Annotated in this window: 54 protein-coding genes, 2 pseudogenes and 1 riboswitch (2 of these 57 cut by a window edge); of the genes and pseudogenes, 26 read left to right on the forward strand and 30 right to left on the reverse strand. The window is 71.2% G+C overall.

Features of this window, described 5'->3' with window-relative positions; all coding sequences use genetic code 11:
- Positions 1-2,181, forward strand: partial view of a peptidoglycan DD-metalloendopeptidase family protein gene (locus AMK22_RS07835; protein ID WP_073782638.1) — the 3' end only. The gene continues 2,487 nt to the left of window position 1, outside the view; only the last 2,181 of its 4,668 coding nucleotides appear in the window; its start codon lies off the left edge, out of view; its stop codon occupies positions 2,179-2,181.
- 305 nt (positions 2,182-2,486) lie between these two features.
- On the opposite strand, the gene AMK22_RS07840 is transcribed toward AMK22_RS07835, so the two are convergent.
- Positions 2,487-3,155, reverse strand: a complete 669-nt coding sequence (locus AMK22_RS07840; protein WP_338014141.1) for a hypothetical protein — start codon at positions 3,153-3,155, stop codon at positions 2,487-2,489.
- 138 nt (positions 3,156-3,293) lie between these two features.
- Between AMK22_RS07840 and AMK22_RS42250 the strand changes: the two genes are divergently transcribed.
- Positions 3,294-3,815, forward strand: coding sequence for a DUF7848 domain-containing protein (locus tag AMK22_RS42250; RefSeq protein WP_443333275.1), 522 nt, complete (start codon positions 3,294-3,296; stop codon positions 3,813-3,815).
- A gap of 159 nt (positions 3,816-3,974) precedes the next feature.
- Here AMK22_RS42250 and AMK22_RS07850 read toward each other — a convergent pair.
- A pseudogene (locus AMK22_RS07850) lies at positions 3,975-4,241 on the reverse strand (GTP-binding protein); the annotation flags it as partial.
- 95 nt (positions 4,242-4,336) lie between these two features.
- The gene (locus AMK22_RS39960; RefSeq protein WP_199883148.1) at positions 4,337-4,477 is read right to left on the reverse strand and encodes a hypothetical protein; all 141 of its coding nucleotides are present in this window, start codon (positions 4,475-4,477) and stop codon (positions 4,337-4,339) included.
- 128 nt (positions 4,478-4,605) lie between these two features.
- Here AMK22_RS39960 and AMK22_RS07855 point away from each other — a divergent pair, with 128 nt between their 5' ends.
- Together AMK22_RS07855 and AMK22_RS07860 are read left to right on the forward strand one after the other, a co-directional pair.
- Positions 4,606-5,319 carry a TVP38/TMEM64 family protein gene (locus tag AMK22_RS07855; protein WP_073782642.1) on the forward strand — a complete coding sequence of 238 codons (714 nt, stop codon included), beginning with the start codon at positions 4,606-4,608 and terminating at the stop codon, positions 5,317-5,319.
- 293 nt (positions 5,320-5,612) lie between these two features.
- Positions 5,613-6,485: an undecaprenyl-diphosphate phosphatase gene (locus AMK22_RS07860; protein WP_073782644.1), complete on the forward strand. Its 873-nt coding sequence runs from the start codon at positions 5,613-5,615 to the stop codon at positions 6,483-6,485.
- A gap of 255 nt (positions 6,486-6,740) precedes the next feature.
- Here AMK22_RS07860 and AMK22_RS07865 read toward each other — a convergent pair whose 3' ends face one another.
- Positions 6,741-6,995 carry a hypothetical protein gene (locus AMK22_RS07865; RefSeq protein WP_073782646.1) on the reverse strand — a complete coding sequence of 85 codons (255 nt, stop codon included), beginning with the start codon at positions 6,993-6,995 and terminating at the stop codon, positions 6,741-6,743.
- Positions 6,996-7,181: 186 nt separating this feature from the next.
- Between AMK22_RS07865 and AMK22_RS07870 the strand changes: the two genes are divergently transcribed.
- A complete protein-coding gene (locus tag AMK22_RS07870) occupies positions 7,182-8,030 on the forward strand; it encodes a universal stress protein (protein ID WP_073782648.1) in 849 nt (282 codons plus the stop codon).
- 149 nt (positions 8,031-8,179) lie between these two features.
- Complete coding sequence (gene lnt / locus AMK22_RS07875; protein WP_079185965.1) at positions 8,180-9,883, forward strand: apolipoprotein N-acyltransferase; 1,704 nt, start codon at positions 8,180-8,182, stop codon at positions 9,881-9,883.
- A gap of 43 nt (positions 9,884-9,926) precedes the next feature.
- On the opposite strand, the gene AMK22_RS07880 is transcribed toward lnt, so the two are convergent.
- Positions 9,927-10,826, reverse strand: coding sequence for a Gfo/Idh/MocA family protein (locus AMK22_RS07880; RefSeq protein ID WP_073782650.1), 900 nt, complete (start codon positions 10,824-10,826; stop codon positions 9,927-9,929).
- A gap of 289 nt (positions 10,827-11,115) precedes the next feature.
- On the opposite strand from AMK22_RS07880, the gene AMK22_RS07885 reads away from it, so the two are divergent.
- Positions 11,116-11,568 carry a hypothetical protein gene (locus AMK22_RS07885; protein ID WP_242433868.1) on the forward strand — a complete coding sequence of 151 codons (453 nt, stop codon included), beginning with the start codon at positions 11,116-11,118 and terminating at the stop codon, positions 11,566-11,568.
- A 53-nt stretch (positions 11,569-11,621) separates the two neighbouring features.
- Here AMK22_RS07885 and AMK22_RS07890 read toward each other — a convergent pair whose 3' ends face one another.
- From AMK22_RS07890 to AMK22_RS07920, 7 genes are all read right to left on the reverse strand, one after another.
- Positions 11,622-12,107, reverse strand: a complete 486-nt coding sequence (locus AMK22_RS07890) for a tetratricopeptide repeat protein (protein ID WP_073782654.1) — start codon at positions 12,105-12,107, stop codon at positions 11,622-11,624.
- A gap of 346 nt (positions 12,108-12,453) precedes the next feature.
- Entirely contained in the window at positions 12,454-13,137 is a 684-nt protein-coding gene (locus tag AMK22_RS07895; protein ID WP_073782656.1) for a uracil-DNA glycosylase, read from the reverse strand.
- Between the two features lie 149 nt (positions 13,138-13,286).
- Positions 13,287-14,867, reverse strand: coding sequence for an ABC transporter substrate-binding protein (locus tag AMK22_RS07900; protein ID WP_073782658.1), 1,581 nt, complete (start codon positions 14,865-14,867; stop codon positions 13,287-13,289).
- Positions 14,868-14,984: 117 nt separating this feature from the next.
- Entirely contained in the window at positions 14,985-15,740 is a 756-nt protein-coding gene (locus tag AMK22_RS07905; protein WP_073782660.1) for an SDR family oxidoreductase, read from the reverse strand.
- A gap of 20 nt (positions 15,741-15,760) precedes the next feature.
- Positions 15,761-16,522: a 3-oxoacyl-ACP reductase FabG gene (gene fabG / locus AMK22_RS07910; protein WP_073782662.1), complete on the reverse strand. Its 762-nt coding sequence runs from the start codon at positions 16,520-16,522 to the stop codon at positions 15,761-15,763.
- Between the two features lie 277 nt (positions 16,523-16,799).
- A complete protein-coding gene (locus AMK22_RS07915) occupies positions 16,800-17,183 on the reverse strand; it encodes a DUF3037 domain-containing protein (protein ID WP_073782664.1) in 384 nt (127 codons plus the stop codon).
- Positions 17,180-18,055 (reverse strand): HipA family kinase, encoded by an 876-nt coding sequence (locus tag AMK22_RS07920; protein ID WP_199883149.1) that lies wholly within the window; start codon positions 18,053-18,055, stop codon positions 17,180-17,182. Before AMK22_RS07920 ends, AMK22_RS07915 begins: the two co-directional genes overlap by 4 nt.
- Before the next feature lie 632 nt (positions 18,056-18,687).
- Here AMK22_RS07920 and AMK22_RS07925 point away from each other — a divergent pair.
- From AMK22_RS07925 to AMK22_RS07950, 6 genes are all read left to right on the forward strand, one after another.
- A complete protein-coding gene (locus AMK22_RS07925; RefSeq protein ID WP_073782666.1) occupies positions 18,688-19,116 on the forward strand; it encodes a hypothetical protein in 429 nt (142 codons plus the stop codon).
- Positions 19,117-19,187: 71 nt separating this feature from the next.
- Positions 19,188-19,604, forward strand: coding sequence for an SsgA family sporulation/cell division regulator (locus AMK22_RS07930; RefSeq protein WP_073782668.1), 417 nt, complete (start codon positions 19,188-19,190; stop codon positions 19,602-19,604).
- Between the two features lie 634 nt (positions 19,605-20,238).
- The gene (locus AMK22_RS07935) at positions 20,239-22,143 is read left to right on the forward strand and encodes an amidohydrolase (RefSeq protein WP_242433869.1); all 1,905 of its coding nucleotides are present in this window, start codon (positions 20,239-20,241) and stop codon (positions 22,141-22,143) included.
- A 95-nt stretch (positions 22,144-22,238) separates the two neighbouring features.
- The gene (locus tag AMK22_RS07940) at positions 22,239-22,892 is read left to right on the forward strand and encodes a hydrolase (RefSeq protein WP_073782670.1); all 654 of its coding nucleotides are present in this window, start codon (positions 22,239-22,241) and stop codon (positions 22,890-22,892) included.
- 87 nt (positions 22,893-22,979) lie between these two features.
- Entirely contained in the window at positions 22,980-24,626 is a 1,647-nt protein-coding gene (locus AMK22_RS07945) for an MFS transporter (protein WP_073782672.1), read from the forward strand.
- Positions 24,627-24,683: 57 nt separating this feature from the next.
- Positions 24,684-25,547 carry an MIP/aquaporin family protein gene (locus tag AMK22_RS07950; RefSeq protein WP_079185984.1) on the forward strand — a complete coding sequence of 288 codons (864 nt, stop codon included), beginning with the start codon at positions 24,684-24,686 and terminating at the stop codon, positions 25,545-25,547.
- Positions 25,548-27,092: 1,545 nt separating this feature from the next.
- On the opposite strand, the gene AMK22_RS07955 is transcribed toward AMK22_RS07950, so the two are convergent.
- Positions 27,093-27,695, reverse strand: coding sequence for a hypothetical protein (locus AMK22_RS07955; protein ID WP_079185966.1), 603 nt, complete (start codon positions 27,693-27,695; stop codon positions 27,093-27,095).
- Positions 27,696-27,810: 115 nt separating this feature from the next.
- Positions 27,811-28,074 carry a hypothetical protein gene (locus AMK22_RS40635; RefSeq protein WP_073782678.1) on the reverse strand — a complete coding sequence of 88 codons (264 nt, stop codon included), beginning with the start codon at positions 28,072-28,074 and terminating at the stop codon, positions 27,811-27,813.
- On the opposite strand from AMK22_RS40635, the gene AMK22_RS40640 reads away from it, so the two are divergent.
- Together AMK22_RS40640 and AMK22_RS42255 are read left to right on the forward strand one after the other, a co-directional pair.
- Positions 28,069-28,596, forward strand: a complete 528-nt coding sequence (locus tag AMK22_RS40640) for a L,D-transpeptidase (RefSeq protein ID WP_073782680.1) — start codon at positions 28,069-28,071, stop codon at positions 28,594-28,596. The two genes, AMK22_RS40635 and AMK22_RS40640, sit on opposite strands and share 6 nt — an antisense overlap.
- Before the next feature lie 435 nt (positions 28,597-29,031).
- Positions 29,032-29,283: a ferritin-like domain-containing protein gene (locus AMK22_RS42255; RefSeq protein ID WP_443333278.1), complete on the forward strand. Its 252-nt coding sequence runs from the start codon at positions 29,032-29,034 to the stop codon at positions 29,281-29,283.
- Positions 29,284-29,668: 385 nt separating this feature from the next.
- On the opposite strand, the gene AMK22_RS07975 is transcribed toward AMK22_RS42255, so the two are convergent.
- From AMK22_RS07975 to AMK22_RS07985, 4 genes and pseudogenes are all read right to left on the reverse strand, one after another.
- Positions 29,669-30,499, reverse strand: a complete 831-nt coding sequence (locus AMK22_RS07975) for a phosphatase PAP2 family protein (protein ID WP_073782682.1) — start codon at positions 30,497-30,499, stop codon at positions 29,669-29,671.
- Positions 30,500-30,863: 364 nt separating this feature from the next.
- Positions 30,864-30,954: pseudogene (locus AMK22_RS40650) on the reverse strand (Tellurium resistance); the annotation flags it as partial.
- Positions 30,955-31,219: 265 nt separating this feature from the next.
- A complete protein-coding gene (locus AMK22_RS07980; protein ID WP_073782684.1) occupies positions 31,220-32,170 on the reverse strand; it encodes a hypothetical protein in 951 nt (316 codons plus the stop codon).
- Complete coding sequence (locus AMK22_RS07985; protein WP_073782891.1) at positions 32,167-32,508, reverse strand: PadR family transcriptional regulator; 342 nt, start codon at positions 32,506-32,508, stop codon at positions 32,167-32,169. Before AMK22_RS07985 ends, AMK22_RS07980 begins: the two co-directional genes overlap by 4 nt.
- 243 nt (positions 32,509-32,751) lie before the next feature.
- Between AMK22_RS07985 and AMK22_RS07990 the strand changes: the two genes are divergently transcribed.
- Positions 32,752-33,795, forward strand: a complete 1,044-nt coding sequence (locus AMK22_RS07990) for a hypothetical protein (RefSeq protein WP_143203526.1) — start codon at positions 32,752-32,754, stop codon at positions 33,793-33,795.
- A gap of 54 nt (positions 33,796-33,849) precedes the next feature.
- Here AMK22_RS07990 and AMK22_RS07995 read toward each other — a convergent pair whose 3' ends face one another.
- Positions 33,850-34,230: a YunG family protein gene (locus AMK22_RS07995; RefSeq protein WP_107430488.1), complete on the reverse strand. Its 381-nt coding sequence runs from the start codon at positions 34,228-34,230 to the stop codon at positions 33,850-33,852.
- A gap of 329 nt (positions 34,231-34,559) precedes the next feature.
- On the opposite strand from AMK22_RS07995, the gene AMK22_RS08000 reads away from it, so the two are divergent.
- The gene (locus AMK22_RS08000) at positions 34,560-35,033 is read left to right on the forward strand and encodes a Rieske (2Fe-2S) protein (protein ID WP_073782688.1); all 474 of its coding nucleotides are present in this window, start codon (positions 34,560-34,562) and stop codon (positions 35,031-35,033) included.
- Here AMK22_RS08000 and AMK22_RS08005 read toward each other — a convergent pair.
- Positions 35,017-35,658, reverse strand: coding sequence for a cysteine hydrolase (locus tag AMK22_RS08005; RefSeq protein ID WP_079185985.1), 642 nt, complete (start codon positions 35,656-35,658; stop codon positions 35,017-35,019). The genes AMK22_RS08000 and AMK22_RS08005 overlap by 17 nt on opposite strands.
- A gap of 269 nt (positions 35,659-35,927) precedes the next feature.
- Here AMK22_RS08005 and AMK22_RS08010 point away from each other — a divergent pair, with 269 nt between their 5' ends.
- Positions 35,928-36,404, forward strand: a complete 477-nt coding sequence (locus AMK22_RS08010) for a pyridoxamine 5'-phosphate oxidase family protein (protein ID WP_073782691.1) — start codon at positions 35,928-35,930, stop codon at positions 36,402-36,404.
- A gap of 179 nt (positions 36,405-36,583) precedes the next feature.
- On the opposite strand, the gene AMK22_RS08015 is transcribed toward AMK22_RS08010, so the two are convergent.
- Positions 36,584-37,498 (reverse strand): LysR family transcriptional regulator, encoded by a 915-nt coding sequence (locus AMK22_RS08015; RefSeq protein ID WP_073782693.1) that lies wholly within the window; start codon positions 37,496-37,498, stop codon positions 36,584-36,586.
- A gap of 73 nt (positions 37,499-37,571) precedes the next feature.
- On the opposite strand from AMK22_RS08015, the gene AMK22_RS08020 reads away from it, so the two are divergent.
- Positions 37,572-38,633: a DMT family transporter gene (locus tag AMK22_RS08020; protein ID WP_073782695.1), complete on the forward strand. Its 1,062-nt coding sequence runs from the start codon at positions 37,572-37,574 to the stop codon at positions 38,631-38,633.
- Positions 38,634-38,716: 83 nt separating this feature from the next.
- On the opposite strand, the gene AMK22_RS08025 is transcribed toward AMK22_RS08020, so the two are convergent.
- The gene (locus tag AMK22_RS08025; protein ID WP_073782697.1) at positions 38,717-40,048 is read right to left on the reverse strand and encodes an aminotransferase class I/II-fold pyridoxal phosphate-dependent enzyme; all 1,332 of its coding nucleotides are present in this window, start codon (positions 40,046-40,048) and stop codon (positions 38,717-38,719) included.
- Between the two features lie 35 nt (positions 40,049-40,083).
- Here AMK22_RS08025 and AMK22_RS08030 point away from each other — a divergent pair, with 35 nt between their 5' ends.
- Positions 40,084-40,785, forward strand: coding sequence for a pyridoxamine 5'-phosphate oxidase family protein (locus AMK22_RS08030; RefSeq protein WP_073782699.1), 702 nt, complete (start codon positions 40,084-40,086; stop codon positions 40,783-40,785).
- An 824-nt stretch (positions 40,786-41,609) separates the two neighbouring features.
- On the opposite strand, the gene AMK22_RS08040 is transcribed toward AMK22_RS08030, so the two are convergent.
- The 3 genes from AMK22_RS08040 to AMK22_RS08050 all read right to left on the reverse strand — a co-directional run bounded on the left by AMK22_RS08040 (position 41,610) and on the right by AMK22_RS08050 (position 44,676).
- Positions 41,610-42,578 carry a DMT family transporter gene (locus tag AMK22_RS08040; protein WP_199883150.1) on the reverse strand — a complete coding sequence of 323 codons (969 nt, stop codon included), beginning with the start codon at positions 42,576-42,578 and terminating at the stop codon, positions 41,610-41,612.
- Positions 42,579-42,725: 147 nt separating this feature from the next.
- Complete coding sequence (locus AMK22_RS08045) at positions 42,726-43,805, reverse strand: EamA family transporter (RefSeq protein ID WP_073782705.1); 1,080 nt, start codon at positions 43,803-43,805, stop codon at positions 42,726-42,728.
- Between the two features lie 325 nt (positions 43,806-44,130).
- A complete protein-coding gene (locus AMK22_RS08050; RefSeq protein WP_199883151.1) occupies positions 44,131-44,676 on the reverse strand; it encodes a Clp protease N-terminal domain-containing protein in 546 nt (181 codons plus the stop codon).
- A 246-nt stretch (positions 44,677-44,922) separates the two neighbouring features.
- On the opposite strand from AMK22_RS08050, the gene AMK22_RS08055 reads away from it, so the two are divergent.
- The 3 genes from AMK22_RS08055 (at position 44,923) to AMK22_RS08065 (ending at position 46,700) form a co-directional block, all read left to right on the forward strand.
- Entirely contained in the window at positions 44,923-45,126 is a 204-nt protein-coding gene (locus AMK22_RS08055) for a hypothetical protein (protein ID WP_073782707.1), read from the forward strand.
- Between the two features lie 78 nt (positions 45,127-45,204).
- Positions 45,205-45,636 (forward strand): type II toxin-antitoxin system Rv0910 family toxin, encoded by a 432-nt coding sequence (locus tag AMK22_RS08060; RefSeq protein WP_073782709.1) that lies wholly within the window; start codon positions 45,205-45,207, stop codon positions 45,634-45,636.
- Positions 45,637-45,881: 245 nt separating this feature from the next.
- Positions 45,882-46,700: a PhzF family phenazine biosynthesis protein gene (locus AMK22_RS08065; protein WP_073782711.1), complete on the forward strand. Its 819-nt coding sequence runs from the start codon at positions 45,882-45,884 to the stop codon at positions 46,698-46,700.
- Here AMK22_RS08065 and AMK22_RS08070 read toward each other — a convergent pair.
- From AMK22_RS08070 to AMK22_RS08080, 3 genes are all read right to left on the reverse strand, one after another.
- Positions 46,690-47,469 carry a CPBP family intramembrane glutamic endopeptidase gene (locus AMK22_RS08070; protein WP_073782897.1) on the reverse strand — a complete coding sequence of 260 codons (780 nt, stop codon included), beginning with the start codon at positions 47,467-47,469 and terminating at the stop codon, positions 46,690-46,692. The genes AMK22_RS08065 and AMK22_RS08070 overlap by 11 nt on opposite strands.
- A gap of 182 nt (positions 47,470-47,651) precedes the next feature.
- Complete coding sequence (locus tag AMK22_RS08075) at positions 47,652-47,996, reverse strand: hypothetical protein (RefSeq protein WP_073782713.1); 345 nt, start codon at positions 47,994-47,996, stop codon at positions 47,652-47,654.
- 448 nt (positions 47,997-48,444) lie between these two features.
- Positions 48,445-49,950 (reverse strand): glutamate-cysteine ligase family protein, encoded by a 1,506-nt coding sequence (locus AMK22_RS08080; protein WP_073782715.1) that lies wholly within the window; start codon positions 49,948-49,950, stop codon positions 48,445-48,447.
- 481 nt (positions 49,951-50,431) lie between these two features.
- Here AMK22_RS08080 and AMK22_RS08085 point away from each other — a divergent pair, with 481 nt between their 5' ends.
- Complete coding sequence (locus AMK22_RS08085; RefSeq protein ID WP_073782717.1) at positions 50,432-51,025, forward strand: hypothetical protein; 594 nt, start codon at positions 50,432-50,434, stop codon at positions 51,023-51,025.
- Positions 51,026-51,458: 433 nt separating this feature from the next.
- Positions 51,459-51,665 (forward strand): DUF5999 family protein, encoded by a 207-nt coding sequence (locus AMK22_RS08090; RefSeq protein ID WP_073782719.1) that lies wholly within the window; start codon positions 51,459-51,461, stop codon positions 51,663-51,665.
- Positions 51,666-51,752: 87 nt separating this feature from the next.
- Here AMK22_RS08090 and gcvP read toward each other — a convergent pair whose 3' ends face one another.
- Positions 51,753-54,638 carry an aminomethyl-transferring glycine dehydrogenase gene (gcvP, locus tag AMK22_RS08095; RefSeq protein WP_073782721.1) on the reverse strand — a complete coding sequence of 962 codons (2,886 nt, stop codon included), beginning with the start codon at positions 54,636-54,638 and terminating at the stop codon, positions 51,753-51,755.
- A gap of 194 nt (positions 54,639-54,832) precedes the next feature.
- A riboswitch (glycine riboswitch) is annotated at positions 54,833-54,928 on the reverse strand.
- Positions 54,929-55,041: 113 nt separating this feature from the next.
- On the opposite strand from gcvP, the gene AMK22_RS08100 reads away from it, so the two are divergent.
- Entirely contained in the window at positions 55,042-55,410 is a 369-nt protein-coding gene (locus AMK22_RS08100) for a PRC-barrel domain-containing protein (RefSeq protein WP_073782899.1), read from the forward strand.
- Here AMK22_RS08100 and AMK22_RS08105 read toward each other — a convergent pair.
- Positions 55,335-55,743, reverse strand: partial view of a DNA polymerase IV gene (locus AMK22_RS08105; protein WP_073782723.1) — the final stretch only. It continues 1,052 nt past the right edge of the window; only the last 409 of its 1,461 coding nucleotides appear in the window; its start codon lies off the right edge, out of view — the gene reads right to left on this strand; it ends in the stop codon at positions 55,335-55,337. The genes AMK22_RS08100 and AMK22_RS08105 overlap by 76 nt on opposite strands.

Consider the following 55,743-nt stretch of genomic DNA (forward strand, 5'->3'; position numbering starts at 1 on the left):
GCCGGTGTAGTGTACGCCTACAAGAATTGGGGCTGGTTCCGCACCGTCGTTGACACCGCTTGGGATGGCATCAAGACGGCCTCAGAGTTCGTCTGGGAAAAGGTCCTGAAGCCGATCTTCACTTTCCTGTGGCAGATCATCAAGAAGGTCGGCGACGCTGCTCTGTGGCTTTGGGACAAGGCGATTAAGCCTGCCTTCGAATTCATCGCAGCAGCCGTAAAGCCCGTGGTCAAGGCGTTGCTGACGATCTTTCTCCTCCCTGCTTATGTGGCTTTCAAGCTGCTTGGCGCCATCGTCAAGTGGCTGTGGAATGAGGCCGTCAAGCCTGTCTTCAACTGGATCGCGGAGAAGGCGAAGTGGCTGTACGAGAAGTACATAAAGCCTCACATCGGGGACGCGAAGAAGGCGTTCGATCTACTCGGCAAGGCTGTCAAGTCGCTGTGGGACAGTGCAGTAAAGCCGGTCCTTGGCTGGATCGCCGACAAGGTGAAGTGGCTGTACGACAAGGCGATTAAGCCGCACACCGACGACATCCGTCGGGCCGTCGACCTAATGGCGCGAGGGTTCGAGACTGCGAAGAAGGACATCAAGAAGAGTTGGGATCAACTCAAGAATATTGCTAAGGAGCCCGTCAAGTTCATCATTGAGCACGTCTACAACAAGGGAATCGTCCCGTTGTGGAACGGCGTTGCTTCCATCACGGGTGCGGACAAGCTGAAGCCGATCGACGTCAAGAAATTCAACACTGGCGGCATCATGTCCGGCTACTCTCCGGGGCGCGACGACCGCCTTATTGCTGTCGGCGGTGGTGAGGCCGTTATGCGTCCGGAGTGGACGCGAGCAGTCGGCGCCGACAGGATCAACCAGTGGAACGCAGCAGCCCGTTCAGGCGGCGTCGGTGGCGTCCAGCGTGCTATCGCCTCCGGTACTCCCGCTTTCGCCAACGGAGGAATTGTCGGCTGGATCAGGGACAAGGCGAGCGATGCAGGGAAGTTCCTCTCTGGTGCTCTTGACTTCCTGGACCCAAGCAAGCTCTTTGACAAGGCTAAGGGCCTGGCCAAGAGCACTATGGAGCCCATCCTCGCGAATCCGTGGGCAAAGTCGGTGGCAAAAATGCCCCTGAGGATGCTGACGGACATGAAGGACATGGTCACCGGCTTCTTCTCTGGCGCTGGAGGCAACGGCCAGTGGGTCAAGCCCGTCAACGCCGGATACGGTACGAAGTTCGGTGTGGCTGGACGTATGTGGTCCTCCGGGCATCACACCGGCCTTGACTTCCCCGCAGCTGTCGGCACCGCGATCAAGGCGGTGTCCGGCGGACGAGTGACTACCGCGCAGGGTGGCGGCCCATATGGCAACCACGTGATGATCAACCACGGTGGTGGCCTGTCGTCGCTGTACGCCCATATGACGCGAATCCTGACCTCTGTCGGTAAGACGGTGCGCCAGGGCCAGACCATCGGCACTGTCGGCGCGACGGGCAACGTCACCGGCCCTCACCTCCACTTGGAGGCGCGGGTTAACGGGCGGCCCGTGGATCCCATGAGCTACCTCACCGGAGGCGGTGGGGGAGGTAACGGCGGCTCGGGCGTGGCTCGTTGGCGTCCGACGGTGCTTCAGGCGCTGAGTATGACGGGGAACCCCGCGTCGTACGCGGACCTGACGCTCCGACGGATGCGGCAGGAGTCGGGCGGCAACCCGCGGGCGGTCAACAACTGGGATAGCAACGCGAAGGCTGGCTACCCGTCGACCGGGCTCATGCAGCTCATCCGGCCGACGTGGCAGCACTACGCGGGGCAGATGATCAAGAAGGGCCCGTTCCTCAACGGCGTCTCCGTCGATCCTCTGGCGAACATCTTCGCCTCCATGCGCTACGCGAAGGCTGCGTACGGTTCCCTTCCTTCCGCCTACAACCGCCCCGGCGGATACGACTCCGGCGGCTACCTGATGCCGGGATGGACGCCCGTCTTCAACGGCACGGGGAAGCCGGAGCCGGTGTTCACGGCTGGCCAGTGGGAGACCCTGCGAGCCAACGCCCGACGAGGCAGCCAGGCGCCGAACGTCACCGTGGAGAACCACGTGTGGGTTGGCGACCGGGAGCTGACCGACATCGTCGACGAACGCGTTGTGGTCCGTGAAGAGCGGACAGCAGCAGCTATCACCACGGGTCGTTGGATCTGACGCACACCTGACGCACGTTTCCCGGCCCGCTGCCGACACGGTGGCGGGCCGTCGCACGCTTCCCCCAACTACGCCTGGAGCGGCCCGACATGGGCACTCCAGGCGTTCCTATGGCTTGAGAGAGGACACCCCCATGAACACCATGACCCCCGCGAAGTCGGTCCCGTCGACGTGCCCCTTCTGCGGCAAGGACGTGCCCCAGAAGCCCGGACCGGGACGCCGCCGGGTGTATTGCACCCCGGGTCACAGGAAGACGCACACGCGCAACCTGCGGGCGGTGTGGGGTTGGTACTAAGTCCCCAGTGTCACGCGTCGACGTGACGTCCCCGCTCCCACAACGCCGCCACGTGCCCCGCGAATCGGTCGTACAGCCCGTCATCACCGAGCCGGCGCAGATGGAGCATGGGCGACTCGTGGCCGAGGAGAGACGACAGGTGCGGCGTAACAAGCATCTCGTCGTCGAACTGGAACACCGACAGGGCGATGTGGTCGTCCGAGAACCGCGCTTCGACGCCGGGGACCGCTCCCATCCGCTGTAGCGCGTCGAGCGTGATCCGGATGCGCGTACCGACGGTGAGAGGGACGTCCTCGATCTCCTCCCGACGGCGAGTGACATCCGAGTTCGGGTCACCGACGAGGAAGCGGACAGTACATCCGGCCGACGCCTTCGCCTTGAGGCGGTCAGGGAGCCTTGATTGTTCCTGCCACAGGAAGTAGTTCGTGTACCCGGCGAAGGTGATCTCTTTCTCGGCGCTGTCGATCAGCCTGGACCACACCGACGTGGGGCACGCATTCCGGTACGGGTACGCATTGACGATCTCTCGCTCCGGGCCCGTTTTGACTGCGTTCCGGATCGCGCGCGGCCACAACACCTCTGCCTCCACACCTAGCGCTTCCACCACGTCTAGACGTGTCCCGGGGTGGGGCACACGTCGCGGGTCGGATAGCCATCGTTCTACGGTCTTTGTGCTCACCCCGACTGTACGTGCGAGGCGGGAGGGGGTCATATGCGCGTCGCTCAATGCATCTCGTAAGGCGATGTTCAAGGTCTCTCCCCGGGACGTTTAGGCCACTTAGGACGATAGCGAACCCGCGGTCAACGTGTCCCCTCGATGTCCGGTCCGACGGCCCTCCTATCCAGTCAAGATGGCCGCCACGGACCGACGAGGGACGATAGGAGCAGGGATCGTGCGGGCTTCGGATTTGGTACCGCGTCCGGTGGAACTGAGCGACGGAATGCCGGTCACTCCTCGTCCGGCGACGGGGTGCGACGTGTGCGACGCGCTGATGAAGCAGTGGCGCCAGGCATCTACGCCTGGCCCCGCGTTCGACCCGTCGCACGCTACGGATCTCGCCGTGGAAATTCGGCGTCACCCCCACGCGAAGCTACGGAGGACCCGGTGAGATCTGTACTGAGGTACGTCACGCACAAAATCGCGACGGCGCCGCAGAGCGAAGTGACAATCTCCGTCCGGTGCCTGACGCCTGACTGCGAATGGTCGTTAGGTCCCACGGCAGACGTCGACGCCGCCAACCAGGCGTGCATGACCCACACCGGGCGCTTACACGACCACGTCCACTTCGACCGGCTCTGGTCCGACGTCGCGCTTGTGCGCCGCCTGGAGGGCTCGTGAACGCCCGCACGACGGCCGCTGTCGTCGCATTCGCCGCGTGGGTCGCGCTCGTCGCACTCCTCGTCGGGCGGGCGGCGCACACGCCGTAAGACCCAAGATCTCCTGCTCCGTTTGTGCAGGTCAGAGGCTCCGATATGCTGCATGACAGGGTGAGCGGACTACGTAGTCGGCGTGTCCGGGCATGTCGACGTGGGCGTAGTGGCGGGTGTCGGTCTCGTACTCGACGTGCGCGATGTTGATGGTGATGCCCCGCCGGCTCTCCTCCGGCGCCCGGTCGATCCGGTCGAAGGGAACGAACGTGCCGGTTCCGCGGTCGCTGAGGACCTTGGTGATGGCGGCGGTCAGCGTGGTCTTGCCGTGGTCGACGTGGCCCATGGTGCCGATGTTGAGGTGGGGCTTGGTGCGTACGTATGCCGTCTTGGACATGGCTCTTTCCTTGGAAGATCGATGCCGGGAAGAAGAAGACCCCAGGGCCCTGCCGACCCTCCCCTTGCGGGGTCCGCCGGACTGTCGGGGGAGGGTCAGCTTCGGGCGCCGTCGAAGGGAGCCACGGACGCGGCGGGCGCCGCCGCGACAACTGCCGTCGCGAAGAAGGAGTTCACGGCAGCCTTCGGCGCGTCCGCGACGGCGGACGGCGCTGCGAGGAAGGCGTACCGGACCATGCGTCCGATGATGGCCGGGGACGCACGCCCGCGTCGACCGGTTTTCCGGTGGGTCCGGCGGTCGCGGGCCCGGTCCGTACGCGGGAGCTCGGCCCGTCGTCGCGTACGCGGTCGGCTAGTCTCCCCGCATGCTCGACCCCGCCCCCGCCGCCCGGCCCGCCGAGGGCCTCGCCGTGCGCTGCACGAGGGCGCTGCTCTCGCCCTGGTCCCGGTTCTCGCTGCTCGTGGTGGTGCTGGTGGCCGCCGCCTCGGCGATGCTGCTGTTCGAGCCCCAGCGGCTGCTCACCACCGGATGGCCGGACCGACCGGACGGCGGCGGCGCCGCCGTGGTGCTGTTCGCCGCGGCGTACGGCGTGTGCACGGTGGCCTTCGTTCCCCGGCCGCTGCTCAATCTCGCCGCCGGGGCGCTCTTCGGTTCGCAGGCGGGGCTGGGCGCCGCGCTGGCGGGCACGGTCCTCGGCGCGGGCATCTCCTTCGCGCTGGGCAGGGTGCTCGGGCAGGACGCGCTCCGCACGCTGCTGCGGGGGCGCTGGCTGCGGGCGGCGGACGGTCAGCTGAGCCGGCACGGGTTCCGTTCGATGCTGGCGCTGCGACTGTTCCCTGGTGTGCCGTTCGCGGCGGCCAACTACTGTGCGGCGGTCTCGCGCATGGGCTGCCCGGCGTTCCTGGCGGCGACCGGGCTGGGTTCGGTGCCGAACACCGCCGCGTACGTCGTGGCGGGCAGCGAGGCCGCCTCACCGGCGTCGCCCGCGTTCCTGGCGGCGACGGGCTTCATCGTGCTGACGGGGCTCGGCGCGGCCGTCGTCGCCTGGCGCAGGCGGCACCGCCTCTCCGCCCGGTGACCCGGGGCGTTCCCCGCCGCGTGGTCCGGGCCACCGCCACCGCCGGGCCCGGAGCGTGCTGTGCCGCGTGGCCCGGGCACGGGCGCGGCGGGACGCCGCCGGGGCCCGGCCACGACCGGCGGCGGGGGTGTGCGTCGTCCCGTTCATCCGAGGGCGATACCCTGCCCGCGACCGACCGAAGTCATCAGGGCCTGGCATGACCTTGCCTTGATTCGACCGCAAATCCGCATGTTTCCGAAGGCATTCGTGCCTGTCGGCCGATGCATGATCACCTCCGGGATGGCCAAAGCCCCATGAGCTGGTTCGAATCGTTCGTCCTGGGCCTCGTTCAGGGACTGACCGAGTTCCTGCCGATCTCCTCCAGTGCGCATCTGCGGCTCACCGCGGCGTTCGCCGGATGGCACGACCCGGGTGCGGCGTTCACCGCCATCACCCAGATCGGCACGGAGGCGGCGGTCCTCATCTACTTCCGCAAGGACATCGTCCGGATCGTCTCGGCCTGGTTCCGCTCACTGTTCGACCGGTCGATGCGCGGTGATCACGATGCCCAGATGGGCTGGCTGGTCATCGTGGGATCCATCCCCATCGGCGTGCTTGGTGTGACGCTCAAGGACCAGATCGAGGGACCGTTCCGCGATCTGCGGCTCATCGCCACCACGTTGATCGTGATGGGGATCGTCCTCGGCTTCGCCGACCGGCTCGCCGCCCGCGACGAGGTGGGCGGGAGGCACCGGGCCAGCAGGGAACGCAAGACGCTCCGGGAGCTCGGCGTCAAGGACGGCCTGATCTTCGGCTTCTGCCAGGCCATGGCGCTGATCCCGGGCGTCTCCCGCTCCGGCGCCACCATCAGCGGTGGTCTGCTGATGGGCTACACCCGCGAGGCCGCTGCACGCTACTCGTTCCTGCTGGCGATTCCGGCGGTGCTCGCCTCGGGTGTCTTCGAACTGAAGGACGCGGGCGAGGGACACGTGTCGTGGGGACCCACGATCTTCGCGACGGTCATCGCGTTCGGCGTGGGTTACGCCGTCATCGCCTGGTTCATGAAGTTCATCACGACCAAGAGCTTCATGCCGTTCGTCGTCTACCGCGTCCTTCTCGGACTGGTGCTGTTCGCGCTGGTCGCAGCGGGGGTCCTGAGCCCGCACGCGGGCGAGTCCGCGGGCTAGTGCCGTGACTGGCAAGGTTCACCGGCTCGCGACGCCCGGCAAACCTTCCCGGTCACAGCACCAGGTGTATTGACCCGCAGCGTTGTTGACGCGGCTGATGAACGGGTGTCCGTCCTCGTACCGAACGCACGGGGACGTGTCCGACAACGCCGCGAGCGTGTGCGCCGGGCGTCGCACGGCAGACGGCACTTCGACGACACGGCCCGGGCCGCCAGGCACTGAACCCGTCACGGGGCGGACGCGCCCCGGGCGGGTTCAGCGCCTGGCCCGGCGACGGGAGACGAGCGCTCCCAGCACCAGCCCGGCCAGCAGGGTCACGGTCAGCACCGCCCAGAGCGGCAGGACGACGACGGGAATCCACAGCCGGATGGCGACGGACACCGTGTTCGCGGCGATGAACCAGATCGCGACGGCCGTCAACGCCACGATCCCGACCGTGCGGACCCGTATGTCCCGGCCCTTCACGGAAAGAGTCGCCGGGGCGTGCGGTGGGGACGTTTTCTGTGTCATGGTCCCAGTATCGAGCCATTCAGGCTTTTGGCCTCAAAGTTCGCATTTCATCGTTTGTTTTGCATTTCGGCGTTCGTGGAGCACGGGAACGGGCCTCGTGGCGTGGTTGGGGCCGAAAGTCCCTGCCGTACCGCGTGGGCGCGTACCAGCCTGGGACGCGTACCGCAGATGTTGGAGGGAAACACCATGACCAACGAGCCTCCCGTGATCGCAGCCGTCGACGGCTCGTCGCACAGCCTCGAAGCCCTCGACTGGGCCGCCCGCGAGGCCGTCCGGCGCGGGCTCGCGCTCGTCGTCGTGCATGCCCGGACGCCGGCCCCGCACTCCGTCCAGGAGACTCAGCGGCGCGAGGCGGAGGAGCTGCTCACCCAGTGCGTGCGAAGGGTCTCCCGGCTCGCGCCCGCCCTGCACCCGACGACGCTCACCCCGATGGACTTCCCCGCGGCGGCGCTCACCTCGCTCAGCCGCGACGCGTCCCTGGTGGTGGTCGGCTCCCGCGGGCTGGGAGGTTTCCGGTCGCTGTTGCTCGGGTCCAACAGCATGGCGATCGCCTCGATGGCCAAGTGCCCCGTGGTCGTCGTCCACGGCACGCCGGAGGAGGGCCGGGAGGAGGAGTTGCGGGACGTCGTCGCCGGCGTGGCCGCCGACGAGAGCAGCGAGGCGGTGCTGGAGTTCGCCTTCGCGGCGGCCGCCGCCCGGCCCGGTGCGCGGCTGCGGATCGTGCACGGCTGGACGATGGTCTCCTCGATGCTGTCCGGAGGTCCCGTCTTCGACCGGGAGGCCGCGGCGGCCTCGGCCGAGCGGACCCTCGCCGAACTCACCGCCGGCCGGCGGGAGCAGTACCCGCAGGTCGAGGTCGTCAGGGAGGCGGTCGGCGGATCCGCCTCGCGTGCGCTCGTCACGGCATCGGCCACCGCGGCCCTGACGGTGATCGGCCGGCGCCGGGGCGGCGAGTCGCTGGGGCTCGGCCTCTCCCCCGTCGCCCAGACCACGCTCAGCCACGCGCTCGGCCCGGTGGCCGTGGTGCCCTGCTGACCGCAGCCCGGACGTGGGCCCGCCCCGGCACCGGTGCCGGTCCCGGGCGGGCCCGCCCGTCGTGCTTCCGCTCCCCGGCACCGGGGAAGAACTGCGGAACGGGGGTCCCGGGGCGAGACTGCTGACCAGGCGGGACGAGGAGGCGCGGCATGCGGGTTCCGACCGGTCGGCACGAGCGGTACGGACAGCGCGGACGGCACGGGCCGTGTCGTGGGCACGGCCCGTCCGAGCGGCGGGAGCGGGCGGAACAGCACGGCCCGCCCGAGCGGCGCGGTCGGTGCGAGCGCGTGCTGCGGTCCACCCCGTGGCGCGGGGGCCTCGCGCTGTTCGCCGGTGCGCTGCCCGCGCTCGCGTTCCCGGCGCCCTCCCTGTGGTGGTTCGCCTACGTGGCCCTGGTGCCGTGGCTGCTGCTGATCCGGTCGGCCGGTACGGGGCGCCGGGCCGCGCTCGACGGCTGGCTCGGCGGGACGGGGTTCCTGCTCGCCGTGCATCACTGGCTGCTGCCGAGCCTGCATGTGTTCCTGCTGATCCTGGCGGCGCTGCTCGGGCTGCTGTGGGCACCGTGGGGCCTGCTGGTCTTCCGGCTGCTGCGTGGCAGGGTGTCCGCCGCGGCGGCCTCGGCCGCCCTCGTCGTGGTGCCGTGCGCCTGGCTGTTGATCGAGACGGTCCGTTCCTGGCAGGGACTCGGCGGACCCTGGGGACTGCTCGGAGCGAGCCAGTGGGAGGTGGCCCCGGCGCTCCGCGTGGCCTCGGTCGGCGGTGTGTGGCTGGTGAGTCTCCTGGTGGTCGCGGTGAACACCGCCGTCGTGCTGCTGTTCGTGGCCGGTGCCGCGCGGAAGGCCGGTGTCGTCGGCGTCGCGCTGTGCGCCCTGTCGGTGGGGGCGGCGGCCGGGTGGGCGCCGCAGCCCCGGCCGTCGGGGGTGGCGAGGATCGCCGTGGTGCAGCCCGGTGTGCTCACGAGCCCGCACAGCGTCGAGCGGCGGCTCGCGGCCGGTGAGCGGCTGACCGGATCGCTGGCGGGACGCGGCCTCGATCTGGTGGTGTGGGGCGAGAGCAGCGTCGGTGTGGATCCGGCCCGGCATCCGGACGTCACCGCCCGGATCGCGGCGCTGTCGCGTCGGGTGGGCGCGGACGTGCTGATCAACGCGGACGCCCGGCAGAGCGACGGATCGGGCCGGAGCGGGATCTTCAAGTCGGCGATGCTGGTGGGCCCGGACGGTCTGACCGGAGATCGTTACGACAAGATGCGGCTGGTGCCGTTCGGTGAGTTCGTCCCGGCGCGCTCGCTGCTCGGCTGGGCCACGTCCGTGGGCCGCGCGGCGGGTGAGGACCGGCTCCGGGGCACCCGTCCGGTGACGATGCCGCTCCCCGACGCGGTCCACGGCAGAGGGCTGCGGATCGGACCGCTGATCTGCTTCGAGTCCGCCTTCCCCGACATGAGCCGTCGGCTGACCCGGGACGGCGCGCAGCTCCTGGTGGTCCAGTCGTCGACCTCGACGTTCCAGTACAGCTGGGCCCCCGAACAGCACGCCTCGCTGGGGGCGCTGCGGGCCGCCGAGAACGGCCGCCCGGTGGTGCACGCCACGCTCACGGGCGTCAGTGCGGTGTACGGCCCCCGGGGCGAGCGGATCGGCACCCCGCTCGGTACGGACACCAGTGGCGCCGCGGTGTTCGACGTGCCCCTGGCCTCCGGCACCACCCTGTACGTCCGGTGGGGCGACTGGCCGCCGGTGGGGGCGGCGGCCGTACTGGTCGTGTACGCCGCGTCCGTGGGCGTGCGGGCCGCGAGGAGGCGCGACCGGGGCGCCGGGGGCGGTGTGCCCGGTGGGCCGACGCCAAGGACCGACCGGTAGCCGCAGGCGCGTACGGGGCGGGTGCGTGCCGGGTACGGCCCGGTCAGGTGCAGCCGAGGTCACGCAGGACGCGCTCGCACAGTTCGTGCGTCTGCAGGGCGTCCCAGGCGCTGAGCACCGTCCCGGCCCGTACGGCGTCCAGGAAGGCCAGCACGCACTGCTCGATGCCGCGCTGACGGGCCACCGGCACCCAGTCGCCCCGCCGCCGCACGCTCGGCTGCCCCTTGTGGTCGATCACCTGCGCGAGATCGAGGACCTCGCGCTTGGCGTCCTGGCCCGAGACCTCCAGGCGTTCCTCGGTCGAGCCGCTGAGCCGGTTCATCGTGCCGACGGCGGTGAAGCCCTCGCCGGACAGGAGCAGCACGACGTGGTGCATCAGACCGTCGACGATCCTGGCGTGCGTGACGACGTGCTCGATCGTGCCGGGGACCAGGAAGCGCAGGGTGTCGACGACGTGGATGAAGTCGTCGAGCACCATGGTGCGCGGGTCCTCGGGCAGGCCGACCCGGTTCTTCTGCATGAGGATCAGTTCGCGCGGGTGCTCGGCGCACTGTGCGTAGGAGGGTGCGACCCGGCGGTTGAAGCCGACGGCGAGGCTCGTCCCGCGTTCCTCGGCGAGGCTCACCAGCCTTTCGGAATCGGCGAGTTCAAAGGCGAGCGGCTTGTCGACATACGTGGCGACCCCCGCCTCCAGCAGCCGTTCCACGATGTGCGGGTGCACGGCGGTGGGCGCGTGCACGAACGCCGCGTCCAGCCCCTGGGCGATCAGCGACCCGAGGTCCGTGTGGCACTGCCGGGCCGGGATCCGGTGGGCCTCGGCGACCGCGGCCAGGGTGGCCGGGGTGCGGGTCTGCACGTGCAGTTCGATCCCGGGAAGAGCGGTCAGAACCGGCAGATACGCCTTCCGCGCGATGTCGCCGAGCCCGATGCATCCGACCTTCACGGGTACTCCCTCTCACTGTTCGGCGTCGGCCTGCCCCGGCGTTCGCCCGGTGGGCCCGGTCGGCCCGGTGACCCGGGCGGCCGCGCGCGTGCTTCGTCCGGGCAGCATACGTGCGCCGCGGCTGCCTCCTGTCGGCAAGGGCGGCGACGGCCGGTCCGTCCTGCGCGGGGTCCGAAAGGGTGACGCACCGGCCCGCGGCGGGACGTTGCGCCGACCGGAGTCACTCGTGCGGGCCAATCCCGGCTTCCCGGCTCACCCGACACCGGGTCCGCACAGCAGAGTTGCTCGGGTGCAACGAACCAGAACCATCGTGAAACTCCTGGCCGGTGTGGCGGTCGCGACGCTGTCCGGCTGCGTGTCCGTGACGCCGCAGCCGGACGTTCCGCCCCGGCCGGGGAACAGCAGGCCCTCCCCGGACCTGGAACCCCAGATCGCACGGCCACCGGTCCACGACGGCCTGGCCGTCGAGCCGGCCGCCGGTCCGTCCGCCGCCTCGCCCTCCCCCGCGCACGGCTCGCCGCCGGACGCGCGCCGGGCCGCACCGCGCCCTCCCCGGCAGCGGAAGCACACCGGCGCGGTGCGCCACCGTCCGCGTCAGGCCCCGCCCGTGGTCCCCGCACCCGTACCGGTCCTGCCCGCCCCGGTGTCCGGGCGGGACGTCTGCGCGCTGGGACGGGGGTACGGCCACTGGCCGGCGGGCAGCCCGCAGTCCCGCATCTGCGACGAGACCTACGGCCGCTGACCCCGGCGAGCACGACGAGCGGGTGGCCCGTCCGGTGCGGACGGGCCACCCGCTCACATCTCCCGCAGGCGCAGCTCCAGCCGCGCGATGGCGGCGCGGACCCCTCCCCCGTACCCGTCGTCCGCCCCGTCCTCCGCGAGCACCCCGGAGGCGGCGCGCGCCCGGTCCAGATGGGTCCGGGCCTCGTCGTGCCGCTGGAGCTTCACATAGTCCGCCGCGAGGTTGAGGTGGAGCGACGGATACAGGACCCGCACCGCGAGGGCGTCGGAGTGCTGCGTCATGCGCTCGTCGGTCAGGCTGTCGGCCGCGGTCAGGGCCCTGAGGTCCCAGGCCAGTTCGTCGCCGGGGTCGTCCTGGGTGTCGGCCATGTAGTGGGCGAGGGTGCACCGGTGCAGGGCGTCGCCGTCCTCGCCGATCTCCGACCAGAGAGCTCCGAAACGGTTGCGGGCCTCCTCCCGGTCGCCGCCGTGCAGCAGCATGATCGCCTGGCCGATCCTGGTCATGACGGCGTCCGGCGACGCCTCCCGCTGCTCGGTCACCGCGGCCTCCTCGTCCGGTCCACCCGTTCCCCCTCGAACGCTAGGGCCTGTCCGACGGATCTGCGCGGATCTCCGTGGATCGGTGCGCGCGGCGTCCGGTGCGTCCGGGGACCGACGCGGCCGGCCATCGGGGGCCGCGCGGCGCAGGAGCGTTCCCGTACCGGGGCGGCGCACGGCGCGTCCCTCCCCTCCCCCGAGGTGGCGAGGACACCGCCCCGGACTCCTGGAGACCCGCGAGGCCCCCGGACGCGTACGGATACGTGCGGCTCCGGCCGGAAGGTCCTGCCGGAGCCGGTGCGGGCCCGGCCGGCAGTTCCGTCGAACGGCGGCCTCCGGGCCCGAGGCGTCAGCCCAGGTCGGGGATGCGCCAGTCGACGGCCTCGTGCCCCTGCGCCTCGATCGCCTCGTTGATCTGCGTGAACGGACGGGAGCCGAAGAACTTCTTGGCGGAGAGCGGCGACGGGTGCGCGCCCTTCACCACTACGTGACGCGTCTCGTCGATCAAGGGCAGCTTCTTCTGGGCGTAGTTGCCCCAGAGCACGAAGACCGCCGGGTCGGGACGGGAGGCGACCGCGCGGATCACCGCGTCGGTGAACTTCTCCCAGCCCTTGCCCTTGTGCGAGTTGGCCTCGCCCGCGCGGACCGTCAGGACCGCGTTGAGCAGGAGCACGCCCTGCTCGGCCCACGGCATCAGATACCCGTTGTCCGGAATCGGCAGGCCGAGCTCCTCCTTCATCTCCTTGTAGATGTTCCGCAGGGACGGCGGCGTCTTCACACCGGGCCGCACGGAGAAGCACAGCCCGTGTCCCTGTCCCTCCCCGTGGTACGGGTCCTGGCCGAGGACGAGGACCTTCACCTTCTCGTACGGCGTGGCCTCCAGGGCCGCGAACACCTGGTCGCGCGGCGGATAGACCGGCCCTTTGGCCCGCTCCTCCTCGACGAACTCGGTGAGCTCCTTGAAGTACGGCTTCTCCAGCTCCTCGCCGAGGACGCCGCGCCAGGACTCGGGCAGCAGGTCGGTGTAGGACACGTCGACAACCTCCGGTAAGTAATACGTTCTTCACCCGAGAACCTACCGGGGACCACTGACAACGGGCCGGGCGAGCCCCTGCCGCCGTGACCGGAGGGGGCCCACCGGACGTCGTCGGATGGGCCCCCTCCGGTCACGGCATCGGCCGGCTACCAGCTGGCCTTGCGGTAGAACTCCCACATCTGCATGACGACCTGCGGGTCGAGGGCGCGCTCGCCGCCGCCGATGTCGTCGCCGGACGCCACGTACAGCTTGCCCTGCCACAGCGGCAGCAGCCGGACGTCCTCGACCAGGATCTGCTGGGCCCGCTCGAACTGCTTGCTGACCGCGCCCCGGTCGCTCACCTTGCGGGTCTGGGGCAGCAGCTGGTCCGTGATCTCGCTCTCCAGGTAGGGCATCCCGGTGATGCTGTCCTTGCCCACGAAGGGGGCGATGAAGTTGTCCGGGTCCGGGAAGTCCGGGAACCAGCCGCGTCCGAAGGCCGGGTACTCCCCCTTGGTGAAGCCCTCCTGGAACTCCTTCCAGGGCTTGCTCCTGAGCGTGATCCGGAACAGTCCGGAGTCCTCCAGCTGGCGCTTCAGCTCGGTGAACTCCGCGGCCGTGGAGGAGCCGTAGCGGTCGGTGGTGTACCAGAGCGTCAGGGCGACCCGCTTGGTGACGCCCGCCCGCTCCAGGATCCGCTTGGCCTTGGCCGGGTCCGGGTCCCCGTAGGCGTCGAAGTAGCTGGTGGTGTGCCCGGCGATGCCCCTGGGGACCATGGAGTACAGCGGCTCGGCGGTACCCCGGTAGACCTTGGCCACGAGCGCGTCGCGGTCGACGAGCTGGGCGATGGCCCGACGCACCGCCACGTTCCCGGCGCCGGGATCCTCGGGGTTGAACACCAGGAACCGGATGTCCGCGCCGACCGTCTCGACGATCTTCAGTTCGTTCTTCGCGCCCCCGCCCGACTCCAGGTCGACGACGTCGTCCGCGGTGAGACCGCGGTAGATCACGTCGATCTCCTTCTTCTTCAGCGACGCGACCACGTGGGCGGAGTCCTTGAAGTACCGGATGGTCACCGCGTCGTTCTTCCGGTCGGCGAAACCCTTGTAGTCAGGGTTCCTGACCAGTTCCGCCCGGTTCCCGGGCTTGTAGGAGTCCAGGAGGTACGGGCCCGAGCCGATGACCTTGCCGTCGTCGCGGATCTTGTACTTCGAGTACTCGCTCGGCGCGACCAGCGACATCGCGGGGGTGGCGAGGATGAACGGGAAGGTCGCGTCCGACTTGGTCAGGTGGAAGACGACGACGTCGTTCCCCTTCGTCTCCACCCGGTCGAGGGAGCCGAGCATGCCGACGGGGCCACCCTTGACCTTGATCGCCGATATCCGGTCGATGGAGTACTTCACGGCTTCGGCGTCGAGATCGTCACCGTTGGAGAACTTCAGTCCCTTGCGCAGTTTGCAGCGGTAGGCCGTGCTGCTGCTGTCGGTGAACCTGCACGACTCCGCGGCGTCCGGCTCGGGACGGGTACTGCCGGTGGGAAAGCTCACCAGCGTCTGGAAGACGTTCCGCATCAGCTCCCACGAGTTGTCCCACGCCGCCGCCGGATCGAGTGTGGAGGGCTCACTGGTCGTACCGACGACTATCTTCTGCTCGACTTTCGAACCACCGTCGGAGAGAAGTCCGCAGCCTGCCAGCAGGGATAGGGAGACAAGGACTGCAGCGGCCTGCAGACTGGCCCGGTAGAACACGTGAACGCTCCTCGATCAGCCATGGGACGGCAGACCCTACCGCAGTGACCTGCCGGGTCAATTCACAGCCCCGACAGGTCACTTGAGTCAATATCGGTGAAATCCCCTCAGGCCGTCTCAGCCCACTCCGGCATTCAGGAACAACCCGCCGTCGACCACCAGGGTCTGCCCGGTGACCCAGCCGGCCTGGTCCGACGTGAGGAACGCGGCGGCACCGCCGACGTCCTCGGGGACTCCGAGACGGCCGAGCGGGTAGGAGGCGGCCGTCTCCGCCTCACGGCCCTCGTACAGCGCCCGGGCGAACCTGGTCTTCACGACCGCGGGCGCGATCGCGTTGACCCGGACGGCGGGCGCGAACTCGTGCGCCAGCTGGAGGGTCAGATTGACCAGGGCCGCCTTGCTCACGCCGTACGCACCGACGAACGGCGACGCGGACAGGCCGGCGACCGAAGCGATGTTCACGATCGCCCCGCCGTTCTCCTTCTGCCACGCCTTCCAGGTCCGCTGGGCGAAGCCGAGCGCCGAGACCACGTTGGTCTCGAAGACCTTGCGGGCGACATCGAGGTCGAGGTCCGCGACGGGGCCGAACACCGGGTTCGTCCCGGCGTTGTTGACCAGGAAGTCGATCCGGCCGAACGCCTCCATGGTTCGCTCGACGGCCGCCTCCCGGTGGGCCTCGTCGTGCGCCTTGCCCGCCACCGCGATCGCCCGGTCGGAGCCGAGTCGCTCCACGGCCTCCTTGAGCGCGTCCTCGCCGCGTCCGGTGATGCAGACCCGGTCCCCGCGGGCCACGAACGCCTCGGCGATGCCGTAGCCGATGCCGCGGCTCGCGCCCGTGATGAGCGCGACCCGCCCGCTGTCCTGCGCAGTCATGATGTCCTCAGTCCCCCGCGTCAGTTGAGCGGTCCGCCGGCGACGTACATGACCTGGCCGGAGACGAAGCCGGCCTCGTCGCCCGCGAAGAAGGCGATGGCACCCGCGACGTCCTCGGGACGGCCCACGCGCTGGACCGGGATCTGACTGGCCGCGGCGGCCTGGAACTCCTCGAAGCCCATGCCGATCCGGGCGGCGGTCTGCGCGGTCATCTCGGTGACGATGAAACCGGGGGCGACGGCGTTGGCGGTGATGCCGAACTTGCCGAGCTCCTTGGCGAGCGTCTTGGTGAAACCTTGCAGGCCGGCCTTGACGGCGGAGTAGTTGGCCTGGCCGCGGTTGCCGAGCGCGGAGGAGGAGGACAGCGAGACGATCCGGCCGAAACCGGCGTCCACCATGTGCTTCTGGACGGCCTTGGCCATCAGGAACGCGCCCTTGAGGTGCACGTTCATCACGGTGTCCCAGTCGGACTCGGACATCTTGAAAAGCAGGTTGTCGCGGAGCACGCCCGCGTTGTTGACGAGGATCGTCGGGGCCCCGAGTTCGGCGGCGACGCGCGCGACCGCGGCCTCCACCTGGGCGGCGTCCGACACGTCGCAGCCGACGGCGAGCGCGGTGCCCCCGGCCGCGGTGATCTTCTCGACCGTGTCCTTGCAGGCCGCCTCGTCCAGATCGAGTACGGCGACGGCCCGGCCCTCGGCCGCCAGGCGTACCGCGGTGGCGGCGCCGATGCCCCGCGCCGCTCCGGTCACGATGGCGACACGCTGCTCGGTGGTGGACATGCTTGGTTCTCCTCGCCCTTGGATCGCCGCTCAGCGGACGTCGGGGGCCCGGCGCGGAACCTCGCGTCGCGCCGGACCTCCCATGACTGAGCGACCGCTTAGTACCTTCAGCAGACGAGACGCTAGAAGCCCCGGCACCCGGTGTCAACGGCCCACGGCCGCAGGGGCGCATGTCACATGGCTCGGCGCCGCCCGGAACACCGCGGGCGGGTGTTCCGGGCGGCGCCGTGCGCCGGGCCGGGCGGTGGCGTGGTGGACGCGAAGGAGCGGGGAGGGCTCAGCGCACCAGCAGGTCGAGCAGCCGCTCCGCCTCGGCCCCGGGGTCGGAGGTGAGGCCGCTGTGCACGGGCCCCGGCTGGATCACGGTGGAGCGCGGCGCGATCAGCCACCGGAAGCGGCGACCCGCGTCGTCACCCGCGGCCTGACCGGCGTCGGCGCCGCCCTGGCAGACGCCCTCGACGGCGTGCAGTGCGGCCCGTACACCGGCCACGTCCGCGGCGGGATCCAGCATCATCAGCTTGGCCTCGTCGAGATGCGTGCGGGCGGCGACGAAGCCCCGCGCACGGCAGTAGACGACCACGCCCGCGTTGAAGCACTCGCCGCGCTGCACCCGTGGCACCACGCGCAGCAGGGCGTACTCGAAGACATCGCGCTCGCTCACCGGTGGCCGTCCTCGTCGTTCGTGTCGGTGCCGTCCTCGTCGTTCTTCCTGGTGGGGTGCGGCCAGGGATCGCCCCCGGTCAGCCAGCCGGGCGCCTGCGACGGCCTGGGGGGCGTGGGCCCGGCCATCGTGATCCGCTCGTGAATGGTCGCGGCGCGGGGAAGCAGCGCCGCCACGTAGGCGCGGCGCAGCTCGTCCGTGGAGTCGAAGCCCGGCTCGTCGACCAGCCATTCGTCGGGGATCTCTGCCGTGACCTCGGTGAGCAGTTCCTCGGTGACCAGCGGCGCGAGTTCGGCGGCCGCCGCCGCTATGTCGGGGGCGAAGGGAGCGAGCGCGTGGTCCGACGCGTCGTACGGCTTGGCGGCGGACGCCTGGGCGCCGGGCCAGTTGTGGTGCCAGATCATGGTGGCACCGTGGTCGATGAGCCACAGATCGCCGTGCCACACCAGCATGTTCGGATTGCGCCAGGACCGGTCGACGTTATTGATCAGCGCGTCGAACCAGACGACGCGTCCGGCTTCCCGGGGATCGACCTGGTAGGCGAGCGCGTCGAATCCGATGGACCCGGGCAGGAAGTCCATCCCGAGGTTCAGCCCGCCGCTGGCCTTCAGGAGCTCCTGCACCTCCTGGTCGGGCTCCGCGAGCCCGATGACGGGGTCGAGCTGGATCCGTACGAGTTCGGGAACGCGCAGCCCGAGCCGCTGCCCGAGCCGGCCGCAGACGACCTCCGCGACGAGCGTCTTGCGGCCCTGTCCGGCGCCGGTGAACTTCATGACGTACGTGCCGAGGTCGTCGGCCTCGACGATCCCGGGGAGCGAGCCGCCCTCACGCAAAGGGGTGACGTAACGGGTCGCTGTCACTTCTGTGAGCATTTCCCCAGGCTATCCATTCGTCCGACCGGGCCATCGAAAGGGGCACGCCCCTTCCCCGCGCCACCGCTCGGGCCGCGCACAGCACCCTTCGCCCGCTTCATCGCGCGGCAACAACAGGCGCCCTGCGCCCGTTTCGCAGGGCGGACGGCCTACGGTGCACAACCGCTCCACGCACATCCCCCGGCGGCGCCCCCCGCCGCCTCCGCTCCCCCGGACAACCGGCCGCTCACTCGCCACACCTTCGCACCCAGGCGGACCGGTCGACCACCCGGATGTCCCGACTCGCCCGGCAGACGGGCGAGTTCACCACCCGGGCGACCATGACACGGGCATCCGGGGACACCCTCGCGCAGAGCCCGCCGGACCGGCCGACACCACGCGCGCCGACACGCGGCCATCTGCCGCGCCCGACGACAGCACACCCCTCGACATGCCATCGGCCCACTCCCGCGAGACATCCCGACCGCCCCATTTACTCCCTTCCTCCCCTTATCGATCAGGTGAAATACCTCACGAGACAGCCGTTCAACGTTCAACTAGATCTCGCGTAGGGTTCGGATATACCCGGACAACCCGGTATGAGTTCCGTGGCCGCCAACCCTGCGGTCGCGGAAGGAGCAAGGAGAACGACAATGCTGAACCGCATGATCGGACGGCGGATCGCCGCCACGGCCGTCGCCACCGCAATCGCCGGTGGTGCGCTGCTGGCAGGCTCCGGCGCCGCCTCTGCGGCACCCCGCCCCGCGGCCGAGCGAGCGGCGACCGTCTCTCACTCCGTGAGCACCAGCGGGCACGGAGGATGGGACGACCACCGCAGCGATCGCGGCCACAACGGCCACCACTCGGACCGCTACAGCAGCTGGGACCGCGACCACCGCTCGGACCGCGACAGCCGCTGGGACGGCTACCGCACCTGGTACCGCACCGGCAGCAGCTGGTACAGCGACGACCACGGCCGCCACTACCGCTACGACGGCCACCGTCTCTACCACTCGGTCCACGGCACGTGGATCGCGGTGACCAGCCTTCCGCACGGCTTCGGCCACCACATCTTCCGCTGATCCCGGGATGAGCTGCACCGCCGCCCTCAAGGCGGTGCAGCCGCCCCCGGTGCCCAGGAGTTGATCAGGCCATGGCCTACCACTTGGACAAGTCGCTCGACATGGAACTCGTGCTCGCCCCTGACGAGCACGTCACGGTGCCCGCTTCCCTGCGCTACGGATCGGACGATCCGTACGCCGTGACCTTCGCCTTCCACACTGGTACCGAAGCACCGGTGACGTGGACCTTCGCCCGCGACCTCCTGGCCGACGGTGTCCTCCGGCCGACCGGTGACGGGGACATACGCCTCTGGCCGAGCGGCGCCGGGCACGGGATGGTGCTCAACCTCGCCCTTTCCTCCCCGGCGGGCCGGGCCCGGCTCGCCGCCCCGCTCCGCGTGGTGACCGACTGGCTGACCCATACGTATCACCTGGTTCCGGCCGGGCGGGAGACGGACGACCTCGACGTGGAGGCCGAGCTCTGCCGCCTGCTGCACGGAGCGGGCTGACGATCCGGGCCGGGCACCCCGTCACCCGACCGGTCCACGCTCTTCTCCCGCGGGCCCCGATCGGCGAGCCCGCGCACCGGACCCCGCGAGTTTCACTCGACCGGCCCCGCCCGCGAGGCCGTTCGGCACACGGCCGCCGCCCTCCCCCGCCCCGGGCCTTCCGGGCAAAGGGCCGTACGGACCTCCGCGGAACCGGACGACCACCGGTGCGCGAGATCGAGATGCCGCCCCAGGGCGACGTAACTAGCCTCCGAACCGGGACGCATCGGGTCCCCCCTCCCGGCTTCGGCCTCTCCCGGACACAGTTCGGAGATCCCATGGACCACCCGCTCGGACCGTGCCGCGCGGTGCCCATCGCCGCCCGCCCCACCGTCGTCACCGCGGGGTGCCCGTCCTCCGCGACCGAGTCCCCGCACGGGCCCGGTACCGGCCGACCGGCCACGGCACGGCCCGCTCGGGAACGGACATCGCTCCCGCCGTGAGGGCGGCCACCGCCGAAGTCGACAGCCGCGGCGACCAGCCCTTCGGCAGGACCGGTCCGCGGGCCGGCCCGTGCCGTACCTGATCCAGCCGAGTACCGACCGGCCGACGGGTGGGAGCAAGCCTCCCGGCCCCGGGGCCATGGAGCGTTCTCATGATCAACGTCATGCCAGTGGACGGCGTTTCCCCCGCGCCCGACGCACGGGAACCGGCCGATCTGATCGTCCGCAACGGCCGTGTGTTCACCGGGGACCGCGCACGCCCCGCCGTCTCGGCCCTCGCCGTACGCGACGGCCGTATCACCGCGATGGGCGACGACTCGGACGTCGCTCCCTTCGTGGGACGGCGGACCAGGGTGGTCGACGCGCTCAACCGCCGGATCGTTCCAGGGCTCAACGACTCCCATCTGCACGTGATCCGCGGTGGTCTGAACTATCTGCTGGAACTGCGCTGGGACGGCGTCCCCTCGCTGCGCACCGGTCTGTGGATGCTGCGCGAGCAGGCCGCGCGCACGCCCAAGGGTCAGTGGGTGCGGGTGGTGGGCGGCTGGACCGGCGAGCAGTTCGCCGAGCGGCGGCTGCCCACCGTGTCGGAGTTGAACGCCGCCGCCCCCGACACCCCGGTGTTCGTGCTGCACCTGTACCAGTCGGCCATCCTCAACCATGCCGCGGTGAAGGCGGTCGGCTTCACCAAGGACTCCGTGGCGCCTCCTGGGGGCCAGATCGTCCGCGACCACTCGGGCGAGCCCACGGGCATGCTGCTGGCCGCCCCGGCCGCCGGGCTCCTGTACGCCACGCTCGGCAAGGGACCGAAGCTGTCGGACGACGAACAGATCGGCTCCACCCGGCACTTCCTGCACGAGCTGAACCGGCTCGGACTGACGAGCGCCATCGACGCGGGCGGCGGCTTCCAGAACTTCCCCGAGAACTACGGGGCCGTGATGAAGCTCGCCGAACAGGGCCTGTTGACCATGCGTATCGCCTACCATCTCTTCCCGCAGACCGCCGGGCAGGAACTGGACGACCTGCGGCGGTGGATCGGCATGGTGCGCCCCGGCGACGGCGACGAGTGGCTGCGGCTGAACGGCGCGGGGGAGAACCTCGCCTGGTCCCCCGCCGACTACGAGAACTTCACCGAGCCCCGGCCGACCCGCCCCGACCGGGCGGACAGCGAACTCGAGGCGGCCGTACGCCTGTTGCTCGACAACGGCTGGGGCTTCCGGCTGCACGCCACCTACGACGAGACGATCCGCGCCAACCTCGACGTCTTCGCCAAGGTCGCGGCGGACGGCGGTTTCCCCCGTGGCGTGCCGTGGTTCTTCGACCACGCCGAGACCGTGTCCGAGGCCGGCCTCGACCGGATCGCGCGGATGGGCGGCGCGTTGTCCATCCAGAACCGCATGATGTTCCAGGGAAGCGCGTTCAGCGAACGCTACGGGGCCGCGCGCACCGCCGACGCTCCCCCGATCCGCCGGATGCTCGACTCCGGCCTGACGGTCGCCGCCGGTACCGACGCCACCCGGGTCTCCAGCTACAACCCCTGGCTGTCCCTGGAGTGGCTGGTGCGCGGACGCAGTATCGGGGGGCAGCAGCTGGCGTCCCCGGAGAACCGGATCGACCGCGCCACCGCGCTCCACATGTACACCGTGGCCGGTGCCGAACTCAGCGGTGAGAGCGACGTCAAGGGGATCCTCAAGGAGGGCTACTACGCCGACCTGGCGGTGCTGTCCGAGGACTTCTTCTCGGTGCCGGAGGAGGACATCTCCCACATCGAGTCCCTGCTGACCGTCGTCGGCGGCCGCATCGTCTACGCGGCCGGGGAGTTCGAGGGTCTCGCCGCTCCGCTGCCCGGCGTGGAGCCGTCCTGGAGCCCGGTCGCCTGCTTCGGCGGCTACCACCGGACGGTGGCCCCCACCCCGCCCTCCGGGGTGCAGCAGGCGCAGGCGCTGGTCGAGGCCGTGGCCGAGTCCGAGGAGCACCGGCAGTGGCGGATCGCCCAGGGCTTCGCCCAGGACGGCACCCGCCCCTCCGAGATCTTCGACGCCTGTTTCGTCCTGTAGCGGGCCGACGGACCGTCGCTCCCGGCCGCCGAAGGCGCCACCGGGCCGCGGCAGTCCGCCGCGCAGACACGGTTTCGGACGAAAGGTTCAGCATCGTGGTGAACACGCAGAACGTGAAGGCCGACCCCGCGGCTTCGCTCCTCAGCCCGGAGAACAGCGTGCTGCTGATGGTGGACCATCAACCGCAGATGTTCTTCGGCACGACCAACGCGGACCGGGGCGACATCATCAACGCCACCGTGGGGCTCGCCAAGTCCGCCAAGGTGTTCGGCGTGCCGGTCGTCCTGACCACGGTCGCGTCCAAGAGCTTCTCCGGGCCGCTGCTTCCGCAGCTGGCCGAGGTGTACCCGGACACCGAGCCCATCGACCGCACCACCATGAACTGCTGGGAGGACCAGCGGGTGGTCGACGCCGTCGGGGCGACCGGCCGCCCCAAGATCGTGATGGCGGGACTCTGGACCGAGGTGTGCATCTCGCTCGCCGCCCTGTCCGCCGTGGACCAGGGGTACGAGGTGTACGTGCCCACCGACGCGTGCGGCGGTGTGTCCGTGGCCGCGCACGACAACGCCGTGAAGCGCATGATGCAGAACGGCGTCGTGCCCACGACCTGGCTGACCACCCTGCTCGAATGGCAGCGCGACTGGGGCCGCACCGAGACCTATGACCCGGTCATGGACGTGGTCATGCAACACGCCGGGGCATATGGGGTCGGAGTCGTCTATGCCCGCGCCATGCTGTCCGGGCACTGAGGCGGACCACGGGTCCGGTGCCCGGGGAACGGACCACCGGACCCGTCGTCCGACCTCACCCCATACCCGTGCAGGGAGCGACAACGGATGACACCTCCTAGGGACGGTGGTACGACGGCCGGCGCGAAACCGCCCGCTCCGGACTCCGCCGCCGTGTCGACCTGGCAACCGCTGCGGCTGCGTGTGTTCCGGACCCTGTGGATCGCGCAGTTCGTCTCCAACGTCGGCGGCTGGATGCAGACGGTCGGCGCGCAGTGGCTGATCACCCAGGAATCGGGGTCGGCCGGGCTGATCGCCCTCGTCCAGACGGCGGCCAGCCTGCCCGTCCTCCTGCTCGGCATCCCCGCCGGCGCCCTGGCGGACATCGTCGACCGCCGCAAACTGCTGCTGGCCGCCCAGGTCCTGATGTTCACGGCCGCCGGGCTGCTCGCCGCGCTGACCGCGCTGGGGCGGATCGACTCCTACGGCGTCCTGGCCCTGACCTTCGTGCTCGGATGCGGCACCGCCCTGATGAGCCCGGCGTGGCAGGCCATCCAGCCGGAACTCGTGCCGAGGGAGCAGATCCCCTCCGCCGCGGCCCTCGGCGGCGTGAACATGAACCTCGCCCGGGCCATCGGTCCGGCCCTCGGCGGCCTGGTGGTGGCGCTGGCCGGCACCGCCACGGTGTTCGCCGTCAACGCGGCGTCGTTCCTCGTCACCCTGGGCGCGCTCACGACCTGGCACCGCCGGGCCGAGCCCGACCCGATGGGAGCCGAACGGATCCTCCCGGCCCTGAGGGCCGGGAACCGCTACGTGCGGAACGCGCCCAGGGTGCGCCGGGTGCTCGGCCGGTCGCTGCTGTTCGTCCCCTGCGCCGCCGCCCTGTGGGCCCTGCTGCCGGTGGTCGCGCGGCAGCGGCTGGGCCTGGGGGCCGGGGGCTATGGTCTGCTCCTCGGAGCGGTCGGGGTGGGCGCGGTCCTCGGGGCCGCCCTCCTGCCCCGGGTGCGCAGACGCTGGTCGAGCAATGCCGCGCTGACCACCGGTGGGCTCCTGTTCGCGGTGACCCTGGCGCTGCTGGCGGTGGTACGCGTCCCCTGGGCCGTCGGTCTGGTCCTGGTGTTCTCCGGGGTCGCCTGGGTGGGCGTGCTGTCCATGCTCAACGCCCAGATGCAGGTGACGACGCCCGGCTGGGTGCGGGCGCGGGCCCTGGCCTTCTACCTGACCATCTTCCAGGGCGGAATGGCGATCGGCGCCGCCGTCTGGGGCAAGGTCGCCGACGGGGTCGGCCCGGTGCCGGCCCTGCTGATCGCCGCCGTCGTGCTCGCGGCCGCATCGCTGGCGGGGCTGATGCTCGCCGTACCCGACTCGCCGCTGGACCGTTCGGTCTCGATGCACTGGGCGGCCCCGACCATGGTGCTGGAACCCGCGGAGGACGACGAACAGGTCCTCGTCACCATCGAGTACGTCGTACCGGCCCACAACGCCGATCTCTTCATCGAGTCCATGCGGGCCATGGGCCGCTCACGGCTGCGCACCGGCGCGGTGAGCTGGGACCTCTACCGGGACGGCACCGATCCCGACACGTACCTGGAGGTCTTCCTGGTGGCCTCCTGGAAGGAGCACCTGCGGCAGCACAGCGGCCGTCTCACCGGCTTCGACCGGGAGACCGAGGAGCGCGCGCGGTCCCTGGTGGACCCCGACCACCCTTTCAAAGTCACCCACTACCTGCCCGCCCGCAAGAGCTCTCCGGCCTGACCCCGCACACCGCCCCCAACGCCTCGTCCCCCACGCCGTCCGGAGGTGATCGCGGCCATGACCACCGGCCCCGCCCCGTCCAGCACATCGGCCCCGCCCGCCCCACCGGGAAAGGGCCCCACGACGCCGTCGGCCGTCGCGGGGCGCAGCGCTCTCGAATGCCTCCTGACCTTCGTGCTGCTCTTCGGTGTCACCACGATCGTGCGCTGGGTCATGGGCCCCTCCGCGCTCTCCCAGGCGGTTCCCGGGGTCCACCTCAAGCTGCTGGTCGTCGGGGCGGCGGTCGGCCTGCTCCTCGCCGGGCTGATCCTCAGCCGGCCCGGACGGCTCTCCGGCGGGCACATCAACCCCGCGATCTCCCTCGCCATGTGGCGCTTCGGCGTCTTCCCCGGCGTGTCCGTGGCCCCCTACGTCCTGGCGCAGCTCATCGGCTCGTTCCTGGGGGTGCTCGCGGCCCGGGCCGTGTGGGGCCCGGTGGTCGGGCGGCCCCCGGTCCTCTACGCCGTGCTGCGACCCGCTCCGGGCTGGACGGACGGCTGGCTGTTCGCGGCCGAGGCCGCCGGCATGGGCGTGATCGTGTATCTCGTCGGGTACTTCCTGCAGACCCCCCGGCTGGCCCCCGTCGTTCCCTGGCTCGTCGGATTCCTGATCGGTGCGGCCATCGCCCTGCTCGGCACCAGCTCGGGAGGCAGCGTCAACCCCGCCCGCCAGTTCGGTCCGGCGGTGGCGTCCGGCGAGCTCGCCTTCCTGTGGGTGTACCTGGTGGCGCCCATGGTGGGCGCGGTGATCGCGGCGTTCGCGCTGGACCGGCTGCGCGCCCGCCGTACCGTACTCACCCACCGGCTGTGCGGCACCCAGGCCGACGGCACGCCCCTTCCGCCTCTCACTCACCGTCGAAGCGCCGTCACCGACCGCCCATGACGCGAATTCTCCACGGCCGGAAATTCTCCCGTTCCCGTGGTCACCGAAGAAGGAGCGGCACCCACCCGTCGGCACGGACCGAAAGTCATGGCAAAAAGATGAACGGCCCCGCGGAACCGACCGTTCGGACCTGACACCGGGACAAATGAGTCCCGACGTTCGAAAAAAGAGTTCCGCATGAAATCAAAGGCCCGAAACGGGTACACCCCACCGTCGTCGCACCGGATTCCTTCAGGAATTTGACGGGACCTTCGTTCCCACCTTCCGGAAACCCGCACCCAGCTGGCCAGTTGAATGAATTCCTGGAAAGGCGTGTGATGCGTGCTCTGCGTTTCAGTCGTTCCGGAGATCCCGACGCCCGGCATGTCACCGACGTCCCCGACCCCGTGGCACGGCAGCACTGCGAAGCGGTCGTCGCCGTCGGATCCGCAACGGCCCTGGCCCATGAACCCGAACGGCCGAGTTTCGAGGAGGCGTCAACGGGACGCGGATCCTGGGGTGCGACAGCCGTCGGCTCGACGCCACGCGGAGCGGCGCACGCCTCGACCTGCTCAGGCCGTTCTTCGAACGAGCAAGTTTCCGGCCGCTTCCCGTCACCGGCCGATACGGTCCGGAGAACGGCAAGGCGCCTATGTCGCCCTCGCGAACAGGACACGGGGCCGCGTCGCCATGTGCCCCTGAGGGGGAATACGGATCGCTTCCCCGCGTCCGAACCAGTCAGAGACATGTGACCATATCGGCACCGTCGCCCCCTGTTCACCGGAACACCGAAAGGACGGCGGCGCAGCTTTTTTCGGCTCGATCACCGGAAATGCTGATTCACCCGGATGCCAGGAGGAAAACAACTTATCCGGCGGCAGAAATCGGGAAACAACTCCGAGAAGTCACGGACAGCGAAGAATCCCGACCCGGGTTGCGACTCCCACGAGTTGTTGGCCGTAGAGGGTCGTCGTAGTGTCGGTAGTGCCGCTGCAGGAGCAAGGAGCGGCGCCCTCAAAATCCTACGAAGGAGGCGAAGATGAAGATTCAGAGCATCTTCAGCCACGGGGACAGGGACAGGGACTACGGCGGACGCGGCCGAGGCTACGGACGCGGCCGGGACTTCGGGCGCGGACGCGGCCGAGGCCACGGACGAGGCTACGGACGCGGCCGCGGGCGTGGCGGACGCTACTGACGGCCCCTCGACTTCATCCCCCAGCAAGAGGCCGGCCCGCGCTCAGGCGCGGGCCCGTCTCGGCAGCGTCCAGTGCTGTGGCCGGGAAGCTCGCGGCGTCCGGTGCGGTGCATCGCAAGGCGGAGGATCGCCCTCGTACAGGACGTACTCGGGTGACGCGATAACGCGGCGAGGTGCCGTGCCGGGCGTCGCGAGCCGGTGAACCTTTCCGGTCGCAGCACTGGGCGCGGGGCCGTCTCGCGTGCCGGGACCGCGTCCATGGGCCCCGGCACGCGGCCCGGGAGCCCGTGCGCGCCCCGAGACCCAAATGCCGCCGCGTGGTCCGGCTCACCGTCCGGCACGCGGAGCGGGCTCGTTCCGTGAGGACCGGCTCACTCCAGGTGCGCGACGCACTCCGCGAGCGGAGCGAACAACGTCCCCCAGTTGCCCGGCAGATGCCGTATCGCCGCACCGAGATGGAAACGGACCACCGTCCACTCGTCGGGCCGGGCCCGGGTGCCGTGTTCCCGGACCGCGTCCAGGCACTGGTCGATGAACTCCGGGTCCTCCTCGTCCAACCCCAGTCGCTCGCAGGCCCGTTCGGCCTTCGGTGACTCGTCGAACCAGTCGTCCCATTCGGTGGCCGCGCCCAGGAGATAGAGCAGATGGCTGCCGGAGGCCGGCAGCCGACCGCGCAGCCCCTCGGTGGTGAACTCGCGCTCGGTGTCCTCCGCCAAGGCCGAGCTCTCGGCGGCGTAGGCGACCAGATCCGCCCAGTACTCCGCGTCGTGCGTACCGGTGGTCTGCCGCATGTGCGCGCTCGCGAAGGCCGCCATCGCGTCCGGGTCGTCGATCAGCGGCGAGAGAACGATGTCGCTGCTGTGGTCGAATCCGAAGTAGTGGCGCCGACCGTCGAGCGTGAGCGACTCGATACCACCGACATGGCCGTCCCGTCCGGGCAGCGGGGCGAAGCATCCGGCACGTTCTTGTTCCATGCCGACGACCGTAACCGCCACCACCGACATCGGCGGGACGGACGCGAAGGGGGCGCCCTCCACGGGCTGGTGGCGGGTGCCCCGGGTCTCCTGCCTCAGCGGAGGTGAATGCGCGTCACTTCACCTTGCAGCCGCCCTTGTCGTGGCACGGCTTCGGCGGCCTGGGGCAGTGCTTGCCCTCGCACGGTTTCGGCGGCTTGGGGCAGTGCTTGTCCTCGCACATCTTCTCGACGACGATGCGGGCCGCGTCCTGGTTCGACCCGACGGTGCCGTTCTCCGCCGTGGCGAACGCCACGTTGGTGACGTGGCCGTTCCTGGCATCGGCCTCGGTCACCCGGTAGGTGCAGGTGGTGTTGTCACCGGGCCGTCGCCGGTGCACGGACGCCGGTCGCCACAGGACTGCGCCGCCGCCCGCGAGTTCCAGCGCAAGCACAAACTGGGCCACCAGGACGGGTACGCCGGGCTGGAGACGTACCGTCGGACGCAGCTCGTACAGGCCGGCACGGATCCGAACGCCGACGGCTCGTGCCCGGTGGACGTCGGCAGGGTGGTGTGCGTCGACATGACGCGCCAGTTCCTGTGGTTGCAGAACGGCAAGAAGCTGGAATTCGGCCCGGTGGCCACGCGCACCGGCCGCTTGGGCGAGGAGACCCGTCCCGGACTGCACAAGATCTTCCGCCGCGTCCGCGACGACCATTCGGAGCTGTACGACGACGCACCCATGCCGTATGCCCAGTACTTCGACGGCGGCCAGGCGATCCACGCGCGGTACGACGACCTGTTCGACGGGGGCGGTTCGGCGGGATGCGTCAATCTGCGGCTGGAGCACGCGAAGACGCTGTGGGACCGACTGGGGATCGGTGATCAGGTGTACGTCCGCGGTCGCAAGCCCGGCACCTGACGAGGAAGCGCGCCCATGAACGGGACCCGTCGCACCGCCGGTGCGGGTCCCGGTCCCACGGCATGTTCCGGCCCTGCCCGGATGCCCGACGCGTTCACCGGACCCATTCGTACGCGTCGTCCTCCTCGCCGGTGTCCCGGTCCTCGTCGCTGAGGAGATCGTTCATCTCGTCCTCGGTGAGTGTGCGTGTCTCGTCCATGGTTCTCATGATGCAGATCGGGCTTCGGTCGGCCGGGTGGCCCGGCCGGTGTTTCCGGCAACCAGGTCAACGGGACGCGCGGACGACCTCCCCGTGTCGTACGCGGGGCGCTGCCGGCCGCGGGCGGCCGTGCGGCACCGGGCCCGGATCAGGCCGACGGGCGGACGGCCGCCCGGGCTCCGCGGACGGCCCCGGTCATCCGCTCCGCCGGCACGCGTCTGTACTCCTGCCGGCGGCTGAACAAGACCCTTGCGGAAACCCAGATGCTCCACGCCCTGTACAAGAAGCACCACTGGCTCGTGCGGGGTGCGGCCTTCCACCAGTTGCACCTGCTGCTCGACACGCACGCGAACCGGCAGCCGGAGCTGGTCGACCTGCTCGCCGAGCGGGCCCAGAGCCGCAGCAGGGCAGCAGGTGCGCGGGGCGGCGAGCGGCGGCTCGACGGGCAGGGCGGCCGGACACGGACCCGGTGCACCGCCTCGTCCTGAAAGCGCCGGGCCTCGCACATCTCCGCCGTACGGACGATCTCCCGGTCCCCGGGGCCCTCGGCGCGTAGGTCGCGCCGGAACCGGGAGAGTGTGTCGGCACGGTCGCGCGGGGCGTCGAGTTCCCGGGCGCGGCTCTCCGCGAGCGCGTCGAGCGCCGCGCACGGAGTACCGCCCCGAGCCGGTCGTCCCACTGTGCCACCAGGCCATGGGCCGAGGCTCCGTCCGGCCGTGCGGTCGCGGGCCCCGTCGGGCGACCGACAACTGCGCCGCGCCGACGCCCCGATCGGCTGGCCAGGCCCCCGCCCCGCAGGCGGCCCCGGACCTGATCGACGGGGAACGCGGCAGGGGCTCGGGGCTCCCGCCGCTTCTCTCGTGGCTTCCGCGCTCATCCTTGCGGCGACGCACCGGACCGCCCCGGCACCGACCGTCGCGGGCCGGAGGACGAACCCGTCGTGATCCCGTACAGGGCCACGCATACGAGGGCCGCTCCGGTGAAGACCAGCGGGCGCGCGACGGCGTCCTCCCGCGCTCCGCCGGCCAGCGCACCGACCAGGGCGAGAACCCCGGCCAGGGCCGGAAGGGACCGGGGCGGCCGGGTGCCGCCCGAAGTCGCGGCGGAGGGCAGGAGTTGAGCGGCGACCCTGTAGCAGGCGCAGGCCAGCAGCGTGGCCCCCATCGCGTCGCTGGGCCGGTGCCAGTAGAGGGCCTGGACGGCGGCCGCGGTGAAGGCGAGCCACAGCATCCCGGCCATGGCGACGTACGGGCGCACGCGCGGGGCGGCGACCAGCACCGCGCCGCAGGCCAGCCCGGCGACGACGGCCACATGGCCACTGGGAAAGCTCCCGTCGGTGAGCCCCTGCGGGGCCCGGACCAGATCGGGGCGCGGGAGGACCAGGTGGAGCGCCTCCGTACCGACGACCGTGACCACCACGACCCCGAGTGCCGCGCACCCCTGCCACCAGCAGCGGCGCAGCAGGGCGACCGCGGCGATCGCGACGAGGCCCGCGACGAGCGTGGGCATGGCCGCCTTGAGCGGCGGCGGCCCCGCCGACTGCACCAGTTCGAAGATTCGTGCCTGGTCGGCGTATCCCTTGACCAGCCCGTTCTCCGCCCGCTGCCCGAACGGCGTGCACACGGCGAGCAGGTAGACGACCCCGACCCCGAGGAGGCACAGCAGGGGCGGGCCCGGACGGAACCGGGGCCGGTCCGGCTCCATGGGCGCAGTCGGGTGGATGCTTGTGCGGTCCTGCTGCGTCAACGTCGTCCCGTTTCGTTCCGGCGGCCGGAGGGCCGGCCGCTCTCTCGCGCCGAGCGGTGCCGCTGCCGCGACGGCCGCCCGGCGTACCGGTCTCGTGCGGGTGGGGTCCTGCTCGGCGGCCCGCCGCGACTAGTGCCGTGACCGGCAAGGTTTGCCCGGAAGGAGCGGCGTCCGGTGCGTGCGATCGCAAGGCGGCCGAAAGCCCTCGTAGCGGGTACGTGGGCTTTCGGCCAACGCCGCGAGCGTGCGTGCCGGGCGGTGCGACGGGGCAAACGTTGCCGGTCACGGCACTAGGGTCCTGGGCCGCGGGCGTGTGCCGCTCTCAGGTCCGGGACTTGTAGCCGCGCCCCCACTGCATGCCCCAGCCGTACATGCGGTCCAGCTCCGACTGGAAGCCGTACACGAACTTCACCNGCCCGGCGTACCGGTCTCGTGCGGGTGGGGTCCTGCTCGGCGGCCCGCCGCGACTAGTGCCGTGACCGGCAAGGTTTGCCCGGAAGGAGCGGCGTCCGGTGCGTGCGATCGCAAGGCGGCCGAAAGCCCTCGTAGCGGGTACGTGGGCTTTCGGCCAACGCCGCGAGCGTGCGTGCCGGGCGGTGCGACGGGGCAAACGTTGCCGGTCACGGCACTAGGTGCCACCGCTGTCCGGAATTCAGCTCCGGGATTCGGCTCCGGGGTTCACACGCCCTGTCGGCGCCGAGCCGCCGACGCCAGGATCGGCAGTGGCGCGACCAGGGCGAACAGCACGGCCGTGCCCGGCACGCGCGGGGACTCCATGAGCATCGGCTGCGTGACGACCGCCTGGAGCCGGACGACCGCGAACGCGGCGACGGGGATCATCCACTGGTGGTCGCCGGTCTCGGCCGTCGCCGCCCACGCGGCGATCAACGCGGCGATCTCGACGAGGAGCCAGCCGCGCTGGAACGCCGGATCGTACGAGGCGATGTGCAGGCCCCCGGCCACGGACATCGCGCACACCACGGGAACGAGCCAGGCGTAGGAGCGGCGCCGCAACCGGCCGGGGCGGCAAATCGCCAGGACCGCGCACGCGGTGGTCAGGGACCCCGAGAGCACCAGGTCGTGGGCCAGGATCGGGGCGCCCAGACCGTAGTAGCCCGGGCCCACCACGCCTTCGGTCCCGAAGAACGTCGAGGTCCCGATCGTGGCACCGGCGCAGACCATCGCGACCGAGGCCGGCAGCGCGATCCACGCCCTGCCGCGCAGCAGGGCGATCAGACACACCAGCGGGAGCAGCCCGTAGGGCAGGGTCCGCGGCTGTGCGCCGGGGCCCTGCGACCACGGGTACCAGCCGGTGGAGCCGAAGCCCAGCGCGTGTCCGCCGGGGTCGATGCGCAGAGCCCAGTCCCACACGTCCTGGAGGTAGGGGACCAGGGCGAGGGCGGCGAGGACAAGGGCGGCGAGGTGGACCCCGTCCAGCCACCAAGGCCGCGCCGTGTCGTCGGCGACGGCGCGTATCCGAGCCTGGGCACCCGCGCGCACCAGCGCGACGGCCTCCCGCGGCGGGGGCCACGAACGGCCGGGGTACGCCTCGGCCAGGCAGGCCAGCACCTCCTGCCCCTGCCGGGCACGCACGGCCCGGGGGTAGGCGGCGAGCAGCAGACGGTTCACGCCCCGGCCGTCCCGAGCCTCGCCGAACGTCCGATGACGGCGGCGGCCGCCTGCTGCATCCGCTGCGCCTCCCGGCCCAGCGCCTCGGCGCCGTCATGGGTGAGCCGGTAGTAGCGCCGCGCCCGGCCGTCCACGACCTCCTCCCGGTCGGTCGCGATCAGCCCGGACCGCTCCATCCGCTCCAGCGCGCCGTAGAGGGTTCCGACGGCGATCCTGAGCCGTCCGCCGGTGGCCCGCTCGGCGGCCTTGATGATGCCGTATCCGTGCAGCGGCCCGTCCATGAGCGCGACGAGGATGAAGTACTGCGGCTCGGTCAGGGTCGATTGTCTTGTCGTCACACCGGTCATCATATATCGGCCCACGATGCATGCTCTTCGGCCACTTCGGCGTCCCGTGCGGTGCATTGCAAGGCGGAGGATCGCCCTCGTACTGGACGTACTCGGGTGATGCGACAACGCGGCGAGGTGCCGTACCGGACGCCGCGAGCCGGTGAACCTTTCCGGTCGCAGCACTAGATTCCGTCCGTTTCCGCGGTCCGCTCCCGGGGCCTGCTGTCAGTCGGGGCTCGTAGGGTCCGGCCCATGAACGATGTGAAGAGCAGTTCCCTCTTTGCCGCCGTCGCCCCCGCGGCCGACGAGGACGACGCCCAACGGGCCGCCGAGGCCGGTGCGTTGATCGCCGACGGCGCCGATCCCTCGGCCCGTGACGAGGAGGGTCCCCCTCTGCACCGGACGGACGCGCTTCCCCGGAGCGGCGACGGCCCGCCGCCGTCCCCTCAGGTCGTCGAGGCGCTGCTGGAGAACACGGGTGCGCCCGCCCATGTCGACTACCCCGTGACGGAGGGCGGGCCGCTGCCCATCGACATGGCCGCCGTCCGACGGATCGCGGAGGAGACTCGGGCCAGGCTGTCCGAGGCGTGCCGGGCCGCCGGGATTCCGGACGACGGCGACTGGCTGGCGGAGCGGGTCCGGCCGGAGTACGAGAGCTACCAGGCGTTCGTCGCCGAGCTGCGCCACGACTGCGACCCCGATCACGTCCCGTTCATACCGAAGCTGTGCGCCGAGGCCCTGGGGGACGACGCCCGGACGAACCGCGCCCTGGTCGGCGACCAGGAGCTGGGCGAGCCGTTCTTCCACCACGGCGATCTGATCGTGAAGGGGCATCTGGACGTGGCGGCCCCCTTCGTGGTCACCGGCTCGCTGACCGTCGAGGGCTGCATGAAGGACTGCGGCCCGGACTCCGTGGTGGCCGTGGCCGGGGACGTGACGGCCCGCGCGGTGCACACCGACGGCGAGATGTACGTCGGCGGCGACATCGAGGCCGAAATCGTCTACGGCTACTACAACGACAACACGCTCCAGGCCGGGACCATCCGCGCCCGTCTGGTCATCGAGGACGATCACGCCACGATCGCCGATGTGGAGGCGGAGACCCACTTCGACCTGGACGACTTCCAGCAGGGGTTCGGCGACGGAGTCCAGGAGCGGCTGCGTGAACTGCTGGTGGACGAGGTGTTCGGCAACGAGGAGGACGAGGACGTGGAACAGTTGGACCAGACGCTCCTCTTCGCCCGTCTGCGCGAGGGAGAGAAGGTCTTCCGTACGGACGGTGCGGGATCCGACTGATCCCGCACCGTCGGCGCGCGGGACGCCGCGGAGGGACGGCGTACGGCAGGGCGCCTACGGGCGCAGCGCGGCCAGGACCCGGCCGCGGAGGAGTTCGTACTCCTCCCGGAGTCGCACGATCTCCGCGGGCCGTTCGATCACCTCTCCGCCGACGACCTGTTCCTCGGGGCCGAACTGCTCGCGCGTGAGGTCGACTTCGATTCCCATGCCGAACCGGTTCCACCAGTGGTAGTCCACCCGCTCGCCGTCGACGTGGACCTCTCCGCGTATCAGGTCACCGCCCAGCAGGTCGTGCACGACCAGGGCGGTGACCCCGCACTGGTCACGGGCGGGGTTGTCGGGGGTCCAGTGCGGGCGGTGATCCGGCGTCGCCGTGTCCGCGCCCCAGCCGTCACGAATGGCCCGCTCGATGGCGGTGAAGCCGCTCAGTGTCATGCTCCCCAGCCTCGCACACGCCACCGGCCGCCCTGGCGTGGAGCCGCCTGCCCGGCCACCGGCCGACCGGCGGTGCGCGACACCCATCGGGCCCAACGACCCCTCGGCCATCCGGAGTAATTCCGGTGGGCCGCACGCCGATTCACCGCCCTTCCGCGCCGCCGACCGGTGACGCCCGCTCATGCCGGTGCCCGTATGTGCCGATGACGACGAGGTCCCGGGCCCTGGAAGACGCGGCCCTCCCGCCGCACGCCCGGGCATCCCACACCAGTCATCAGGAAGAAGTCGCGAGCACCGGCGGCCGCGACTGTCGCGGAAGGAGAACCGGCGTGAGCACGTCGCAGGAACACGAGGTCGGCCCCGGCCGTAGGACCGTCGTCACAGCGGTCGGAGCCGCTTCGGTGGCTGCCGTACTCGCCGCGTGCGGCAGCAAGGAGGAGGCACAGGCGGAGGTGGAACCGGCGTCCGGTCCGACCTCGGCCGCGGGGAGCACCGCCGCGAAGGACGGCGGCAAGGACGTCCTGGCGAAGACGGCCGACATCCCACAGGGCGGCGGCAAGATCTTCGCCGACCGGGACGTGGTGGTGACACAGCCCAAGGCCGGTGAATTCAAGGCGTTCTCCTCGAAGTGCACCCACCAGGGATGCACCGTGTCGAGCGTGTCGGACGGCGCCATCAACTGCCCCTGCCACGGCAGCACGTTCGATGTCGCGACGGGTGACGTGATGTCGGGTCCGGCCTCGCAGGCGCTGCCCGCCCGACCGATCAAGGTCGAGAACGGCACGATCACGCTCGCTTCCTGACACCGGGAGAAACGCCGGCACCGGCCCCCTTGCCGGCACCGGCGCGCCCGCGGCTCCGCCAGGAGTCGAGCACGGCGTCGGTGGTCGTGACGGTGGCGACGAGGGCGAGTGTGTGACGGATCATCGCGGGGGTGTAGTCGGCCGGCACCCCCGCGATGGCGTCGGAGGGCACCACCACCGTGTATCCGAGGTTCACCGCGTCGAACACGGCGTTGGGGACGGCCACATTGGCCGAGACACCGGTGACGACGAGTGTCCGGCAGCCGAGGTTGCGGAGCAGGGCGTCCGCGTCCGTTCCGGCGATCGGCGAGAGGCCGTGCAGCCGCCGCACGACGAGGTCCTCGTCCCTGACCTCGACGGGCTCGGCGATCCGGACCGCCGCGGTGCCCGGGTGCTGCTGCACGGGCAAGCGGCGGGCGGCCCGGAACAGACGGGCGTTGGTGTTGGCACCCCGCCCGTCGGGGCGGCGCTCGGCCACCGCGTGCATCACCTGGACCCCGGCCTCGTGAGCGGCCTCGACCAGCCGGGCGACGCGGTCGAGCATTCCGGACGACCTGGCCTCCTCGGCCAGTTCGGGCAGTGCGCTGCCGGGGCCCACGACGCCCTGCTGGCATTCGACCGTCATGAGCGCACAGATGACCGGATCGAGCAGTCCGGCGAGCTGCCCGGTGAGCTGTGCGGCGGGTTGTTCCCTCGACGGCACGGCAGGTCCTTTCGGTGAAGGATCGGCTCTGTCGGTGACGGGGCATCGGTACGGAACGGGTGCCGTCGGCGTGCGAACCGGCTCCTTCGCCGACGGTCCGGTCGCGGAGGCTAGCCGCCATTGCGCGACGAAGGAAGAGACCCCATGATTTCTGACACCTAGTCAGACAGTCGGAGAAAGGGAGGCGCTCCATGACCGTCACACAGCGACGGGGCCGCCGGATCATGATGACCGGGACGGAACGCGACACCTACCTCGCCGAGCAGCGCACCTGCCGGGTCGCCACGGTGTCGCCGGACGGCCACCCGCATGCCGGAGCCCTGTGGTTCGCCTGGGACGGCACGTCGCTCTGGCTGTACTCGATCACCCGCAGCCTGCGGTGGTCACAGTTGCGCACCGACCCCAGGATCGCGGTGGTCGTGGACGACGGGGTGGAGTACGGGGAACTCCGCGGCGTCGAGCTCTCCGGCAGGGCCGTTCCCGTCGGCGAGGCACCCCGCACCGGCGCCCCCTGCCCCGAACTCGACGGACCGGAGCGCCTGTTCGCCCGGAAGTACTTCGAAACGGACGCGATGCCGCACGACGGCCGGCACGCCTGGCTGCGGCTCACCCCTCAGGCCGTCACCTCCTGGGACTTCCGGAAGCTCGCGGGGCCGCGCACGGCCTGAGCGCTCCCGCACCGGACGTCCCGGCCCGATATCCAAGGGCTCCGGCCGGATTCCCCGAGCCCCCGCCCCGGCCGCGCCCCGGTGCCCCGGGAGGCCCGGCCCGGTGCCCGGAACGACCGGCGGGGCCGTGACCCGTAACGCTCCGGCTCGGCCGCGCCCCGGTGTGCGGGAAGACGCCCCTACGCCGACGCCTCGCTCAGTTCCCGGGCGGCCGTCCGCAGTGCGTCCACCGTCGCCCGGACCGACGGACGCCGTTCCGCGCCGGTGCGCCACACGGCGTGGACGTGCCGCCGCATCCGCTGCCGTACGGGCACGAGCCGCACCCCGTCGGGCACCGGTCCGCGCCCCAGGCGGGGTGCCACGCAGACCCCCACTCCCGCGGCGATCAAGGCGAGTTGGGTGTGGTGCTCGCCCACCAGATGCGCGATGCGCGGCTCGAAGCCCTTCGAACGCAGCGTGAACACCAGCCAATCGTGGCAGAACTCGCCCTCGGGCCAGGACACCCACTCGTCGTCGGCGAACTCCTCCAGGTCCACCTCCGGCCGGTCCGCGAGGGGGTGGCCGGCCGGCATCGCGATGTCCGGCGTGTCGTCCAGGAGTTCCACCCTGGTCAGACCGCCGGGGACCGGCAGCCGCTTGTTGCTCCAGTCCAGCGCGACCGCCAGGTCGATGTCCCCCCGCAGGACGCCCCGGATGCCGTCCTCGGGTTCCAGCTCCCGCGTCCTCACCCGCAGTTCGGGATGGTCGGCGCACAACGCCCCCAGCACGGGGGGGAACAGCCCGCGCGCCGCCGTGGGAAAGGCGGAGAGCAGGATCTCGCCCACCACCTCTCCGCGCTGCGCCTCGATGTCGGCCTGCGCCAGTTCGACCTGCGAGAGGATCCGCGCCGCGTGGTCGGCGAGCAGCCGGCCCGCGTCCGTGAGGCGGATCCCGCGACCGTTCCTGGCGAGGAGCCGCTGTCCCACCTCCCGTTCCAGCTTCGCCATCTGCTGGGAGACGGCCGACGTGGTCACGTGCAGACCCGCGGCGGCACCGCTCACCGAACCGTGCCGGGCGAGGGCGTCCAGGGTGCGCAGGCGCTCCAAGTTCAACATGTAAGGAACACTACGAGACTCCGCGCAGGAAGTCTCACTTGTTCTACGTGGTTGAGCTCGTCATCGTTGACGCATGAGCGCCGCTGTCAGGCCGGAGACCTCTCCGGTCTCCGAGTCCCCCACCACCCCCAGGAACCGCACCGCGGCTCCGGATCCGCGCCCGGACGCGGCTGCGGGGGCTGCCCCGCGCGGCCCGGACACCTCCCCGTCGCGGCGGAGGCCGGACTGGCGCATACGCTTCGGGGCGCTCGCGCTCATCTGGGGCTTCAGCTTCCTCCTCATCAAGGTGGGCACGCACGGGTACGCCCCGTTCCAGGTCACGCTCGGCCGCCTCCTCGCGGGCACGGCCGTGCTGGCCGCGGCGATGGCGGTGCGGCGGGTGCGGCTGCCGCGCGGAGCCCGCACCTGGTGCCATCTGGCCGTCGCCGCGTTCTTCCTGAACGCGCTGCCGTTCTCGCTCTTCGCGTATGCCGAGTTGAGCATTCCGTCGACCCTGGCAGGCATCTGCAACGCGACGTCCCCCCTGTGGGGCATGGCGCTGTCGCTGGTGGCGCTCTCGGAGGACCGGCCGACCCGCCGCCGGGTGGCCGGGCTCGGCCTCGGCTTCCTCGGTGTCCTGACCGTGCTGGGCGGCTGGCAGGGCTTCTCCGGGCTGGACGTCGGCGGTACGGCCATGGCCCTGCTCGCCTCCCTCTGCTATCCGGTCGGCTGGATATACGTCCGCAGGACGCTGTCGGGAACCGGTGCCTCCGCACTCGCCCTGACCGGCGGCCAGCTTCTCCTCGGCACGGCGCAACTCTCGCTGGTGACCCCGCTGTTCACATCCGCCCTCGAGGGATTTCCGCTGCTTCCGACCCTCGCGGTGGCCGCCCTCGGAGCGCTGGGCACGGGCTTCGCGATGCTGGTGCAGTTCGGCCTGGTGGAGGAGGTCGGACCGACGACCGCGCAGATGGTGACCTACTTCATCCCGGTCGTCGCCACCGCGGCCGGAGTCGTCGTACTCGGCGAACGGCTGAGCTGGAACACGCTGGTGGGCGCCCTGGTGGTCCTCGCGGGTGCCGTCCTCACCCAGAGCGGGCCGCGCGCCCGGCCGCCCGGCGCCGGACCGCGCTCGGCCACGGGACGCCTACCGTAGCCCGCGCCCGTGGTCCCTCGGTGTAGCCCCATCCCCGCGGCCGGCCGCCCGTGACCGGCCGCCGACCACCGACCGCCGCGTCTTCAGCCGTAGTTCAGGGGAGCCACCGGACCCGTCGCGGCCGCCACCGCGTCGGCCAGGGGGGCCACGTCGGCGTCGGTGAGCGGTGAGACGGTCAGGCGGATCCCCTGCGGCGCGGCCATCCGGAACCGCGCGCCGGGCGCCACCACCCAGCCCGCGTGCAGCAGCCGCGCCACGGCCCCGGTCTCGTCGTCCACCGGCACCCACACGTTCATGCCGCTGCGCCCGTGCGCCACGACTCCCCGCTCGGCCAGCGCCCGCAGCAGTGCGTCCCGCCGGTTCCCGTACGACCGCGCGACGCCCTCGGGGTCGACGGCACCCGTGCGCCACAGGTGTGCCACGGCCCGTTGCAGGAGCCCACTGACCCAGCCGGGTCCGAGCCCCTGTCGGCCCGACACCCGGTCGGTGGTGACCGGGTCCCCGGTGAGCAGTGCGACCCGCAGGTCCGGCCCGTACGCCTTGGCGACGGACCGGACGAACGCCCACCGGTCCGTGGCACCCGCGAGCGGATGCAGCGGCAGGTCGACGATGCCGTGGCCGTGGTCGTCCTCGACGAGCAGCACATCGCGGTGGCGCGCGAGGACGTCCCGCAGTTCGGCCGCGCGTCGCGCGCCGACGGCGGCACCGGTCGGGTTCTGCGCGCGGTCGGTGACCACGAGCGCCCGGGCCCCGGCGTCCAGCGCGCGCTCGACGGCGCCCGGCAGCGGTCCGTCGTCGTCGAGCGCCACGGGCACCGGGCGGAGCCCCAGCGCCGGTACGAGATCCAGCATGCTGCCCCACCCCGGGTCCTCGACGGCCACCGCGTCCCCCGGCTTGAGATGCGCCGTCAGGACGCGCTCGATCGCGTCCAGCGATCCCGAGGCCGCGAGCACGGGCCCGGCCGGCACGCCGTCGGCGTCCAGCGCGGCGCGGGCGAGATCCGCGAACTCCGGCACCAGCGGCGGCTGCCCGTACATCCCGGGCTCCCGCGCGTACGCGCGGGTCGCCGCCTCGAACGCCTCGTCCAACGCGGGGAGCAGCGCCGGATCGGGATTGCCCGACCCCAGATCCCGCGCCCCGAGCGGCACCTCCACCCGGAGCGACCCCCGCGCCGTGCTCGCGGGGCGCGGCCGCACCCTGCTGCCCCGGCGCCCCGCCGTCTCGATCACCCCGCGCTCGCGCAGGGTGCGGTAGGCCGCCGCCACCGTGTTGGGGTTCACCCCCAGCAGTTCCGCCAGCTCCCTCATGGGCGGGAGCGACTGACCGGGCGCGAGGTCGCCCGAGCCGACCCCCCGCTCCACGCTCGCGGCGATCTCCGATGCGCGTCGCCCCTCGATCCGATACTCTCCTAGCACAAACAACATTATGCACTAGTGCAATGGAGGCCGCAATGCCGGACACCGCAGCGCCACAGTCCCCGGAACCGGCCCCCTCGGCCGGGGACGAGTACCGGCCGACCGGGCGCACCGTGCCGACCCGGGCCCGTGAACGCGCGGCGTACGACCGGGAGACGGTCCATTCGATACTCGACGAGGCGTACCTCTGCCATCTCGGTTTCGTCCGCGACGGCGCCCCGGTCGTTCTGCCGACGCTCTTCGGCCGACTGGGCGAACGGCTCTACGTACACGGCTCGACCGGTTCCCGGCCGCTGAGGGAGGCGGGCGGGGCCGATCCGGGCCTTCCCGTGTGCCTGACGGTGACGCACGTCGACGGTCTGGTGCTGGCCCGCTCGGCCTTCCACCACTCGATCAACTACCGCTCCGTGGTGGTCCATGGCATCGCCCGCACGGTGACCGATCCGAAGGAGCGGCGCATCGCCCTGGACGCCATCGTCGACCACGTGGTGCCGGGCCGGTCCGCCGACTCACGGCCGGCCGGCACGAAGGAACTGGCCGCGACGGCGGTGATCCGGCTCGATCTCCGGGAGGTGTCCGCCAAGATCCGCACCGGCGGGCCCAACGACGAACCGGAGGACCTCGCGCTGCCCCACTGGGCGGGCGTCCTGCCGCTGGCCCGCGGCTACACCACGCCGGTCCCCTCCGTCGACCTCGATCCCGCCATCGGGGTGCCGGACTACCTCACCGCGCTCTGAACCGGCCCCCAGTGCTGCGACCGGAAAGGTTCACCGGCTCGCGACGCCCGGCACGGCACCTCGCCACGTTGCCGCATCACCCGAGTACGTCCCGTACGAGGGCGATCCTCCGCCTTGCGATGCACCGCACCGGACGCCGCGAGCTTCCCGGCAAACCCTTCCGGCCACAGGACTAGTGCCGTGACCGGCAAGGTTTGCCCGGAAGGAGCGGCGTCCGGTGCGTGCGATCGCAAGGCGGCCGAAGGCCCTCGGATGGGGTCCGTGGTCGCCGACATCGGCGGCGGCCAGGGACACGTGCTGGCGAGCCTGCTGGAGAAGCATCCGACGCTGCGNTCGCGACGCCCGGCACGGCACCTCGCCACGTTGCCGCATCACCCGAGTACGTCCCGTACGAGGGCGATCCTCCGCCTTGCGATGCACCGCACCGGACGCCGCGAGCTTCCCGGCAAACCCTTCCGGCCACAGGACTAGTGCCGTGACCGGCAAGGTTTGCCCGGAAGGAGCGGCGTCCGGTGCGTGCGATCGCAAGGCGGCCGAAGGCCCTCGGATGGGGTCTCCCCTGCTCGAACGAAGTCGAGAGCTTGGGGAAGGGCTACGTGGGCTTTCGGCCAACGCCGAAGGGGGTCCCCCCTGGCCCTTAAGGCCTTGGGGGAGTGCGTGCCGGGCGGTGCGACGGGGCAAACGTTGCCGGGAGCGGCACTAGGCGGCCGGGCCCGCCACCGGGAGAACGGCGGCGAACCCGGCCGTCCGGCGTTCGGACCGGAACGAACGAGCGGGAGCGGTCCGGCGGGGACGCCCCCGGTCCGTGGCGAACGAACGCGCGGTCAGACCGGAACGGAAGCACGGCGGGAATGCGCGGCCCCACGCACCTCGCCGAGAGCCGGACCGGCCACGGCCGCGAGGAGGAGCAGCGTCCCGACGACCGTGGACACGGTGAGCCGCTCATGGAACAGGACGACGGCGATGACCGCCGCGGCGACCGGTTCGAGCAGCATGATCACGGACACGGTCGCGGCGCGCACCACCGCGGCACCCGCGAAGTAGAGCGCGTAGGCGAGCGCGGTCGGCACCGCCGCCACGTACACCAGCAGCATCACCACCTGTGCCGCCTGCTCGGTGTGCGGTACGAGACCCTCGGCCGCGGCCACCGGCAGCAGTCCGAGGGTGCCGATCCCGAAGGCCCAGGCGCTGGTGGTGAGCGGGTCGGCGGCACCGCCGTCACGGCCCAGCCACCGGGTCAGCAGAGTCATCGTGGCGTAGCCGGCCGCGGAGAGCATGGCCAGCGCGACACCGGCGGGCCGCACGGTCGCGCCGTCGCCACCGAGCACCAGGACGGCGAGCCCGGCCAGACCGCCCGCCACCGCGGCGAACCCCCCGCGCCCCAGCCGCTCCCCCATGGTCAGCCGCGCGCCGACCGCGATGAGCACGGGGCCCGCCCCGATCGTCACGACGGTCCCCACCGCGAGGCCCGTCGCCCCGACGGCCGCGAAGTAGGCGCTCTGGAACACGAGGAGGCCGAGGCCGTTCCCCAGGACGCGCAGCAGTCGGCGGGCACGCGGTTCGGCGGGGGCTGCCGGGCGCCGGGGCCGCAGCACCAGGACGGCCAGCAGCAGCACGAGGCCGCCCGCGCAACGCCAGAACGACAGGGCGAGCGGCCCCATGTCGCTGATCCCGAAGACCAGCGAGGCGGCGGCGCCCGCGGTGCCCCAGGCGACACCGGCGACGATCAGACAGATGAGGCTCCGCCCGACGGGCAGGCCGGAAGCAGTGTTCGACACGTGTTTTCTCCGCATGAAGAATCGGAATGGTGGTCGTCGGCTCCGCGCGCGGGCAGCGACGAACCGCTCGGGGACTGCCCGAGCCCGGTCTTCGTCAGGAGCGTCCGCCCGCGCCCTCAGGCGGCGGGCGGCGAAAGCACGGTCGTATGCATGGCCGTCACCCTACGACGTGGTGCGGCCGGTGGACAACGGCGTCTCGGCGGTCGCGAAGCCGGTGTCCGGACCTGTGGCCCGCCCATCACCCCGACCGGTCACGGCCTGCCCTTCGCCCGGACCGGTCACAGCCTGTCCTTCGCCCGGACCGGAGGCGACCGGCCCGGAGGGCGTCCTGGGCGTGGCGGACTGTGCGATCAGGGACCCGGCCAGCACCACGGCGCCTCCGAGGAGCTGCGGGGCCGACAGGTGCTCGCCGAGCATCACCCAGGCCAGCACGGTGGCGATGACCGCCTCCAGACAGGCGACGACACCCGCGACCGCCGGGGAGAGCAGCCGTACCGAGACCACCCCGGTGACATAGGCGAGCACGGTCGCGACGAGCACGATCCAGGCGAGCAGCAGCCAGGCGGGGACATCCGTGCCGTCCATGCCCGCGCTGCCGCCGAGGATCGCCCAGTCCATGTTCCAGGGGCGTGCGACGGCGGTGAGGACGAGCGCGCCGAACAGGAGTCCGTACGCGATGACACCGACCGGGTGCGGCGGCTCGACGCCCGGCCCCCTGTCCGCGCTCCCCTGGTCCGACAGGACGAAGTAGCCGACCTGGCAGCACGCCGCGCCGAGTGCGAGCAGCAGTCCGATCGCGTCGAAGCTCAGCCCCGACCAGACCTCGACGACGCAGGCGAGCCCTCCGACGGCGAGCACCACCCCGAGCGCGGCGCGCCGGGTGACCGGGCGGCGCTGGACGAACCGGACCCATCCGAGGACGAGCGCGGGCGCCAGGTACTCCACCAGCAGCGCCACTCCGACGGGGATGCGGGAGATGGCGGCGAAATAGCACGCCTGCACACCCGCGACGGCCAGCAGCCCGAACCCGAGGAGGAGGACCGGACGGTTGCGCAACAGAGCACGGTGGCGCCAGGCGACGGGCAGCATGACGAGAGCGGCGCCCGCCACCCGCAGCCAGACCACGTGGAGCGGATCGACGCCGGCCTCGATGAGCGGCTTGGCCGCGACCCCTGAACCACCGAAGGCCAACGCCGAGACCAGGGCGAGTCCCAGGCCGCTTCTTGCTCGTGACGCGTACATCGGCACATCATGACAGGCGCCTGTCAGGAGCGTCACTCCGGTGACCCCTGACCGGCGGTACCTCCGTCCGCCCGCGGCCGGGGCCCGGACCCGGCACCCCGAGCGAGCCGTGCGGAATCGTGCGAACCGACCGCGTCATCCGCGTCGCCGTGCCGAACCGGCACGCCGTCGCCGGTCTCCTTGTCATCTGCCGGACGTCGGGCATCGGTCGTCATGGATTGTGCGCCGGACTCGGGCATCGGCACGCGTCACGCGGACACCGGCAGCGGTCACTCCTAGTGCTGCGACCGGAAGGGTTCACCGGCAAACCCTTCCGACCACAGCACTAGCCCGTCGCCCGGACGATGCGGGCCGCCAGCCGATCGGCGTCCACACCCGCCCGCTCCAGCACCTCGACGGCCCGGCATTCGTGATCCATGGCCAGGGCCGCCAGCAGGTCGAGACCCCCTGCTCGCACGTCCCCGCGCCGCCGCGCACGCTCACCGGCCTCCGCCATGGCCGAGGCGGCCGAGGGCGACCAGCCCGCCACTCCCGGGTCGCGCCGGCCCGGCCCGGGTACGGTGACCACCGGAACGGCGCCGGAGTCCTCCACCGAGCCCTGCCAGCGCAGCCCGTACCCGATGCTGCGCTGGACGAGATAGCCGAGCATCTTGGCCAGTTGCGGCCCCTCGTCGAGGGCCGCTCGTACCTCGGGGTCCGATTCAATGAGGGAATGCAACAGATGCGCCGTGTCGATGTGCCGGTCACCGTCGCGCAGCGCGCGTCTGCGGGCACCCGTCACCACGGTGGCCAGCTCCACGGTGAGTCCTGCGTCGAGATCGGCATGGTTCGATGTGGGCTGGTGAGGGATCCGCGGCGTCCGGTTTTGCACACCTCTCACCCCATCAGTCCGGTGGCGGGAAATCATCGGCGGAGCGACCCATTTGGGCATCCCACGCAAGGTGGGCACCCCAGAGCGACCCCTCCTCCTTGCGGATGAGATCTCGCCACTCGGGAACCCGATCCGGAGAAACGGCGTGCGCCGCCTTGCATCACCGCCCCGGAGCAACTGCGAACCGCTCCGGGCACGTCCCACAGGCAACAACACCCGCACGGCGGCCGGAAGGGGTCTGCTGACGTGTCCTGGCTGGTCGCCCTGCCGGCACTCGACGGACGGGAGTACGTGTACCGGATCCATGCACCGGTGGACGCCCTGCGCGCCGACCTGTTCTGGGCCGCGTTCCACTGCCACGACGACGGTCCGCACCCACGCGCCTCCGACCGTTTCGACGCCGCGTCGATCTGGCTCGTGAGGGCGGAAGGCAGGGACACCCCGAACTGACGGTTCATCAGTATTGAATGTTCACGCCGCTGCGGCTACGTTCCGCGACACCGTAACCCGTCGAGAAGGGGTGGTCGCATGGCCGAGGTCAGCGCAGAGGCACGCATCGAGGCACCGGCCGAGAAGGTCTGGGCCCGGCTGACGGACTTCACCGCGTACGGCGAGTGGAACGCCACCCACACGAGCTTCCCGAAGGGCGGCCCGGCCACGCTCGAACTCGCGGCCACCTACGAGGAGAACATGAAGCTCATGGGCTTCCCGGCCGAGGTGACGTGGACCGTGACGGAACTGGAGTCCGCGCGTCTGCTCGCCACCCGGGGCAAGGGACCGATGGGGGTCAACCTGGCCATGCGCTACTCCCTGGCGCCCGACGGAGAGGCGACCACCGTCCGTATCGACGGGGAGTTCACCGGGGCCGCGGTCTCCCTGATGGCGGGCAAGCTCAAGGATTCGGCGACCGCGGCGCTCGTCGAGTCGCTGCGCAAACTCGACGGACTGGTCACCGCCTGACGACGGCACCCCGCACGAGAACGCCGCTCTGAAGGGCCCGTGGCATCCCGCGCGGCCCTTCGCACACCGGCCCCGTCCCGGCAGGGGTCGCTCGCCGGACGTCCGGACTCCCCCGACGGACGTCACGGCTCCACCCGCCAAGGCGTCCGACGCACGGCCCGGCCCCGCCCACGGCCGGACCTGCCGGGCCATCAGACGCGGATTGGCCTTGGCCGACGGCCGCCCGTCTCGCGTACGTTCGCGCCATGAGGATCCGAATCGTCGACGCGTTCACCGACCGCCCCTTCACCGGCAACCCCGCCGCAGTCGTGCTGCTGGACGCCGATGCCGCGCCCGACGCCACATTGTTCCAGCGCATTGCCATGGAGATGAACCTCTCCGAGACCGCGTTCGCCCGCCCGGCGGCACCGGGCGGCCCGGCCGGCTGGGAGCTGCGCTGGTTCACCCCGACCACCGAGGTCGACATGTGCGGGCACGCCACCCTCGCCACTGCCCACGTCCTGCACACCACCAAAACGGCGAGCGGAACCGTGCGCTTCGCCACTCGGTGCGGCATCCTCACCACGACCACCCACCCGGACGGCGCGATCACGCTCGACTTCCCCACCGCCCCGCTCACCCCCACGGCCGCCCCCGCCGGGCTTGCCGCCGCGCTCGGCGCGGAGCCGGTCTGTGTCCATGACACCGGAGCTCACGTCGGCGACCTGCTCGTCGAGCTCGCCGACGAGGCATCGGTACGGGCACTGGCCCCGGACCTCGTGACGCTGGCCGGACTCTCCCGGCGGGGTGTCATCGCCACGGCCGCCGCCGAGGACCCCTCGCGCGGCTACGCCTTCGTCTCCCGCAGCTTCTTCCCCAACGTCGGAATCGACGAGGACCCGGTCACCGGCAGCGCCCACACCGCGCTGGCACCCTTCTGGTCGGCCCGGTTCGGCCGCGACGAGCTGACCGGACTGCAAGCCTCCGCCCGCGGCGGCCTGGTCCGCACCTCGTTGCGCGGCGACCGCACCCTGCTGACCGGCAAGGCCGTGACCGTCGTCGACGGCGAACTGCTCACGCCGTAGGCAACCACCCCACCTTGCCCGCCAGCAGCGCGTACCCGACGAACGCCCCGATGTCGAGCAGCGCGTGCGCGGCCACCAACGGGCCGACCCGCCCCCAGCGCCGGTACAGCAGCACGAAGACCACGCCCATCACCACATTGCCGATGAACCCGCCGATCCCCTGATAGAGGTGGTACGAACCACGCAGCACCGAGCTCGCCGTCAGGGCCGCCGCCGGCGACCATCCCAACTGACCGAGTCTGCGCAGCAGATAGCCGACGACGATCACTTCCTCCAGCACGGAGTTCTGGAGTGCCGACAGGATGAGGACCGGGAACTTCCACCACACGTCGGGCAACGACTCCGGAACGACGGTGAGGTTGAATCCGGTGGCACGCGCCACCAGATAGAAGGCGAGCCCGGCGCTCCCGATGCCCGCCGCGACCGCCGTGCCGCGACCCAGGTCCTGCCAGGGCCGCGTACGGTCGAAGCCGATGGCACGCAGCCCGGCGCCCTCCCTGACCAGCAGATGGGCGACGAGTGCGACGGGCACCAGGGCCGTGGCGATACCGAAGAGCTGCCAGGCCAGATCCAGCCAGGGGCGTCCCGGGGCGTACGAGCCGTTGAGTGTCGCGGCCTGCTCCTTCAAGCCCCCTGGTTTCGTCAGGGAACCGACAAAGCTGATCAGGGCAGACACCCCGCTGGCGCCCAGTGAGAGAGCCAGTACCAGCACCGTCTCGGTCCGCGCGGTCCGCCGTGACAGCTCCTCTCGGGGAAAAGAACTGGCCATGTACCCCGTCTCCACCTGTACACCTGCCTCGAGTTGTGCATTCATGCCCGTACCCCCGTCCCGCCAGGGTCTCGAATGCGAGCACGGAGATCATGCGGGTCGGGGGACGGCCATCATCGGTGATGGCGTGGTCCCCCTCCTCCCTCTTCATCCTCAAGGAGGGGCACCACCGACATGGGACGTCACAGCTTGCCCGACGACTCCGCGGCCGACGGACGCGGGGAGGCCCCGCCGCGCCGCCGACGGCGTGGTGTCGCGATCGCGACGCCGCTCGTCCTCACCGTGGCCCGCAGGACGGCGGTCGTGGCGCGGGGCGGGCTGCTGTCGTCGGACTCCTGCGGGCCCCCGCCGTACGCCTCTGCCCGATGGCCCCACCGGACATCGGCCCCTCCGTGCGTGCCGTGGCCGGCCGGGGGCGCGACGACAGTGTGACGTCCGACGGTCGCTGCCTGCGCGTACGCGTGGTGGCTCGCGAGTCGTACGAGGTCGCCGATGCCCTCGCCGCCGGTTCCGCCGCTCCGGACCACCGGATCCGGCTGCCCGACTCCGATCTCCGGCTGGACCGGGCCAGGGGTTCGGGCGACGGCGTCCCGATCACGCCGGGCAGTTCCGTCGCCTCCTCCCCCGTGACCGTGGCCGCGGTGCCGTCGGCCGCGGAGCGTCCGGGACGGCCGCGCAGGACGTGCTCCGGGGCCGGGGGGGACGGCCTCGGCCGTGGGCGCGGACGAGGTGCGTCTCGGATCGGCCGGTCCCGCGCGCAGGGCCACCGGCCTGCTCGCGCTGTCCGGCGTCGGGGCGTCGCCCGGCGGGTGGCGGCGACGGCGACACCCGGGTCACCGACCCGGCCGACATCGAGGCCGTGATCCTCCGGGCGATCATGACGGCCGGGCAGAGCAACCACACCGCCCGGGGCCGGGCCGCGTCATCGAGGTCGGCCGTGCCCGCACGGACGCGGGTCGGTGCCGAAGGGCGGAGTCACGTCGCGGGAACGCCCGTGGGCCAGCTGTGCACGGGCTCGCCGCCGCGCATCAGTTCCGCGTATCTGCGGGTGGTGGCGGTCAGTGCCGCATGCCGTTCCAGTCCCGCCTCCCGTGCCCGGTGGTACGTGTCCGTCTGCCAGGACGCCCCGTTCGTCCGCCGTCTGCAGCGCCCCTCGATGACCCCGAGATAGTGGTCGCGGTCGGCGGGCGCGATGTTCCACGCGTCGAGTCCCTCGGCGGCCAGCGGCAGCAGTTCGTTCCGGACGAGTTCGACGGCCGGGACCCGGGTCAGCCCGCCCGACCGGCCGGGACGGGGCCAGATCAGCTCCGCATCGATGCCGTGGCGGCAGGCGGTGTCGAAGTTCTCCTCCGCCGCCGCGAACGGCAGCCGTGTCCACACCGGGCGGGACTCCTCGGCGAGGGCCCGTACGAGCCCGTAGTACAGCGCGGCGTTGGCGATCACGTCGGTGACGGTGGGGCCGGCAGGCAGGACCCGGTTCTCCACCCGCAGGTGGGGCACGCCGTCGGCCACCCCGTACACGGGCCGGTTCCACCGGTAGACCGTGCCGTTGTGCAGCACGAGTTCCTGGAGCCCCGGCACCCCGCCCGCGTCCAGCACCGCCAGCGGGTCCTCCTCGTCGCAGATCGGCAGCAGCGGGGGGTAGTAACGCAGGTTCTCGCGGAAGAGTTCGTACGCAGACGCCACCCACCGTTCCCCGAACCAGGTCCGTGGCCGCACCCCCTGGTTGCGGAGTTCGGGCGGTCTGGTGTCCGTGGCCTGCTGGAAGAGCGGCGGACGCGACTCGCGCCACAGCTCCCTGCCGAACAGGAAGGGGGAGTTGGCACCGATGGCGATCTGCACCCCGGCGACGGCCTGGGCCGCGTTCCACACGGCGGCGAAGCGGGCCGGGGTCACCTGCAGATGCAGCTGGACCGAGGTGCAGGCCGCCTCCGGGGTGATCGAGGACGCTGTGGAGAGCAGATGCTCCACGCCCTGGATGTCGAGCGAGAAATCCTCGCCCCGCGCGGCCACGATTTGATCGTTCAGCAGTGTGTAGCGGTCCGCTTCCGAGAGGTTGGACGCCACGAGATCCGCACGCCCGAGCGTGGGCAGAATTCCGATCATCACGATCCCGGCATCGACCTCGTCCGCCTTCCGGTGCGCATATCCGAGGCCGGTCCTGAGCTCTTCGGCGAGCTGATCGAAAACGCGCCCCTGAAGGGGATGCGGGACTATGTTCACTTCCAGATTGAACAGCCCCAGTTCCGTCTGGAAATCCTGGCTTGCTATGCGCTGGAGCACCTCTCCATTCATCATCCTCGGCATGCCGTCGGCGCCGGCCAGGTTCAGCTCGATCTCCATGCCCATGAGATTGCGGGGGCGGTCGAACCTTTTCTCCGCCAGCAGCCTCTCCAAGCCCTCCAGACACTGATGGAGCTTCCTCCGGTACCTCTGCCGATCGGACAGGTCAAAGGTGCCCGCCACGACCTTCTCCCCCATCGAAGTGTCCCTCCCTCAATTGGGCAGCCCGCGGCCCAGGCCACTCACGTCACGGTCGATAATGCCCAGGCCGGTGATCCACAACGCCCTCCCGGAGGCCGCGCACCCAGTAGCCTGAGAGCTACGGCCGGAGGCACATTCCCTCGGCATGACGGAGCATGCGGTTTACGTTCTCGAAGCACGTTGATAGAGCAGCTCGTTTCAGCCGTCCACGCCCGGAGAAAAACTACTGGCAGCGGCTGAGCCGTTGACGGCAAATCAACAGAAAATACCGCATAATAAAGTCTCGATGCCGCCTTGCCGGCAATAGCATCGGCGGCTAGGGAAAACACTGTGTGAACACCTGTCGTATAAACTTTGCTGACGAGGCAGAGAGTTGACGCACCGGTGCGGTCACCGGCCCCTCTGGCCCCGTACGCCGACAGCGACGTCTGCACCCGCCCACGCATCAACGTGTCTCCGAAGTGAGAGGCGACCCACTATGCCGCTGCATGTACCCCCGGCCCCCGCGCCCGCTCTGCGCAGCGTTCTCGCGGCACTCGGTTCACCCACCGCAGTCCGTGAGGCCCGCACCCCCGCGCTCCAGTCCGCCCAGGGACCGCTGAGCCCCGAACTCCCGCTCCCCGTCCATGTGCTGGACCGGATCGGGCCCGACGGGGCCGCCCCTACCACCCGGCTCGCCGGGTGGCGGTTCCTGATCCGCGACTCGGGACGGGCCGTCGCCGCGGCGGACACCATGCTCACGCCGGACGGCTGGGCCTTCTCGCACTTCTTCGAGGGCCCGTACGTCCCGGCGACCGAACTCGCCCTGCGCCAGGCGGAGACGATGACACCGCACTACCAGCCGCGACTGCTGTCCGTCCCGGCGCTCTACATGCTGGCTCTGTGGCTGCACGCCGACCCCGAGGCCGATGCCTCCGGCGGCTCGCTCGCCCCCGCCGACCTCCTGGTACCGCTGGCACCCGCGCCGCCGGGCATCGCGGCGCACCGCGCCCACCGGGTCGCCGATCTGCTCCGCCTGATGACCGGCCGGATCACCCCGGGCCCGGGCCCGCTGCTCGGATCGCCCGCCTGACGACGAACGCTCCGTCGCCACACCCCCCGTGCCCCGTCGCCGTGTCCGCCGGCGACGGGGCACGGTGCTTCTCGGGCCCGGGGCTTCGTACGCCCCGAGGCTCGTGCGGACGGCACGTCGCGGGCGCGGGGTGCGGAACGCGGGACCCATGGACTCCCCGATTACGCGAGAGGCCGAGTGGGGGCGCACATTCCGCCCGTCCGGACTAGCCCGGTCCGACCACCCCGAACCACCCGAAAGGACAGTGCAATTGCGGTGAACCGTCCGGCCGGGTGACGCATCATCGGAGTAGACGGAAGTGCTGCCGCGAAATCCCTGCGGAATGGCGCCCGTGGAGCAACACTGGGACCGGACCTATCGATACGGGGGAGCGGCCATGAACACTTCGTCAAGCCGCAGGACATTCACCACGACGCAGCGAAAGAACCCATCCATGTGCCAGCACCAGCCACCCTGCCCCACCGCCGACTCACCCGACCGGGAAGCCGCCCGCCTCGTGGCGCATCACCCGGAGCAGGGCTGGAGCCTGCTGTGCAACGGTGTCCTGCTCTTCGAGGACACCGGTGAGCTGCTCCCGGACGGGCAGATCATCGCCCCTCATCGGCCGTCGACGGCCGACCGGGTGATGCGGGCCGCCTGAGAGCGGCAGGTACGAACGAGGGCCGGCCCGGAAAGATCTCCGCACCGGCCGCGACGCGTGTCCGTGGCGTGCCCGGACGCGGGTGCGTCAGTTGTCGTACTCGTCCAGCGGCGGGCAGGAGCAGACGAGGTTACGGTCGCCGAAGGCACCGTCGATCCTGCGCACCGGCGGCCAGTACTTGTCGGCGGCCATGACACCGGCCGGGAAGACGGCCTGCTCACGGCTGTAGCCGTGCTTCCACTCGCCGCCCAGCGCCGCGGCGGTGTGCGGTGCGTTGCGCAGCGGGTTGTCGTCCGCGCTCCACTCCCCCGAGGCCACCTTCTCGATCTCGCCGCGAATGGCGATCATCGTGTCGCAGAAGCGGTCGAGTTCCGCGAGGTTCTCGCTCTCGGTCGGCTCGATCATCAGCGTTCCGGCGACCGGGAACGACATGGTCGGCGCGTGGAAGCCGTAGTCGATCAGCCGCTTGGCGACGTCGTCGACGCTGACGCCGGTGGCCTTGGAGAGCGGCCGGAGGTCCACGATGCACTCGTGGGCGACCAGACCCGCCGGACCGCTGTAGAGGATCGGGAAGTGCGGTTCGAGCCGCTTGGCGATGTAGTTGGCGGCGAGCACGGCGACCTGCGTCGCGTGCTTCAGCCCCTCCCCGCCCATCAGGCGGACGTACGCCCAGGAGATGGGCAGGATGCCGGCCGAACCCCACGGCGCGGCCGAGACCGGTCCGACCCCGGTCGCGGGGCCCGCGGCGGGCTGCAGCGGGTGGTTGGGCAGGAACGGCGCGAGGTGCGCGCGCACGCCGACCGGGCCGACGCCGGGGCCGCCGCCGCCGTGCGGGATGCAGAAGGTCTTGTGCAGGTTCAGGTGCGAGACGTCACCGCCGAACCGGCCCGGCTTCGCGAGGCCGACCAGGGCGTTGAGGTTGGCGCCGTCCACGTACACCTGACCACCGGCGTCGTGCACCTCGGCGCAGATGTCCGCGACGTGCTCCTCGAACACACCGTGCGTCGACGGGTAGGTGATCATGAGCACGGCGAGCTCGTCGCGGTGCTTCTCGATCTTGGCGCGCAGGTCCTCGACGTCGACCTCGCCGTCGTCGGCGGTCTTCACCACGACGACCTTCATGCCGGCCATCACCGCGCTGGCGGCATTGGTGCCGTGCGCGGAGGACGGGATGAGACAGACGGTCCGCTGCTCGTCGCCGTTGGCCCGGTGGTAGGCGCGCACGGCCAGCAGGCCCGCGAACTCGCCCTGCGAGCCGGCGTTCGGCTGGATGGACACCTTGTCGTACCCGGTGACCTCGGCGAGGCGCTCCTCCAGCTCACGGATGAGGGTGAGGAAGCCCTGGGCCTGCTCGGCCGGGGCGAAGGGGTGCAGACCGCCGAACTCGGGCCAGGTGATCGGCTCCATCTCGGTGGTCGCGTTCAGCTTCATGGTGCAGGAGCCGAGCGGGATCATGCCGCGGTCCAGGGCGTAGTCCCGGTCGGCGAGCCCGCGCAGGTAGCGCAGCATGGCCGTCTCGGAACGGTGCTGGTGGAAGACCGGGTGGGTGAGGAATTCGTCGGCGCGCAGCAGGTTCTCGGGCAGCGCGTCGGCGGCGTCGGCGTCCAGCGCGTCGATGTCGCCCCCGACGCCGAAGGCGGCCCAGACGGCGGCGATCTGCGTACGCGTGGTGGTCTCGTCGCAGGCCACGGAGACCAGGTCCGTGTCGACGAGCCGCAGGTTCACCCCGCGCTCGCGGGCGGCGGCCACGACGTCGGCGGCCCTGCCCGGGACGCGAACGGTGAGGGTGTCGAAGTAGCTCTCGGTCACGATCTCGGCACCGGCGGCGCGCAGACCCGCGGCGAGGACCGTCGCGTAGCGGTGGGTGCGCCGGGCGATCAGCCGCAGTCCCTCGGGGCCGTGGTAGACGGCGTACATCCCGGCCATCACGGCGAGCAGCACCTGGGCGGTGCAGATGTTGCTGGTGGCCTTCTCGCGGCGGATGTGCTGCTCGCGGGTCTGCAGGGCCAGCCGGTACGCCTTGTTGCCGTCCGCGTCGACGGAGACGCCGACGAGGCGCCCGGGCAGGCTGCGGGCGAGCTTCTCGCGCACGGCCATGTAACCGGCGTGCGGTCCGCCGAAGCCCATCGGGACGCCGAAGCGCTGCGTGGTGCCGACGGCGATGTCGGCGCCCAGCTCGCCCGGCGAGGTGAGCAGCGTGAGGGCCAGCAGGTCGGCGGCGACGGTGACGATCGCACCGAGTTCACGGGCCTGCTCGATGACGCGCCGGGGGTCGCGCACCGCGCCGGAGGCACCCGGGTACTGCACCAGGACGCCGAAGACGCCCCGCTCGGCGAGCTCGGCGGGGATGCCGTCGGTGAGATCGGCGACGACGACCTCCACACCGGTCGGTTCGGCGCGGGTCTCGACGACCGCGACCGTCTGCGGCAGGGCGTCGGCGTCGACCAGGAAGACGCCGTCCTTGACCTTGCCGACCCGTCGCGAGAGCGCCATCGCCTCGGCGGCCGCGGTGCCCTCGTCGAGCAGGGAGGCGCCGGAGGTGGGCAGCCCGGTGAGGTCGGCGACCATGGTCTGGAAGTTGAGCAGCGCCTCCAGCCGGCCCTGCGAGATCTCCGGCTGGTACGGCGTGTACGCCGTGTACCAGGCGGGGTTCTCCATGACGTTGCGGAGGATCACCGGCGGGGTGAAGGTGCCGTGGTAACCGAGCCCGATCATCGGGGCCAGCACCTGGTTGCGGTCGGCCAGGGCGCGCAGCTCGGCCAGGACCTCGGCCTCCGTGCGGGCGCCCGGCAGGGCGAGCGCCTCGGCGCTCCTGATGACATCGGGCACCGCGGCCGCGGTCAGCTCGTCCAGCGATCCGTAACCGACCTGGGCGAGCATCTTCGACTGCGCCTCGGCATCGGGACCGATGTGGCGCTCTTCGAACGGAATGCCCAGCTCCAGCTGGGAGAGCGGAGTGCGACGGGGGGTCATGGTGGAGGCCTCCTGGTCTGTCACGACCTGCGAAGGGGCACCGCGGCGCGGGTGCCCGAACGGCCTCCCCCTCTGTCATCTCGACCTGAGAGCTTCACCGGCGCACCTGCGGCACACCGGCTTTCACCGTCGGTGAGGAAGGGAACCGAACCGGCACTCGGCCGCACGGGACCCGCCCTGCTTTCCAGAGTGACCTCGTCCGTGCGGTACGGGGGCCTGAGAGATTCCGGGGAGGATTTGCTCCTTCGGCGCCTTCGGATCGGCTCCGGAGGCTCTCCCGCACGGGGTCAGCGGCCGTCACCAGCCTACCAGCGGGGTTCGTGGCGGAGCCCTCGAGTGGCCAACCCCCCGATTGTGCCTTTCTGTAGTGCTTGTGGAGTAGCCGCGACCAGTGGGAGGGATCGTGCAGACCGACATCGATCCGCGCAGCCTGATCGGCCGCAAGGCGTTCGACCGCAAGGGCACCAAGATCGGAACCGTGGACGAGGTGTACCTCGACGACGCGACCGGCGTACCCGAGTGGGCGGCCGTGCGCACCGGACTCTTCAGCCGGGACGCGTTCGTCCCGCTGGAACCCAGCGAATTCGTGGAGGACACCCTCCGCGTCCCCTTCGACCGCGCCCTGATCAGGGAAGCGCCCGACTTCGGTGTCGGCCGCCACCTCTCGCCGGAACAGGAACTCCAGCTGTACCGGCACTACGGTCTCGACTCCTCGTCCGGGGGGACCGCCCCGGACAGGGACTTCGGCAGGCTGGCCGGCCAGGAGGAGTAGTCCACCGGATCGCGCACCAGGGGCATCGGCTCGGCCGGCCGCAGCTCCGGGTCGTCGGTCCGGAACGTGCGCACCCGGCCGGGCGCCGACCAGGGTTCCTCGAACCTGACCGTCACCCGGCCGAGACCGCTGCCCTGCACCCAGCCGTGGCCGTAGGTGTCGTGGTGGACGTCGTGGCCCGCGGGCCAGCCCCTGGCCGCGAGCCGTTCGGCGGTCTCCGGCGCCTCCTCGGACGCGACGGCCGCCGCGCGGTCCGGCTCCCGCCCCTCGTCGGCGTCCGTCCCGGCCGTGTCCCCGGCAGCGGCCCGCTCACCGGCGGCCTGGGCGAACAGG

Source organism: Streptomyces sp. CB01580, assembly GCF_001905795.1.
Lineage (GTDB): Bacteria > Actinomycetota > Actinomycetes > Streptomycetales > Streptomycetaceae > Streptomyces.

Excerpts from the sequence above, each read along its gene's own strand:
- AMK22_RS42250 (WP_443333275.1), top strand. The coding sequence starts at position 3,294 with ATGTCCGGTCCGACGGCCCTCCTATCCAGTCAAGATGGCCGCCACGGA.
- AMK22_RS39960 (WP_199883148.1), bottom strand. The coding sequence starts at position 4,477 with ATGGTCCGGTACGCCTTCCTCGCAGCGCCGTCCGCCGTCGCGGACGCG.
- AMK22_RS07855 (WP_073782642.1), top strand. The coding sequence starts at position 4,606 with ATGCTCGACCCCGCCCCCGCCGCCCGGCCCGCCGAGGGCCTCGCCGTG.
- AMK22_RS07860 (WP_073782644.1), top strand. The coding sequence starts at position 5,613 with ATGAGCTGGTTCGAATCGTTCGTCCTGGGCCTCGTTCAGGGACTGACC.
- AMK22_RS07865 (WP_073782646.1), bottom strand. The coding sequence starts at position 6,995 with ATGACACAGAAAACGTCCCCACCGCACGCCCCGGCGACTCTTTCCGTG.
- AMK22_RS07870 (WP_073782648.1), top strand. The coding sequence starts at position 7,182 with ATGACCAACGAGCCTCCCGTGATCGCAGCCGTCGACGGCTCGTCGCAC.
- lnt (WP_079185965.1), top strand. The coding sequence starts at position 8,180 with ATGCGGGTTCCGACCGGTCGGCACGAGCGGTACGGACAGCGCGGACGG.
- AMK22_RS07905 (WP_073782660.1), bottom strand. The coding sequence starts at position 15,740 with ATGACTGCGCAGGACAGCGGGCGGGTCGCGCTCATCACGGGCGCGAGC.
- fabG (WP_073782662.1), bottom strand. The coding sequence starts at position 16,522 with ATGTCCACCACCGAGCAGCGTGTCGCCATCGTGACCGGAGCGGCGCGG.
- AMK22_RS07920 (WP_199883149.1), bottom strand. The coding sequence starts at position 18,055 with ATGCTCACAGAAGTGACAGCGACCCGTTACGTCACCCCTTTGCGTGAG.
- AMK22_RS07925 (WP_073782666.1), top strand. The coding sequence starts at position 18,688 with ATGCTGAACCGCATGATCGGACGGCGGATCGCCGCCACGGCCGTCGCC.
- AMK22_RS07930 (WP_073782668.1), top strand. The coding sequence starts at position 19,188 with ATGGCCTACCACTTGGACAAGTCGCTCGACATGGAACTCGTGCTCGCC.
- AMK22_RS07935 (WP_242433869.1), top strand. The coding sequence starts at position 20,239 with ATGATCAACGTCATGCCAGTGGACGGCGTTTCCCCCGCGCCCGACGCA.
- AMK22_RS07945 (WP_073782672.1), top strand. The coding sequence starts at position 22,980 with ATGACACCTCCTAGGGACGGTGGTACGACGGCCGGCGCGAAACCGCCC.
- AMK22_RS07950 (WP_079185984.1), top strand. The coding sequence starts at position 24,684 with ATGACCACCGGCCCCGCCCCGTCCAGCACATCGGCCCCGCCCGCCCCA.
- AMK22_RS07955 (WP_079185966.1), bottom strand. The coding sequence starts at position 27,695 with ATGGAACAAGAACGTGCCGGATGCTTCGCCCCGCTGCCCGGACGGGAC.
- AMK22_RS07975 (WP_073782682.1), bottom strand. The coding sequence starts at position 30,499 with ATGGAGCCGGACCGGCCCCGGTTCCGTCCGGGCCCGCCCCTGCTGTGC.
- AMK22_RS07990 (WP_143203526.1), top strand. The coding sequence starts at position 32,752 with ATGAACGATGTGAAGAGCAGTTCCCTCTTTGCCGCCGTCGCCCCCGCG.
- AMK22_RS07995 (WP_107430488.1), bottom strand. The coding sequence starts at position 34,230 with ATGACACTGAGCGGCTTCACCGCCATCGAGCGGGCCATTCGTGACGGC.
- AMK22_RS08005 (WP_079185985.1), bottom strand. The coding sequence starts at position 35,658 with ATGACGGTCGAATGCCAGCAGGGCGTCGTGGGCCCCGGCAGCGCACTG.
- AMK22_RS08010 (WP_073782691.1), top strand. The coding sequence starts at position 35,928 with ATGACCGTCACACAGCGACGGGGCCGCCGGATCATGATGACCGGGACG.
- AMK22_RS08015 (WP_073782693.1), bottom strand. The coding sequence starts at position 37,498 with ATGTTGAACTTGGAGCGCCTGCGCACCCTGGACGCCCTCGCCCGGCAC.
- AMK22_RS08020 (WP_073782695.1), top strand. The coding sequence starts at position 37,572 with ATGAGCGCCGCTGTCAGGCCGGAGACCTCTCCGGTCTCCGAGTCCCCC.
- AMK22_RS08030 (WP_073782699.1), top strand. The coding sequence starts at position 40,084 with ATGCCGGACACCGCAGCGCCACAGTCCCCGGAACCGGCCCCCTCGGCC.
- AMK22_RS08040 (WP_199883150.1), bottom strand. The coding sequence starts at position 42,578 with ATGCGGAGAAAACACGTGTCGAACACTGCTTCCGGCCTGCCCGTCGGG.
- AMK22_RS08045 (WP_073782705.1), bottom strand. The coding sequence starts at position 43,805 with ATGTACGCGTCACGAGCAAGAAGCGGCCTGGGACTCGCCCTGGTCTCG.
- AMK22_RS08060 (WP_073782709.1), top strand. The coding sequence starts at position 45,205 with ATGGCCGAGGTCAGCGCAGAGGCACGCATCGAGGCACCGGCCGAGAAG.
- AMK22_RS08065 (WP_073782711.1), top strand. The coding sequence starts at position 45,882 with ATGAGGATCCGAATCGTCGACGCGTTCACCGACCGCCCCTTCACCGGC.
- AMK22_RS08070 (WP_073782897.1), bottom strand. The coding sequence starts at position 47,469 with ATGGCCAGTTCTTTTCCCCGAGAGGAGCTGTCACGGCGGACCGCGCGG.
- AMK22_RS08080 (WP_073782715.1), bottom strand. The coding sequence starts at position 49,950 with ATGGGGGAGAAGGTCGTGGCGGGCACCTTTGACCTGTCCGATCGGCAG.
- AMK22_RS08085 (WP_073782717.1), top strand. The coding sequence starts at position 50,432 with ATGCCGCTGCATGTACCCCCGGCCCCCGCGCCCGCTCTGCGCAGCGTT.
- AMK22_RS08090 (WP_073782719.1), top strand. The coding sequence starts at position 51,459 with ATGTGCCAGCACCAGCCACCCTGCCCCACCGCCGACTCACCCGACCGG.
- gcvP (WP_073782721.1), bottom strand. The coding sequence starts at position 54,638 with ATGACCCCCCGTCGCACTCCGCTCTCCCAGCTGGAGCTGGGCATTCCG.